The organism is Vibrio sp. 10N.222.54.E6 (assembly GCF_041473955.1).
GTDB lineage: Bacteria > Pseudomonadota > Gammaproteobacteria > Enterobacterales > Vibrionaceae > Vibrio > Vibrio tasmaniensis_A.
Map to the genome: position 1 here is coordinate 57,672 of NZ_JBFRTD010000032.1, position 54,936 is coordinate 112,607.

47 protein-coding genes and 1 tRNA gene (1 of these 48 cut by a window edge) are annotated in these 54,936 nt (G+C 42.8%); 17 read left to right on the forward strand and 31 right to left on the reverse strand.

The features are described 5' to 3' along the window. Positions 1-32 carry the start of an exoribonuclease R gene (locus AB4513_RS18115; protein WP_102258330.1) on the reverse strand. 454 nt of this gene lie to the left of the window's left edge, so the window shows 32 of its 486 coding nt (coding positions 1-32); the start codon lies at positions 30-32; the stop codon falls past the left edge of the window. Positions 33-169: 137 nt separating this feature from the next. Continuing rightward, positions 170-1,099, reverse strand: coding sequence for a DMT family transporter (locus tag AB4513_RS18120; RefSeq protein ID WP_009845473.1), 930 nt, complete (start codon positions 1,097-1,099; stop codon positions 170-172). 149 nt (positions 1,100-1,248) lie between these two features. Here AB4513_RS18120 and AB4513_RS18125 point away from each other — a divergent pair, with 149 nt between their 5' ends. Beyond that, positions 1,249-1,707, forward strand: coding sequence for an Lrp/AsnC family transcriptional regulator (locus tag AB4513_RS18125; protein WP_009845472.1), 459 nt, complete (start codon positions 1,249-1,251; stop codon positions 1,705-1,707). Positions 1,708-1,926: 219 nt separating this feature from the next. Here AB4513_RS18125 and AB4513_RS18130 read toward each other — a convergent pair whose 3' ends face one another. Both AB4513_RS18130 and AB4513_RS18135 read right to left on the reverse strand, forming a co-directional pair. Next, on the reverse strand, positions 1,927-2,169 hold the full coding sequence (locus AB4513_RS18130; RefSeq protein ID WP_009845471.1) for a hypothetical protein: 243 nt from the start codon (positions 2,167-2,169) through the stop codon (positions 1,927-1,929). Positions 2,170-2,429: 260 nt separating this feature from the next. After that, entirely contained in the window at positions 2,430-3,005 is a 576-nt protein-coding gene (locus tag AB4513_RS18135) for a hypothetical protein (RefSeq protein ID WP_017097491.1), read from the reverse strand. Positions 3,006-3,101: 96 nt separating this feature from the next. Between AB4513_RS18135 and AB4513_RS18140 the strand changes: the two genes are divergently transcribed. The 6 genes from AB4513_RS18140 (at position 3,102) to AB4513_RS18165 (ending at position 9,914) form a co-directional block, all read left to right on the forward strand. Beyond that, positions 3,102-3,782: an SH3 domain-containing protein gene (locus tag AB4513_RS18140; RefSeq protein ID WP_102258331.1), complete on the forward strand. Its 681-nt coding sequence runs from the start codon at positions 3,102-3,104 to the stop codon at positions 3,780-3,782. 568 nt (positions 3,783-4,350) lie between these two features. After that, the gene (locus AB4513_RS18145; RefSeq protein ID WP_012600512.1) at positions 4,351-5,091 is read left to right on the forward strand and encodes an SDR family oxidoreductase; all 741 of its coding nucleotides are present in this window, start codon (positions 4,351-4,353) and stop codon (positions 5,089-5,091) included. Between the two features lie 26 nt (positions 5,092-5,117). Continuing rightward, a complete protein-coding gene (locus tag AB4513_RS18150; protein ID WP_102258332.1) occupies positions 5,118-6,329 on the forward strand; it encodes an acetyl-CoA C-acetyltransferase in 1,212 nt (403 codons plus the stop codon). Between the two features lie 130 nt (positions 6,330-6,459). Beyond that, positions 6,460-6,807, forward strand: coding sequence for a phasin family protein (locus tag AB4513_RS18155; RefSeq protein WP_009845466.1), 348 nt, complete (start codon positions 6,460-6,462; stop codon positions 6,805-6,807). A 73-nt stretch (positions 6,808-6,880) separates the two neighbouring features. Further along, positions 6,881-8,692 (forward strand): class I poly(R)-hydroxyalkanoic acid synthase, encoded by a 1,812-nt coding sequence (gene phaC / locus AB4513_RS18160; protein WP_102258333.1) that lies wholly within the window; start codon positions 6,881-6,883, stop codon positions 8,690-8,692. Positions 8,693-8,951: 259 nt separating this feature from the next. Next, the gene (locus AB4513_RS18165) at positions 8,952-9,914 is read left to right on the forward strand and encodes a DUF2860 domain-containing protein (RefSeq protein ID WP_102258334.1); all 963 of its coding nucleotides are present in this window, start codon (positions 8,952-8,954) and stop codon (positions 9,912-9,914) included. 180 nt (positions 9,915-10,094) lie between these two features. On the opposite strand, the gene AB4513_RS18170 is transcribed toward AB4513_RS18165, so the two are convergent. From AB4513_RS18170 to napF, 12 genes are all read right to left on the reverse strand, one after another. Further along, complete coding sequence (locus AB4513_RS18170) at positions 10,095-11,402, reverse strand: HAMP domain-containing sensor histidine kinase (RefSeq protein WP_102258335.1); 1,308 nt, start codon at positions 11,400-11,402, stop codon at positions 10,095-10,097. 2 nt (positions 11,403-11,404) lie between these two features. Continuing rightward, complete coding sequence (locus tag AB4513_RS18175; protein WP_102258336.1) at positions 11,405-12,085, reverse strand: response regulator transcription factor; 681 nt, start codon at positions 12,083-12,085, stop codon at positions 11,405-11,407. Beyond that, a complete protein-coding gene (locus tag AB4513_RS18180) occupies positions 12,075-15,230 on the reverse strand; it encodes an efflux RND transporter permease subunit (protein ID WP_102258337.1) in 3,156 nt (1,051 codons plus the stop codon). The genes AB4513_RS18175 and AB4513_RS18180 overlap by 11 nt, the downstream gene beginning before the upstream one ends. Continuing rightward, positions 15,220-16,446, reverse strand: coding sequence for an efflux RND transporter periplasmic adaptor subunit (locus tag AB4513_RS18185; RefSeq protein ID WP_102258338.1), 1,227 nt, complete (start codon positions 16,444-16,446; stop codon positions 15,220-15,222). The genes AB4513_RS18180 and AB4513_RS18185 overlap by 11 nt, the downstream gene beginning before the upstream one ends. Before the next feature lies 1 nt (position 16,447). After that, entirely contained in the window at positions 16,448-17,656 is a 1,209-nt protein-coding gene (locus AB4513_RS18190; RefSeq protein ID WP_102258339.1) for a TolC family protein, read from the reverse strand. 412 nt (positions 17,657-18,068) lie between these two features. Further along, entirely contained in the window at positions 18,069-19,268 is a 1,200-nt protein-coding gene (locus AB4513_RS18195; RefSeq protein WP_009845458.1) for an HD-GYP domain-containing protein, read from the reverse strand. Positions 19,269-19,677: 409 nt separating this feature from the next. After that, positions 19,678-19,815 carry a TIGR02808 family protein gene (locus AB4513_RS18200; RefSeq protein WP_009845457.1) on the reverse strand — a complete coding sequence of 46 codons (138 nt, stop codon included), beginning with the start codon at positions 19,813-19,815 and terminating at the stop codon, positions 19,678-19,680. Positions 19,816-19,826: 11 nt separating this feature from the next. Then, entirely contained in the window at positions 19,827-20,408 is a 582-nt protein-coding gene (locus tag AB4513_RS18205; protein ID WP_009845456.1) for a NapC/NirT family cytochrome c, read from the reverse strand. A 29-nt stretch (positions 20,409-20,437) separates the two neighbouring features. After that, positions 20,438-20,899, reverse strand: a complete 462-nt coding sequence (locus AB4513_RS18210) for a nitrate reductase cytochrome c-type subunit (RefSeq protein ID WP_009845455.1) — start codon at positions 20,897-20,899, stop codon at positions 20,438-20,440. Between the two features lie 125 nt (positions 20,900-21,024). Further along, complete coding sequence (napA, locus tag AB4513_RS18215; RefSeq protein ID WP_009845454.1) at positions 21,025-23,514, reverse strand: periplasmic nitrate reductase subunit alpha; 2,490 nt, start codon at positions 23,512-23,514, stop codon at positions 21,025-21,027. Further along, the gene (locus tag AB4513_RS18220; RefSeq protein ID WP_009845453.1) at positions 23,511-23,816 is read right to left on the reverse strand and encodes a chaperone NapD; all 306 of its coding nucleotides are present in this window, start codon (positions 23,814-23,816) and stop codon (positions 23,511-23,513) included. The genes napA and AB4513_RS18220 overlap by 4 nt, the downstream gene beginning before the upstream one ends. 23 nt (positions 23,817-23,839) lie before the next feature. After that, the gene (gene napF / locus AB4513_RS18225) at positions 23,840-24,319 is read right to left on the reverse strand and encodes a ferredoxin-type protein NapF (RefSeq protein ID WP_017097479.1); all 480 of its coding nucleotides are present in this window, start codon (positions 24,317-24,319) and stop codon (positions 23,840-23,842) included. Between the two features lie 253 nt (positions 24,320-24,572). On the opposite strand from napF, the gene narQ reads away from it, so the two are divergent. Next, the gene (gene narQ, locus AB4513_RS18230; RefSeq protein ID WP_102258340.1) at positions 24,573-26,303 is read left to right on the forward strand and encodes a nitrate/nitrite two-component system sensor histidine kinase NarQ; all 1,731 of its coding nucleotides are present in this window, start codon (positions 24,573-24,575) and stop codon (positions 26,301-26,303) included. After that, a complete protein-coding gene (locus tag AB4513_RS18235) occupies positions 26,290-26,922 on the forward strand; it encodes a response regulator (RefSeq protein WP_009845450.1) in 633 nt (210 codons plus the stop codon). The genes narQ and AB4513_RS18235 overlap by 14 nt, the downstream gene beginning before the upstream one ends. 219 nt (positions 26,923-27,141) lie before the next feature. Here AB4513_RS18235 and dcuC read toward each other — a convergent pair whose 3' ends face one another. Continuing rightward, positions 27,142-28,509 carry an anaerobic C4-dicarboxylate transporter DcuC gene (gene dcuC, locus AB4513_RS18240; protein ID WP_009845449.1) on the reverse strand — a complete coding sequence of 456 codons (1,368 nt, stop codon included), beginning with the start codon at positions 28,507-28,509 and terminating at the stop codon, positions 27,142-27,144. A gap of 566 nt (positions 28,510-29,075) precedes the next feature. Then, entirely contained in the window at positions 29,076-29,792 is a 717-nt protein-coding gene (locus AB4513_RS18245) for a GntR family transcriptional regulator (protein WP_009845448.1), read from the reverse strand. Positions 29,793-30,109: 317 nt separating this feature from the next. Here AB4513_RS18245 and mngA point away from each other — a divergent pair, with 317 nt between their 5' ends. The 4 genes from mngA (at position 30,110) to manA (ending at position 37,323) form a co-directional block, all read left to right on the forward strand. Then, complete coding sequence (gene mngA / locus AB4513_RS18250) at positions 30,110-32,044, forward strand: PTS 2-O-a-mannosyl-D-glycerate transporter subunit IIABC (RefSeq protein ID WP_009845447.1); 1,935 nt, start codon at positions 30,110-30,112, stop codon at positions 32,042-32,044. 237 nt (positions 32,045-32,281) lie between these two features. Continuing rightward, positions 32,282-34,921 carry a mannosylglycerate hydrolase gene (mngB, locus tag AB4513_RS18255; protein ID WP_009845446.1) on the forward strand — a complete coding sequence of 880 codons (2,640 nt, stop codon included), beginning with the start codon at positions 32,282-32,284 and terminating at the stop codon, positions 34,919-34,921. Positions 34,922-34,966: 45 nt separating this feature from the next. After that, on the forward strand, positions 34,967-36,133 hold the full coding sequence (locus tag AB4513_RS18260; protein ID WP_102258341.1) for a glycerate kinase: 1,167 nt from the start codon (positions 34,967-34,969) through the stop codon (positions 36,131-36,133). Positions 36,134-36,135: 2 nt separating this feature from the next. Then, complete coding sequence (manA, locus tag AB4513_RS18265) at positions 36,136-37,323, forward strand: mannose-6-phosphate isomerase, class I (RefSeq protein ID WP_009845444.1); 1,188 nt, start codon at positions 36,136-36,138, stop codon at positions 37,321-37,323. Between the two features lie 393 nt (positions 37,324-37,716). On the opposite strand, the gene AB4513_RS18270 is transcribed toward manA, so the two are convergent. Together AB4513_RS18270 and AB4513_RS18275 are read right to left on the reverse strand one after the other, a co-directional pair. After that, entirely contained in the window at positions 37,717-38,007 is a 291-nt protein-coding gene (locus AB4513_RS18270; protein ID WP_009845443.1) for a putative quinol monooxygenase, read from the reverse strand. Between the two features lie 262 nt (positions 38,008-38,269). Further along, on the reverse strand, positions 38,270-39,412 hold the full coding sequence (locus AB4513_RS18275) for a fatty acid desaturase (protein ID WP_009845442.1): 1,143 nt from the start codon (positions 39,410-39,412) through the stop codon (positions 38,270-38,272). A 166-nt stretch (positions 39,413-39,578) separates the two neighbouring features. Between AB4513_RS18275 and AB4513_RS18280 the strand changes: the two genes are divergently transcribed. Beyond that, the gene (locus tag AB4513_RS18280; RefSeq protein ID WP_009845441.1) at positions 39,579-40,124 is read left to right on the forward strand and encodes a GNAT family N-acetyltransferase; all 546 of its coding nucleotides are present in this window, start codon (positions 39,579-39,581) and stop codon (positions 40,122-40,124) included. 185 nt (positions 40,125-40,309) lie between these two features. Here AB4513_RS18280 and ylqF read toward each other — a convergent pair whose 3' ends face one another. From ylqF to AB4513_RS18335, 11 genes are all read right to left on the reverse strand, one after another. Next, the gene (gene ylqF / locus AB4513_RS18285) at positions 40,310-41,245 is read right to left on the reverse strand and encodes a ribosome biogenesis GTPase YlqF (protein ID WP_009845440.1); all 936 of its coding nucleotides are present in this window, start codon (positions 41,243-41,245) and stop codon (positions 40,310-40,312) included. Between the two features lie 166 nt (positions 41,246-41,411). Beyond that, entirely contained in the window at positions 41,412-41,726 is a 315-nt protein-coding gene (locus AB4513_RS18290) for a cytochrome c (protein ID WP_009845439.1), read from the reverse strand. Between the two features lie 378 nt (positions 41,727-42,104). After that, positions 42,105-42,788, reverse strand: a complete 684-nt coding sequence (locus AB4513_RS18295; protein WP_009845438.1) for a helix-turn-helix transcriptional regulator — start codon at positions 42,786-42,788, stop codon at positions 42,105-42,107. A gap of 95 nt (positions 42,789-42,883) precedes the next feature. Continuing rightward, a complete protein-coding gene (locus AB4513_RS18300) occupies positions 42,884-43,765 on the reverse strand; it encodes a hypothetical protein (RefSeq protein WP_009845437.1) in 882 nt (293 codons plus the stop codon). Continuing rightward, on the reverse strand, positions 43,755-46,247 hold the full coding sequence (locus tag AB4513_RS18305) for a fimbria/pilus outer membrane usher protein (protein ID WP_170962718.1): 2,493 nt from the start codon (positions 46,245-46,247) through the stop codon (positions 43,755-43,757). Before AB4513_RS18305 ends, AB4513_RS18300 begins: the two co-directional genes overlap by 11 nt. Next, entirely contained in the window at positions 46,231-46,917 is a 687-nt protein-coding gene (locus tag AB4513_RS18310; protein ID WP_012600554.1) for a molecular chaperone, read from the reverse strand. The genes AB4513_RS18305 and AB4513_RS18310 overlap by 17 nt, the downstream gene beginning before the upstream one ends. A gap of 2 nt (positions 46,918-46,919) precedes the next feature. Next, the gene (locus AB4513_RS18315) at positions 46,920-47,645 is read right to left on the reverse strand and encodes a molecular chaperone (protein WP_102258342.1); all 726 of its coding nucleotides are present in this window, start codon (positions 47,643-47,645) and stop codon (positions 46,920-46,922) included. A 114-nt stretch (positions 47,646-47,759) separates the two neighbouring features. Then, positions 47,760-48,257 (reverse strand): hypothetical protein, encoded by a 498-nt coding sequence (locus AB4513_RS18320; protein ID WP_009845433.1) that lies wholly within the window; start codon positions 48,255-48,257, stop codon positions 47,760-47,762. A gap of 77 nt (positions 48,258-48,334) precedes the next feature. Then, positions 48,335-48,859: a hypothetical protein gene (locus tag AB4513_RS18325; RefSeq protein WP_170962721.1), complete on the reverse strand. Its 525-nt coding sequence runs from the start codon at positions 48,857-48,859 to the stop codon at positions 48,335-48,337. A 789-nt stretch (positions 48,860-49,648) separates the two neighbouring features. Continuing rightward, positions 49,649-50,653, reverse strand: a complete 1,005-nt coding sequence (ltaE, locus tag AB4513_RS18330; protein ID WP_009845431.1) for a low-specificity L-threonine aldolase — start codon at positions 50,651-50,653, stop codon at positions 49,649-49,651. A 39-nt stretch (positions 50,654-50,692) separates the two neighbouring features. Continuing rightward, positions 50,693-51,208: an NUDIX hydrolase gene (locus AB4513_RS18335; protein WP_009845430.1), complete on the reverse strand. Its 516-nt coding sequence runs from the start codon at positions 51,206-51,208 to the stop codon at positions 50,693-50,695. Between the two features lie 287 nt (positions 51,209-51,495). Between AB4513_RS18335 and AB4513_RS18340 the strand changes: the two genes are divergently transcribed. The 3 genes from AB4513_RS18340 (at position 51,496) to AB4513_RS18350 (ending at position 54,880) form a co-directional block, all read left to right on the forward strand. Then, a complete protein-coding gene (locus tag AB4513_RS18340; protein WP_012600558.1) occupies positions 51,496-53,151 on the forward strand; it encodes an ATPase RavA domain-containing protein in 1,656 nt (551 codons plus the stop codon). Between the two features lie 12 nt (positions 53,152-53,163). Further along, positions 53,164-54,609 (forward strand): ATPase RavA stimulator ViaA, encoded by a 1,446-nt coding sequence (viaA, locus tag AB4513_RS18345; protein WP_102258343.1) that lies wholly within the window; start codon positions 53,164-53,166, stop codon positions 54,607-54,609. Between the two features lie 197 nt (positions 54,610-54,806). After that, a tRNA-Cys gene (locus tag AB4513_RS18350) sits at positions 54,807-54,880 on the forward strand. Positions 54,881-54,936: the final 56 nt, after the last annotated feature.

Below are 54,936 nucleotides of genomic sequence, written 5' to 3' on the forward strand. Positions count from 1 at the left end.
TCGCGTTGCATGGTGTTCTCTTGGATCTGCAAAAAGGTCAGACAGTTTAATGGAGAAGCGAGTTCAGAAAAAGCAGATTTTAGATAAGCCTACGTTTGTAGGCTTATCTATGTACTACAAGCCCTAAAATTGATGTTTAGGGAAACTGTATTTAGGTTTGAACGCAGTATCAGGCTTTGCTATGGCTTGGCGGTTGATATTGCATAGACTGGTCGTTTCTCATGAAAATGTTGCTCGCGACCAAGCTGCCGATACAAATTGAACCAAGCGCTAACCAAGTCATCGTATCCGGAATTTCGTTGAACAGTGGGATCGCCAACAAGGTTGCAACAGCAGGTGTTGCACTACCAAAAGCGGCTGAGCGTTCTGCTCCTAGTGTATTAACAGCATATAGATAAGTGAATGCCGCTATTAAGCCTGCACCGACGCCTTGCACCGCTGAATGTACGGCAAGCTCTGTGACTGGCCATTGAGCAATTGGTGTGCTCATTAAATGGCTAGGGAGGGTTCCTGTAAGGATAAGGACCAGCAACAGCAAGGTGGAACAGAATGAGATAAAACCTGCACTCACGAGCGCATTAAGGTTGGCAACACGTGCTGAGATGGTAAAAGTCGCCCACATCAAACTGCCAAACAAAAACAACACGTGACCTTTGGTATATTCAAAGTTGAAGCTGCTTAAGCTACTTCCCAGAAACAACAATATCCCAAGCGAAACCAGACCTAAACCAACGACACGGTGTCGGCTAAGCGGCTGCTTAAAAAAGAGTACCGCGATCCCTGTTACGAATAGAGGAAGCGTTCCCGGAACTAAAGCACTCCCGTGTGATACCGGAACGAACTGCATGGCTGTTCCTGCAACGAGTAAATAAGGTAACCCGCACCCCACAAACATACCGGCCAAGTATCGATTCGGGACAGCAGCGATCGTGCTACGTGCTTTCCACACCAAAGGTAATAACGCCAATGCTGGCATGAGGAATCGAGTCAGTGCGATGTCTGCAGGTGTTAAATCTGAATTTGCGCCGCCTTTAAGAGAAAGGAAAAAGCTCGCCCAGATGAGCAGAGTGACAGTAATTGATAAATAGCCAAGCTTCATAATAAACAAGGAAAGTGAATGATGATTAATTATGGGGTACTTGGTGTGCCATAGGTTGGCAAGTTTTGTTCTAACTTGAGTTGTAGTTGATGATTTCTGCTAATATCTTGCCAATTGTTAACGAATTTAACCAATAATTGGTATTTGCTATGGATAGGATTGATAGACATCTTCTTGAGTTGCTTCAGAAAGACGGCAGGCTAACCACCGCTGAGTTAGCTGATGAAGTTGGCTTATCGGCTTCACCGTGCGCGAGGCGCATCAAAAGACTGGAAGAAAAAGGGATTATTGATGGTTACCGTGTGAGCCTGTCACGGGAACAGGTCGGCATCGCAATGAGCGTGTTTGTTGAGGTGAGCTTGAACAACCACCAAGAAGTGTCGATTGATAAATTTGAAAGTGCTGTTGTCGAGATGGAAGAGGTCATCAGCTGCCACGTTGTATCTGGGGCTTATGATTACTTGTTAGAAGTTGTCAGCCCTAACTTGATGGCTTACGAAGCATTTACCAGAAAGCTACAGCGACTCTCCAACGTAAAAGACATACATACCCATCTTGCGATTAGGCAAGTGAAAGGCAATGCGCCACTTCCGGTTTATACGGACTGACTGTTTATACGAACAAACGGGCTATACGAACTAACAGTTTATACCGACTAAGCCGTAGGTAGGTGACACGCTGCCCGATGACATGAGCTGAAAACGAAATGATTTTATGACTAATAGGAAGTACGGTCGCTATTAACGGCTATCTGACGAATGCGGATACGCAACAATAAAAAACGGAGCACCTCGTGAAAGGTACTCCGTATATGATAGGTGCAAAACTTAGTGATACTTAAAGTTAGAGATTGAACAATCCCCGGTTTGAGCGTTGATTCTGAATGAAAAAGCATGTGAATGATAATCCACACCGTCATTCCAAATCGTCTCTCCAAATATCTTACATAGCTCTAGCTCACTTACTGAACCGAACTCTTCCATGTGTTTAGCGACAGATAAAAGTTTACCTCTTATCTCTGCAGTCCCTTCCGTGTTACTCAAGCAGTTGAAAGCCATAGTTTTTTGCATATTACCTAGCCAAAATATTTCTTGTTATTAAGTTATATGAATAATCATGATAACAATTTTCTGGCGTTTGTAAATCTATTTTGTGATGAATATCTCACATAGTCGCTTGCATTGGTCGGAAATTGAACGTCATTGTTGATAGTTACCACATTAGTTTTACAACTTATTGATAAAGCTTTGATTGATTGTATTTCTGAATGTGTTGGTTTGTTCGAACTATGATTATTGGGATAATCAAGTTAAGCAAGTGAGTAATCATTTTAGTTTTGTACATCGTTTATCGGTTGGTTTGTGTGGCGAGCTTCGTCAATCATCGTCGCTTCTTTACGGTATTTTGAAGAGAGCTGACGAAATTTTTTACTGAGTGTATGAAGATCTTGCGAGAGTGATTGTGAGCTTTGTACATGTACCTGTGCACTTTCTGTTTGACGCGGTAGTCTTGCTTTAGCGCAGTGTTTAGCTATGGTTTGCCACGAATGCGTTAGAGACTCCGCTCCATCTAGTTCTGTAGACACAATATACGCTTGTTTTAATAGAACCTCAGAGACATCATAAGCGGTATGCATATGACTATTGAGCTGCACATTAAATCTTTGTTCGTACTTTGCCCAAAGCCCAATGATCTGCTTTTCGTTGAAATGTTTAGATAGCAACGTTTGTGATTCATAGGTCGAGAGAACTTGGTTAAATTCTTTGGTGTATTGATTATAGCGTTCTTCAAATGATAACTGGCGATCTAACAGTGTTTGCCAGTTTTCACGGTCACAATGGTCTGCTAACGCGATATCGGCACTCAGAGGTACACTTATAATGACAACCTTCACCAAAAAATTCATGATTTACCTCTACTTAACTCGCTCTCTATTAAGAGTATAGATGAGCAGCAACATGAGTTGATGTACACTTGAAACATACCTAAAACGGAAGAGCTGGTGGATTTGATGAAAAAAGCGCTGATCGCTTTACTTGTGTTATTAATATTGGGCGGAGGAGGGGCTGCATACTATTTCTTCGTCATGAAAAAAGACCCCACTCCGCCAGAGAAAGAGGAAGCGCCGGCTGTTGAAGTCGCGGCGCAATCTGAATCTGACCTTGCATCCCTCACTACTACTCAGCCTGAGCCAGAACAGACTGAGTTCTACGTTTTAGATAGAAAACTAAAAGTAGTCGAGCAGCCCGAAATTGATGGTTTGATAACCGACTATCTTTATAAGGGTGAAAAGGTCGAACTACTAGAGAAGCAAGGCGAATGGGCTCGTATCTCTGACTATATTGTTTTAAAGGAAGGCGGACCACAGACGGCGGAATGGATTTCAATGTCTGGGCTATCTAGTGATGAAGTGATTATCTCTGAGCAAGAAAACAGAGAGATACTAGATTCATACTTATCTAAATCCGATGATCTGAAGCTCCATCAAGAGAAGTTCCGCAACACGGTAGCTAAACTTATCTCTGAAGGGGAGTGCGACCCAAGTGATTTTGAAGAGTTAGGCGGTTGGGTTAAATCAGTTAAATACAGCAACCGAGACGTTTATTTTATTTATTGTGGTGGGTTGTCTCTTGAAAACAAAATTTATCTAGATGTAAATACTAATGAAACATTCACGAAGTAGGAGCCGATTCCTATTTAATATGGCTATTCGTCACTGAATTTTAATTACTCTATTTTTCCAAGAGAATAACTAAAGCCTACTCATAGATTGAGTAGGCTTTTTTATGCTACCTATAATGCTGGCTTTTTCTATTTACCCTATAATTCATATTGAATCTTATATATAACCATCATTAAATATTTATTAATGAGTAATAAGGTCTTTCCTATTATTCTCATGATCAATCATTTCAAATTCCCACATTGCATTCTTCTTGAAACAAGCTAGGAAGTGTTGGTTTATCTCTAATTAACAAAGGCTTACCTGCTTGTTGATAAAGTTGAAATTAAGTAAAGCTTATTTATTTCAGCGCCTTACGATAATTTACATGCGTGTAACATTTCACTGGAACTGTAAGGCAAGTCACGTTTTTAATCATACTCCCAAATTATTTTCGATTTGTAATAATACTTTTTGATTTTGAGTTGTAGGGTTTAATTAAAGCAAAACGTAAAGTTTAATTATCAACTAAGACATTATCTTATTAACATCATTGTTATTTAATTTCTTGTAAGGGATGGAATCATTAATGAAAAAGCTTGCTTTAATTACAGGGTCAAAAGGCGGTATCGGCTCAGCAATTTCCTCTAAGTTAGTTGCAGACGGCTATCGTGTTATCGCGACTTATTTTACTGGGAATTACCAATGTGCCTTGGATTGGTTTAACGAAAAACAATTCACCGAAGATCAAGTGAGATTGTTTGAATTAGATGTTACCAATACTGCGGAATGTGCGCTGAGCTTAAGCAAGTTGTTAGAAGAAGAAGGCACGGTGGATGTGTTGGTCAACAATGCGGGTATAACGCGTGACAGTGTTTTTAAGAAGATGGATGCCGAAGCATGGAAAGACGTGATTGAAACGAACTTAAACAGCCTTTTCAATGTTACTCAACCACTGTTTGCGCCTATGTGTGAAAAGGGCAATTGCCGCGTCATTAATATCTCTTCAGTGAATGGTCTTAAAGGTCAATTCGGACAAACTAACTACTCAGCAGCGAAAGCCGGGATGATTGGTTTTTCAAAAGCGCTTGCCGCTGAAGGTGCTAGGAGTGGTGTGACGGTAAATGTTGTTGCCCCTGGCTACACAGGCACGCCTATGGTTGAACAAATGAAACCTGAAGTCCTTGATTCTATAAAGAATCAAATCCCAATGAAACGGTTAGCGACGCCTGTTGAAATTGCCGATGCAGTGGGCTTTTTAGCGAGTGAGTCTGGGGCGTACATTACAGGCGAAACATTGTCAGTGAATGGCGGCTTGTACATGCACTAATTGGCGAAACTGAAGGGATTGGAATGATGGAAAAAGTATTTATTGTTGCGGCCAAGCGCACTCCTATTGGTGCATTTACTGGGTCGCTAAAAAACGTATCTGCGGGTGAGTTAGCTGGCGTTGCGATCAAAGGCGCACTTGAGTCTGTCGATCTTTCGTTAGATGCGATTGATGAAGTGATCGTCGGCAATGTGATTTCGGCAGGTCAAGGCATGGGGGTTGCTCGTCAGGCTTCCATTTATGCGGGGCTTCCTGAGGAAACGCCAGCATACGGCGTGAACATGATTTGCGGCAGCGGTATGAAATCAGTGATGGACGCAGCGGCGCACATCAAAGCACAAGATGCTGAAGTGGTTATTGCTGCTGGCGTTGAAGTGATGTCCCAAATTCCGTTTGTGGTGCCCGCGAGTGTTCGTAATGGTCACAAAATGGGTGATATCTCAATGAAAGACTTATTGGTTGGTGATGGCTTAACCGATGCGTTTAATCACTACCACATGGGCATGACGGCTGAAAATATCGCCAACACGTTAAATGTTTCGCGCCTAGCTCAAGATAACTATGCCCTAGAAAGCCAACAGAAAGCCGTCGCAGCGATTGAAGCGGGTAAGTTTAACGAGCAAATCGTGCCTGTAGAAGTTAAGCAGCGCAGACAAACCGTCATTTTTGATACCGATGAGTATCCGAAGTCAGACGCGACATTCGAAGCTCTGCAAAAGCTTCGCCCAGCCTTTGACCGTGAAGGGTCTGTTACGGCAGGTAACGCTTCGGGCATCAATGATGGCGCAAGTGCAATCATCTTAGCGTCTGAATCGGCGGTCGTGAAATACGGCCTGACACCACTGGTAGAGCTGAGCAGCTACGCGCAATCTGGTTTAGATCCCAAAATTATGGGGTTAGGCCCAGTAGAAGCGGTATCTAAAGCGCTTGATAAAGCGAATCTCACCCTCGAAGAAATAGATTTGTTTGAATTGAATGAAGCGTTTGCAGCACAAGCTCTTGGCGTAATGTACCAATTGTCAGAGCAGCATGATTTACCGCTTGATGCGTTCAAGCCAAAGGTCAATGTGAATGGTGGGGCAATCGCGCTTGGTCACCCTCTAGGTGCGTCTGGCAATCGAATTATTGTTTCACTCATCCATGAAATGCTTGAACAGAAAACGACTTATGGCGTTGCTTCACTCTGCGTGGGTGGAGGAATGGGAACCGCTGTTTTGCTAAAAGGTATTGAAGGTTAGAGCCTAAGGTATCGATAGCAAGCTTAAACATCGGATCAGCTTTTCAAAGCATCGCGAGCTCATAGATGAATGTTGGCTGAAACGATGATTATACAAATTTATTAAACTATGTATTCATCAGGAGTTACTTATGTACACGGATATTTTCAAAACAATTACTGACCAAACAGAAAAGCAATTTGAACCGTACTTAAAGTTCAACAAGTTGGTTGCTAAGAACATTCAAACGATGACAGAACTGCAAATGAATGCGATGCAGACTTATACGGATATGGGCCTTTCTCAAATGAAGGCAGTCAGCGAAATCAAAGATGTAAACAGCCTGACCGCTTTCAATAGTCAACAACTCACGGCATTAACTCAACTGTCTCAGCAAATGATGAGTGACAGTTCGAAACTGCAAGCGGCTGCCAAAGAATTCAAAGACGATGTTGAAACACTAACAACTGAAAACTTGAAAACAGTCACACCTGCATAAACTTAATCGCCATCGAGTGAGGCAGTTTTACTGTCACATTCGGTGGCGATTTTCCGATTATTGGAGTCATGTTATGTTTCAACACTTCTTTTCGGACTACCTTGTTAAACTTCAACAAACAAACCAGCAATGGTGGGATAACTTTGAACAAAACAAGGAAGCCGCGCAATCTCCCCTAAATCAAGCGATGCAAGAATTGAATTTTGATGATGCATCAAAAATCTTCGAGCAAGCCGCCAACCAACCCGCCGTCCTGCTTCAGCTGCAATCTCAATGGTGGGAACAGCAACTGCAAATCTGGCAAAACGCAGCACTGATGGGCAACACTGAAAGTGTCATCTCAGAAGATCGCAGTGATAAGCGCTTTATCGATGATGCATGGAAGAACGACCCTTTCTATAGCTTCATCAAGCAATCCTATTTGTTATTCAGTAAAAGCTACATCGACACCATCAATTCTATCGAAGGCATCGACGAGAAAACCAAAGAGCGTGTGGCGTTCTTTTCACGTCAGGCAATCAATGCTCTCTCTCCTAGCAATTTCATTGCGACTAACCCAGAGTTGATGAAACTGACGCTTGAGCGAAATGGTGAAAACCTGCTTGATGGGTTAGAGCAGTTACAAGCAGACGTTGAAGCAAGCGCCGATATACTCAAGATCCGCATGACCAACAACAACGCTTTCCGATTGGGTGTAGATGTTGCGAACACGGAAGGTGATGTTGTTTTTCAAAACGAGCTGTTTGAGCTGATTCAGTATCATCCAAAGACACTGCAGGTTAACGCGACGCCTTTGTTGATCGTTCCGCCGTTCATCAATAAGTACTACATTCTTGACCTTCGTGAGAAGAACTCGATGGTGCGCTGGTTACTTGAGCAAGGACACAGCGTATTCATGATGTCTTGGCGCAACCCAGGTGAAGCGCAGAAGGACACTGAGTTTGGTGACTATGTCACGGAAGGCGTGGTTAAAGCCGTTGCTGCGATTGAAAACATCACAGGCAAAGAACAAATCAATGCGGCAGGTTATTGTATTGGCGGCACGGTACTCGCGTCTACGGTGGCTTACTACGCTGCGAAGCGCATGAAAAAGCGCATCAAAACAGCGACCTTTTTTACCACCTTGTTGGATTTCTCGCAGCCGGGTGAGGTGGGTGCGTACATCAATGAGACAATCATCAATGCTATTGAGAAGCAGAACGATGGCAAGGGCTATATGGATGGTCGTTCGTTGAGCGTGACGTTCAGTTTGCTTCGAGAGAACAGCTTATACTGGAACTACTATATTGATAACTACCTCAAAGGCAGTAGCCCGATGGAGTTTGATCTTCTGTACTGGAACAGTGACAGCACTAACGTGGCGGCTAAATGCCATAACTTTTTGCTGCGAGAGCTTTATCTTGAAAACAAACTGGTTCAAGACAAAGGCGTGAAAGTGGGCGGCGTATGGATTGATTTGAATAAAATTAAGATACCAAGCTACTTCATCTCGACCAAAGAAGACCATATCGCGTTGTGGCAGGGGACTTACCGTGGTGCATTGAACACTGGTGGCAACAAGACGTTTGTTCTGGGCGAGTCTGGTCATATCGCAGGCATTGTTAACCATCCAGAGAAAAAGAAATACGGCTACTGGTTGAACGACAACTTAGACGACTCTGCTGACGAATGGCTAAACAACGCAAGTCACAACGAAGGCTCATGGTGGACACACTGGGATCAATGGTTACAAGGCTTTGAAGCTGACGAGAAAGTCGAACCTTTCAATCAAGGTTCCGAGCTTCACCCTGTGATTGGCAAGGCACCGGGTAACTATGTAAAACAGGTACTTCCTATCGTCGATAAAGAAGTCGTTGATGTAGAGGCTCCGAAAAGCGACGCTTAGATTGTTTAACGTGAGTGGTTGATACCTATTTCTGCTAGGGTATCAGCCACTTATATCAGAGGTGCACTTATCAAACGCATCAATACCCAAACGCCCACTACCAATTTAGGTGTAACAATACAAATAGTCGTAAAAAAAACGGCCGTCTCGAGTTGTTGCATATGCCGTCAGTATGCTCCCACAATGAAGTATCTCTATTCACCCCAAATTTACCTTCGAGTTGGCAAACTATTCGCTACTTTCATAAGGAGAAGTAGCGATGAATTACCGCATGTTAATGACTCTAGGGGTTTTGTTTAGTACAAATGTATTGGCTGAACTTGATGAACCAGGCTGGGGAGGCGAAGTTGGAGTATTGGTCGGCTTTGGTAGTGAAACCGATGACTCAGAGGCTGTAAAAAAAGGCAGCTTGAACAGCAAGGGAGAATCGGATTCGAGTGCGCTTGTTGTACCGCTGGGACAGTTGCGCTACACATTTGGTTCAGATAGCGACCAGCAGGTCTTTATGGGGACCTCGCGTGGCGATATCATTGAAGGTGTTTTTGCTTTTGAATTTGGCTACGCACTGGAATATGGCAACGAATCGGTTGTATCTTTCTCTTACCTTCCAACAATCGCAAATGGTGAAGTATGGGAAGACCCGTTCATAGCCAATACTGCGAGGACTAAAACCGACATCTCTGGTGATACCTTTCGTGTACAACTCGACAACTTATTAGATATTGGTTTATCGGGTGATTTCGCTGTCTACAAGCAAGACATTAAAAATGACAAATCGGGCGTTCATCTAGGAGTGCCAACCGGTGTACTCCAACGTGACGCTAAAGGCTATTATGCAAGCCTATCTATGGAGATGCCTGTTAGTGAGAGCTCTTTTATCGAACCATCGTTGTCTTATCAAAAACATCTTGCAGACGGTAAAGCAGTTTCTTTCTCTGATTACTCTGGCTCGTTGACCTACATAATGATGGTGGATGATCATGCATTCTCGGTCAATGCAGATTACAGTCATCGCTCATATGATGCATCCAATCCAGTATTCAAGAAAACACGTGAAGACAATGGATATAGCGCAACGCTTGGCTATGAATATATGGACGTTATGGGTTGGCAAGACTGGGGATTCAACGCATTAGCGGGTTATTCTAGTAACAATTCCAATATTGCATTCTACGATACCAGCGGATATTTGATGAGTGTTGGTGTTAGCTATCACTTTTAAGTAATTGACTGCTTAATCACGATGAGTTGGGGCTAGCATATTTGTTAGCCCTTTTTATTGTTTATTTTTTCGGCTAGAGGCTGCAACTGAATATGAGTGATGAAGCTTAAATTCAGTCAATGGCGACCAAAAATGTCCGGTCGGATCGCCATGAAGCTTGGTCATTCAACTTAAACGAAGTTAAGTATTGGTATTTGATTTTTCTTCGACCGGCAAATGAAGCCGAGCCAACAAGCCTCCCTCTATTTCCTCTGCTTCAAGATGCCATCCTAGCTTCTTACATATTTTCTCGGTTAAATCCTGCCCAAGGCCAAAGCTATCTTGAAATGGCAGATCAAGTTCCTGTGTATTGATGTTCTTGATCACTATGCTGTTTTTTTCGAAATAGATATGGATCGTACCGCTGTGCGTGTATTGGAAAGCGTTACGAATGAGGTTACCAACGACAATTTTGATTGGAGTCTCTGGAAGTTCCACTGTTGGGGCATGAAGGTAATTGCGGATGATGTCGATCTCTTCACCTTGAATTAAATATTCTAACTCTTCTATCAAATTATCTAATAAAGCGACGACCGAAACTAAGCTCTGATTCGGTGGAGTTTCACTCTTTCGGACTAGCCAGAGCATGGTTTCGGTAATTTGCTGCATGTTGCTGCTCGCGCGGTCGATACGATTGATCGGGCGCTGTAAATCTGAGGGCAGGGAGATGCGCTCTAAGATCTCCATATTTGCTCGTATGATTGCAATAGGCGTTCGCAATTCGTGACTAGCATGAGATAGAAAACGTTGTTCTCTTTCTACCAAGTGCGCATTCTTACTTAGTGCCTTTTCTAGATAAAGCGCAACTCGATTGTATTCACTGAATTTAAAGTTGGGAGCGGGGTTCGCCAATAGGTCGTTGGACGCGCTTTCTGACCATTCGACGAGTTGTTCGGTTTTTTTTCCTACTCGGTAACTGTAGAGCCAAAGCGCTAATACAATAAAAAATATATAGCCAAGAGCAATATAGATAATAAGGTTGAAGCGATGATCGAACCACACATCTATTGTGTCGCCAATTAGGCGGTAGTCGTACCGAGCGACTCCGAATACCAATCGTCCGTCTTCGAGAGCAAAACGGTAGACACCAAAGACAGCCTCTTTCTTGATGTCGTTGGTAACCGTTTCATCAACGAAGACGACAGTGAACTCATCATTAACAAATGTCACATCCCGAAGTACGTCTTTACCATCGACCTTTATGTTAGGCAATTGGTCATAATAAAATGACACTACGTAAGATTTAGGTAGTTTGGCTTCTGGATTTATAAGGCGTACTTCGTTAAAGCTCAACCATTCACTGGCGAGTCGCATTTTTACTGAATCTTCTATTCCATATTCAAAGTGACGGATTAAAAGTTCTCCGAATAGTAAGGCTGTCAGAAGTGACAAGCCCAAGAAAAAGGTAGTAAGGTGACCCCGTATTGGGAAGCTCTTTTTCATGCTCATGGTTACCCTTTGATCCTCAGACCTTGGCCAACGACGGTTTCAATCAACTTAGATTCAAAAGGCTTATCGATTTTTTGTCTCAGTTGATAAACCTGCACTTTTATGTTGTTACTTTCTGGTGCGTCATTTGGCCATAAACACTCCTCTATTTCTCTACGAGTAACCACTTGTGGACTTCGGCGCATGAGGAGTTCTAAAAGCATTAGGTTGAGTCGATTTAAGTCCAAGACTTGCTCTGATCTTGATACTTGCTGGCTTTCTAGGTCATAGACTAAGTCACCTTGTACTAACCTTTTTTGTTGGCTACTTCTTCGCTTAGAGAGCGCCTTGATACGTAAGGCGAGCTCTTTCATTGCAAATGGCTTGATTAAGTAGTCATCGGTGCCTGCATTGAAGCCAGCTTCTTTGTCTTGCAGCGTATCTTTTGCCGTCAGCATCAAAATAGGCGTATCGTCACCGTCGTCGCGAAGTCTTTCACAGACAGTAAAACCATCTATTTTAGGTAACATTAGGTCAAGAAGAATAACGTCATAGTAGTTTTGTTTTGCGAGTGTAAAACCGCTTAACCCGTTGTAAGCATGATCGCATTTGATGTTTTCAAATTCGAGAAACTCTGCAACAGAAGCGGCGAGCTCCTTGTCATCTTCAACTAATAACACGTTGATAGATAAGTTAGATTTCATTTTTCTTAACCCCAGTTAAAGAAGCGGATCTTTGGGTAATTATGTTGTGAAACAGCTGCTTGATATCTTGCTGAACCATTAGCAATACGGGTACCAAAAGAAGTGTTATTACCGTTGCGAATAAGATTCCATACCCCATTGACGTAGCTGCTGGTATTAAAAACTGAGCTTGAGGAGAGGTCTCTGACAGTAAGGGCACTAAGCCAAAATACGTGGTTGCAGAAGTCAGCACAATAGCCCTTAAGCGTCCTGTTCCTGATTCAATTAACGCCTCGTACACGGTATCACCACTCATTATCTTGGTATTAAAGCGTGAGATCAGTAAGAGGCTATCATTCACGACGACCCCGGTTAATGCAAGCATTCCAAACAGAGAAAGTATACTGATGGGTATCCCTTGGATTAAGTGTCCCATCAAGGCGCCCACAATACCAAATGGAATTGTGCACATGATCAGCAGTGGCTGGAAATATGAATTGAGTGGTATTGCAAGCAATGCGTAGATGCCGATAAGAGCGATAGCAAACACGCTATACAGTGAATTTGATATTTGTTCCTGCTCTTGTTGCTGTCCAGAAAGGACAATGTTTAGGTCACGATACTTATTCTGTAACCTTTTAAACAGGTCGCTATCTAGCTTATCAATGATCTCTTCTGGAGAGGCGATAGTTTTATCAACATCAGCTGATATCACATTGACTCTGTTACGATTCATTCGTTCAATGTTTTTGGACACATATCGAGTCGATATATTGGCTACCGCATTGAGTGGTACTAACTTACCATTGCCCAAGCGAATTTGTGCGTATTTGAGATTATCCAGTGTTTGTCTTTTTGCCCGCGGATACTGAATTTTGACCTTTATTTCATGCGAACCTTCTTGAAATTGCTGCACTTCATAACCTTGATAGGCCATGTTGAGTTGTTGTAAGAGGTTCGATGTAGTAAGCCCCATGGTTAGCCCCATTTCGTTAACTTTAATATCAACTTGGGCTTGTGTATTCGCGAGGCTACTTTTTATGCCATGCACACCTTGTACATTACTGAGATGCTCAGTGAGTTCGCGAGTTGCGTTGCTGATCGTTGCTTCATTTTGACTTCTTAATTCTATGCTTATTGCTTTATCGCTGATCATATCGGCTAAGAAATTGGCGCTGTCTATGCCTTCAAGTGTTGGGACCATGGATTGCCATTCTTTAGCGATAGCACCCGCGCTGATTGGGCGTTGAGTGTTGCTCGAAAGGCCAACAATGATTTGCGAACTGTTATTGGTGGTTTCTACCAATACACTTTGGATTGGTGGTACAGACAGCGCATATTGCTTCACCAACGAATCATTCAATGATGCCGCCATTTGTTCAACTTTAAGTGTTTCACGTTGTACTAATCCGTAGCCAGTATCATCTTCGAATGCGAGCTCGATCGTGATGAAGTTAGTAGAAATCTCCGGGAAAAATACCGACTTAAGTTTGCCGGTTATTAGCGAACCACCAACTAGAATACACAGGGAAAAAAAGCCACAAATTACAGCATAACGGTAGCGTATAGCCAGTTGTAAACAGGGTTTGTAGAGATGCCAAGTGATGTATTTGAAACCACGTAGAACACGCTGTTGAATATAGTGCCATACGGCAGGAATACCCCATGCTGAAGTCGGTTCCATTTTGACTCGGGCAAGGTGAGCTGGGAGAATTAATTTGGACTCAATGAGTGAGAAAATCAGACAGAAAGTTGCAGCCATGGCAAATTGCGCAAAGATTTTACCGAGTTCCCCTTCGATTAAGCTGAGAGACATAAAAGCGACGATGGTCGTCAACACACCAAATGTGGTTGGTGTTGCAACTTTTTGCGCGCCAGCGATGGTCGACTCAACGGAAGCTCCGTGTTTCTCTCTTTGTTCGTAAATACTTTCACCAATGACGACTGCATCATCAACAACAATTCCGAGGGCCATGATGAAGCCAAAGGTGGTTAATTCATTAAGGGTGAGTCCAAAGAAAGAATCTCCCATAAGGACCATTGCGCCGGCAAACGTAACAGGTAGGCCAACGGCAACCCAGAAAGCCACACGTATGTTTAAGAGCAGAGCCAGTAAAATAACAACGAGAGCGATACCTTGAGCACTGTTCTTAAGTAGCAAAGATAAACGGTTTTTAATCGGCTCACTTTGATCATTCCATTGGGTCAGGTGGATACCGTTCGGCAGAGTCAATTGGTAAGCATCAACGATGGATTTGGTCTCTTTGGCTAGCTGGTTGATGTTTGATTGACCATACATTTTCACCTTTAATCCCACTGATGGATGGCCGTTATAACGAGTAATGATGCCGTCGTCGTCAAATCCTAATTCAATATGTGCCACGTCGGACAAGAGTATGGTTTGCCCTGTTGCTGTGCGTTTAATTGGCAGCGAAGCGAACTCTTTCGCGCTTCGGTGTTGCTGGTCCGCTTTAAGAACTAACGTCCCTTGAGAACCTTTGAGCTGGCCGGCCGTTTGGGTTAATGATTCTGCTCTAATTTGGCTGACAATTTGCTCCATCGTGAGACTGAAAGCTTGCAATTTTGCCTCGTCAATTTCAATCGAGACCTGCTGAGATTTTCGGCCAATGTAATCAACCTTTTGTATCAAAGGAGAGTTTAGGAGCTTGTGTCGTAACTCGTCTAAATAACGCTGTAATGCACCGATAGGCACGTCACCAAACAGGTTAATTGAAACTACCTCTTCAAGGTCGGCTTGACGCGTGATCACAGGTTTTTTTGCTTCGCTAGGTAAATCGCCAATAGCATCAACCACACTTTTTACATCTTGTTGCAGTTTGTCGAGTGAATAGCCACTCGACTTAGTGATGGTTACCGTTGCACCGTCACTATTTGCACTGCTGTGTATCTGTTTGATGCCTTCTACACCTAACAATGAATCTTCTATTTTTATCGCAATGCTTTCTTCAGCCGAGCGGGCTGAGCCACTTTGATATTCGACACTTACCGTAATATTGGTTGGGGGGAGTGAGGGGAAGCTTTCTACCCGTGATTGGATAACCGAAAAACCACCCGCGACTATGATCAAAACCATTAAAAGATTTGCAGCAACAGGATTGTGAACAAACCATGCGATAACGCCATGAGTTTTTAGGTTATTGTCCATCATTCACCTCTTTAAGTGATTTATCCCCAGAGGCAGGAGTCGGGAGGCTCCGATTTAATGCGAGTTTTTCCGTGTCGTCTGCGTGAGAGCTATCCGAAAGTGCTAATACTTGCATTCCCTCCACGTAGCTGGACAACGGCTTTACAACCAAAGTGATGTGTTGATTTAGGTTGCCCTGTTCAAAACCAATCGCATCGATATCTTGAAACAGTGATTGAGTCTTGTGACGATGAAGTTGACCTTCTTTGACGTACCAAATATTGCCGTCTGCAGTAATGGAAGAGGATGAAACTACAAAACTATCTGAATGGCTCTTACCTTGAATGACAACTCTAACAAAGCTCCCGATCAGCAAAGGATCTGGCTGTTGAAGAGGGGAGTCTATTTTTAATATGAGGTTACGCATACGTGTTGATTGTTCCACGAGCAGTGAAAGGTGACTCGCCCGTGCTGCCCATTGTTGCCCTGAATCTAAATCAGATGCTGACTGAATTGTCACCGACAGTGCACTCAAATCGGAGGGGAGCTGTTGCCAGTCGCGTTCTGTGAGCTGAAGATGTACTTCAGCAGTTTCTATGGATTTGATCTGTCCCAACGAGGTTCCGGATGCAACAACACTGCCTGTGGTGACGTTGCTTTGGCTGACAATGGCATCATAAGGAGCATGGATATTCGTGTTATTTAGTTGTTGCTTAGCATCTTCAACTGCTTGTTGTGCGGCGTTTAATCGTGCCTTTGCTGCTTTAAACTGAGGCTCTCGCAAAGCGAGGGGGCTCGGTGCCTCTTCTATACCTGAAGTTTTCCATTCTTTTTGAGCACGTTGATGTTTGCGTTGTTCTTGGAAAAATGAAAGTTGTGCGTTAGCTAGCTCTTTTTCTGCGTTAGCCAGTAGTACTTGGTAACTGGAATCGTCAATGTGAAATAGCAGATCACCTTTACAGATTTGTTCACCTAGTTGAAATTTTTTTGCTTTTGAAAGAATCACTCCTGAAACCTGGCTCGTGAGCGTTAAAGTTTCTTCTGGAATTACCTGCCCGTAACCTTCAATGGTAGAGCGGTGTTGCCCGGCAGCAATGTCGACTGTGGTGACTTTGATATATTGTCGAGGCTGAGCTTCCAGCGCTAACGTTGTTTCTTCGGGGATTGACTTAATGATGTACATCGCGGTGGCAATGATACTGAGCAAGCCCAAAGCCGTAACAAGTATCTGTTTCATTTTAAACCCCCATTCCTAATGCTAACCCTAAGGTAATTCTGTTTGAGAGCCGAGTACGCTGAGTATTAAGCAACTGGATTTTAGATTGGTAAATAGATTGTTGGGCGATAAGCAGTGCCAAAACGTCACTGGCTCCTTCCTGATAAAGGTTTTGATAGTTTTTCATACTAGCCTTGGAGAATGTAAAAGCATCTCGATAATGCTGTTCTTGTTGTTTGAGGTAGAACTCTTTGTCTAGTGCATTTCCTACCTCATTGATGGCAACCAATAGTTTCTTTTGGTAATCAACAAAGCTCTCTTCTGCTTGAAGCTGAGCTATTTTGGCTTTGGTTTGTAGTGATGATTGGTCAAGAAGAGGTGCGCTGATCCCCCCAACGAGATTCCACAGGGAAGGATTGTCGATAAGCTGGTTTGGTGTTGAGCCGCTACGATAAACAGAGGCAGACAGTGTGAATTTAGGCAGTAGATCTTTGTAAGCAACTGCCGCGCTTTTGTCGGCGGCGAGCACTTGCTGATAAGCGGCAAGGAGGTCAGGACGTGATCCAATCATTTCTCCGGGAAGACGTAATGGCGGAGCTTCAACTTCTGGGATCGTGAAAATCATTCGGTTAAGCTGGGTGTCGCTCTTACCTCGTAAGGTATTAAGGCCTCTGATTGCGATAAGCTGATCTTGTTCTTTAGCCGCTAAACTCGCTCTTACTCTGGATGTTGCAGCACGAGCGGTGTCGAGGTCTGCTTGTTCTTTAAACCCATCGAGCACTTGCTCTAGTACAATATTCTCAGTGTTTGAAAGGCTTTGTAGCCAGCGTTGTTCAACCCCGATCACTCTTGCTCTGTAAGCAACATCAAGCCACGCCTCTATTACGCGAGCCGCGAGAGAGTTTTGTGCGTAAGCATAGTCGAGTTGTGTTGCCTGTTGTTTCGCGTTAGCTGCGCTTGCTGAGTCAGCTAAGCGTCCCCAAACATCAAACTCCCAACTTAAATTCAAAGACAGTTTGTGACTGTTCTGAATTTGACTTGTTTTTTGTCTAGAGGCTTGAAAGTCTGTATTTAAAGAAGGTTGAAGGTATTGATCACTTTGAGCCGCTAATAGTTCAGCTTGCTTCAAGCGAAGTGCAGTTTTATGTAGGTCGTGGTTATTGGTGAGGGCTTCTTGAACCAGATCGGCGAGAGCTTGATTGTTGAACAGCGAGAGCAATTGTGTCGACATCGTAGTGTTTACGTATCGTTGAGAGCTTTCCCATTGCTCGGGAATCTGGGTTGTATTGTTCAAACTGGCTTGCGGCGTTGGTGATAGAGAAGCGCAACCCGTGAGATAGGTCAGACTACCCAGTAGTAATAACGCGGATAGGGGGTGGTGTGTGTTCATGCTGTCTTACTCTAAGGTATTTATCTATAGATATACCTAACAGCGAGTAAATTGGAGGTGAAATGAGTGTTTGGTTATTGATTAAAATTGGATATGGATATGGATATGGATATGGGCTAGTAAAGGGTTTATGAAAGAACTTCTGAAAAAATAAAAGCCACTGAAATCAGTGGCTTTCTAGACTTGTCCGTTTTATCTAATCAGGCCATACATGGAATGTGCTGACCTCATACCCCTCGAATAGCAGGCTCTATTAAAAGAAAGGGGTGACATCAATTTCAGCCTTCGTAGGAGAAATTGCTTTTACAATCGTATGCCAGCTGTGTTTTAAATCCACATACTTGACGTCAATGAAACGTTTATTCTTTCGTGAATAGAAGCACTTAACGACAGGCTCAACAGGAGCATCATCATTCGATGACCATACGATTCCAAGATGGCCATTGCTCAGCTCAACGATGGCCCCAATAGGGAAAATACCAATGCAATTAATAAATTTGTACACCAATTGCCGGTCTAAGTGATTAGGTGTCATACCTAACATTATTTTAAACGCTTCCGCTGGGCTCATTCCACGTTTGTAGCAACGGTCAGCCGTCAATGCGTCATAGATATCGACGATACAAGCCATTCGGCCGTGCTGCGGAATTTGCTCGCCACTCAATCCATTAGGGTAACCTGTACCATCTAACTTTTCATGGTGCATTAAACATACATCACGGCTAATTTGACTTAAGCCTTCGATTTTTTTGATGATAGGTTTAGCAAATACTTGGTGTTGCTTGATGTGAGCGAATTCCTCCTCGGTTAAACGAGAAGGCTTGTGCAAAACATTATCATCGATATGCACTTTACCGACATCATGAATAATCCCACCAATAGCCAATGGCTTTAATCGGTCTTTGCCAAAACCCAAATGCTTGCCAAATGTGACCAAAAGTGTGGCGACATTAACGGAATGTTCAAGCAAATAGGCATCTTTCTTACGTAATGCAGAAACACATTGCAAGGCATCTGAATTGATCAGTGCTGATTCAATCAGCTCATCCGCCCAACCATCCAGTTCATCCGCAACAAACGTATGCGAATCAAATGTTGCCGTAATAATTTTCTGAGCAAGACCGCGCGCTTCTTGGATGATTCGCTCTGCATTTTTTTGTCTTACTTCTCGAGAGACCAATTTACTTGGAGAATTTTTACTGCTCTTTTGTTGTTCCTCACTCGTTTCGTCATCAGGAACGGGGTGAAATTTACAACCTTTAGCAGAGAGCTTCTTGTCAACCCAGACATACTTAATGCCTTTATTAACTAATGTATCAATTCCTTTTTTTGAAGACACGCGTCCAGCGTTAGATAAATAAACACGCTCACTTTTCTGAATTGATGTAACAAACATTCCCACAACCAATGTGTTTATGGAAATTTTTACTGAGTCTTTAAGGTCGAACTGCATTAAATTCAATTAAGTGTTGTCAAAAACAGTGTGATTCTAATCCAATTTCGCGACGAATCTAGTCAAATTGTTGATTTATTTACTCAAAACACCTGAAATTAAAAACAAAAGGCCGAAATGTCACAGAGTTATGCTTCGATCTTAGCGATATTGTTTACAACGGTTAAGTGGCAGTGGTGTAGTAATAAGCGTTCTTTTCTAATCGAAGTGTCTATCTAAAGGGCTCTGTAGAAAAGTACTTTGTATTGTGGATGTGACTTAAGAGGTGAGGTAGGGAGGTTGCCACCTATTAATAAAAAGATAAAACGTTAGATATTAAAAAAGCCACTGAAATCAGTGGCTTTTTAGAGTCAACCCATATCAGAATGGATTAAAATTAGCTGATAAAAGTTGACGTACTCTTCGATTTCTAATCGATTTCTTTGTCTTTAGTCATAGATAAAAGCCAAAGAGATACGGCTGCAACACCTGCAAAGCCACCAAGAATGATAACTGGCATAGCGCTGTAACCTAGGATGTGCCAAATTACGTTCTCTAAAGTACTCATTCAATCGCTCCTTATTGCCAGCCTTCAACGCCGTGCATGTCTGGTAGTTTGTGTGCGATACCTTTGTGACAGTCTACACACGTTTTTTCACCAGAAGCTAGCGCTGTCGAGTGTTGTTTCGCACTACGAGGGCTCTGCTCTGAGAAGTCCATGTAATCGAACTGGTGACAGTTACGACACTCAAGTGAATCATTCTTTTTCAATCGAGCCCATTCGCGTTCTGCTAAGTGAGCACGACGTGCTTTGAACTTTTCTTCAGTATTGATGGTTTTCGCAATAAAGTGTGCGTATAGCTCTTTAGAAGCCTGAACCTTACGAACAATTTTATCTGTCCACTCATGAGGTACGTGACAGTCTGAACAGATAGCACGAACACCAGAACGGTTAGAGTAGTGAATTGTTTCTTGGATTTCAGCAACGATAGGTGCGTGACAACCAGAACAGAACTCTTCCGTATTGGTTGCTTCCATACCTGTGTTGAATGCACCCCAGAACAAAAGACCACCCGAGAAACCCAAGAATAAAACAACGCCTACCGCTGCTTTACTTGGTGTCGCGAGTCTTTTCCAAAACGCTTTAAGTAATTTTATCATATATAGCCTCTCTTACAGTCCGGCTACGATTAACGCAGTGAATCTACAGGTTTGAACTCGTTCTCAACTAGCGGTTTAGCATTAGCTTGAGGTACGTGACACTGTAGACAGAAGTAACGACGAGGTGAAACATCAGCAAGTACCGCATCTTCGCGGTTCATGTAGTGAGTTACACTCACTTTAGTTGCACCCATTTCTTTTGCGTTTTTCCAGCTATGACAAGCAAGACACTTGTTAGCGTTAAGAGACACTTCATAGCTACGAATAGTATGAGGCACTAAAGGTGGTTGGTATACGTAGTCACTCTCAAGTACTTGGTCACGAGGAAACTTTTTGAAGTCATCTGCTGCGCGAGTTGCTTCAAGTTCACTTGCACCACGTAGAGATTCTACGCCACCAATGCCGCCTGGGTTATCCAGCTCAGCTTGAGCTTGAACTGCACCAGCTAGCAAAAGACCAGCTGATAGTAGGGCAGTAATCAGTTTTTTCATGGTTAATTTCTCCGCCTAAAGGCTAATTCTTTGAGTGGACTACTTCCTTCAAAAAGTGATGAAAAAAGTAGTCGCAATATTAAATACGTTAGATCTTGTATCTAGGTTCGAAAAGCGCTTGGCTCTTAAGAAACCTTAGTGATCTTAACTGGACACTTCTTGTAATCCGTCTGCTTAGACAGAGGATCCGTTGCATCCAAGATCAACTTGTTGATCAGAATTCTTGCATCAAAGAATGGTACGAATACCAAGCCTTGTGGTGGACGGTTACGACCACGAGTTTCAACACGAACGCGTACTTCACCACGTTTGTTTTCGATAAGAACTTCATCACCACGGCGAAGGCCACGAGCTTTAGCGTCAGCAGGGTGGATGTAACAAAGTGCATCCGGTACTGCTTTGTAAAGTTCTGGTACACGACGAGTCATAGTACCTGTGTGCCAGTGCTCAAGAACACGACCTGTACATAACCACATGTCGTATTCGTCGCTTGGCACTTCTGGTGGTGCTTCGTAAGGAGCATTGATGATAAGAGCTTTACCATCTGGTTTACCGTAGAAATCCCAACCAGAACCTTTCTTAGCGTATGGATCTGAACCTTCTTTAAAGCGCCACAGTGTTTCTTTACCGTCAACAACAGGCCAACGTAGGCCACGGACTTTGTGGTAAGTGTCGTAAGGTGCTAAATCGTGACCGTGATCGCGACCAAAGGCTGCGTATTCTTCGAATAGACCTTTTTGAACGTAGAAACCTTGAGCTTGAGCATCGTCGTTAAGCTCTTGTGCTTCAGACAGTGGGAATGCATCAACGTTGCCGTTTTTGTACAGCACGTCGTACATGGTTTTACCACGATACTCAGGTGCTTTAGCTAGAAGCTCTTCGCCCCAAACTTCTTCAACAGTGAAGCGTTTAGAGAACTCCATGATTTGCCATAGGTCAGACTTTGCTTCACCTACGGTTTTAACTTGTTGGTACCATGCTTGTGTACGACGCTCAGCGTTACCGTAAGCACCTTCTTTTTCAATCCACATTGCTGTTGGAAGGATAAGGTCAGAAGCTTGAGCTGTTGCTGTTGGGTACGGGTCAGAACATACAATGAAGTTGTCTGGGTTACGGTAACCTGGTAGACGTTCAGTGTTGATATTTGGACCAGCTTGCATGTTGTTGTTACACATTACCCAGTACGCGTTGATCGTACCATCTTTTAACGCACGGTCTTGCGCAACAGCGTGTTTACCCGGTTTAGGTGGGATAGTGCCTTCTGGAAGCTTCCAGATGTCTTCTGCAATCTTACGGTGTTTAGGGTTAGCAACCACCATATCTGCCGGTAGACGGTGAGAGAACGTACCTACTTCACGAGCTGTACCACATGCAGATGGTTGGCCAGTAAGTGAGAATGGGCTGTTACCTGGAGTAGAAATCTTACCTGTAAGAAGGTGGATGTTGTACACAAGGCTGTTCATCCATACACCACGAGTATGTTGGTTCATACCCATAGTCCAAAGTGACATTACTTTGATGTTTGGATCTGCGTATTGCTTAGCCAGCTTGATAAGGTCATCTTGAGATACACCTGACATTTCAGATGCTTTTTCAACGGTGTATTCAGCAACAGAAGCTTTGTAGTCTTCGAAGCTGATATCAGTCATTTTACCTGAGTTAGGGTTCGCAGCGGCTTTCTGTAGTGGGTCATTGTCACGAAGGCCGTAACCGATGTCTGTTGTTGCTTGCTTGAAGTTCGTGTGTTTGTTCACGAATTCCCAGTTCACCGCATCGTTTTGAATGATGTAGTTAGCGATGAAGTTAGCAATCGCTAGATCTGATTGAGGTTCGAAGATGTAACCTGTGTCTGCAAGCTCGAAAGAACGGTGGTAGTAAGTAGACAGTACGTTTACTTTAACGTGTGGGTGGCTTAGACGACGGTCTGTAATACGAGTCCATAGTACTGGGTGCATTTCTGCCATGTTTGAACCCCACAGTACGAATGCATCTGCGTGTTCAAAGTCATCGTAACAACCCATTGGCTCATCGATACCGAAAGTACGCATGAATGCACCTACCGCAGATGCCATACAGTGACGAGCATTTGGATCGATGTTGTTTGAACGGAAGCCCGCTTTCATCAGCTTAACCGCTGCGTAGCCTTCCATTACTGTCCACTGGCCGGAACCGAACATACCAACGCCTGTTGGACCGTTCTTCTTCAGAGCGGCTTTCCATTTCTCAGCCATTACGTCGAAAGCTTTGTCCCAAGATACTGGTGCAAAATCACCATCTTTGTGGAACTCACCATCTTTCATACGAAGAAGAGGCTGTTCAAGACGGTCTTTACCGTACATGATTTTTGAAAGGAAGTAGCCTTTAATACAGTTAAGGCCTTTGTTTACAGGTGCTTCTGGGTCGCCTTGAGTCGCGACCACTTTACCGTTTTGAGTACCAACTAGTACCGAACAGCCCGTACCACAAAAACGACAAGGCGCTTTATCCCACGTGATTTTTGTTTGATCAGAGCTAGCAATCAGGTTGGTTGCTGTTGCTGGTAGAGTTACACCTGCAACGGCTGCCGCTGATGCAGCTGCGTTTGCTTTCACAAACGCGCGTCTTGTCATTTTCATACTTCACCCTCAAGTTGAGAATTGTTGCTTCCAGTTTCTAAATCCGTTTCGTCTAGTCCAGTCTCGATTTGGTGATAAACCAAAGCTGTCCCTAAAACGTTCGTAATATTATTAATTTCTTCGATGGTGTCCGTAACAAAACCTTGGTTCTCGGTTTCTAGGACCACGATGATTTTGCCTTCAGGGCTACTGCCGTAGATTTCCGCATTATCGTATTGCTCGATTTGTGCTTTGATCTCGTCTAGATGCTCTGGGCTCACATGCACGACTAAACTTGATATATGCACTTCATTTAGTGCCATAAATTGCTCTCGTTATTTTTGTTTTATGCATTACTCACAAGAATAGCCGAAGTAGGGCAAACTGCTACGCAGGCTCCACAACCGCTACACTCATCTAACTCGATTTTTGGTAGAGCAACACTGCCTGCTCTAAGTTGAAATTGAATCGCCATAGGTTCACACATGTCACCACAGCTTCGGCATTCAACATTTTGTTGGGCCAAGCATTTATCAGAGATAGTTGCTTTTGCCAGCCAAGGCGTTTCTTCCTCGGGTTTAAAAATTGGCTCTGGACAAACGTCTGCACATTGATAACAGAATGTACATTCGTCTTTTGAGAAGTCGACAGTAGGAAAACCACCGTCGCCGACAATGATGATGTGTGTCTCGCAACTTTCGATGCATTTACCACAACGTGTACAATCATCTGCGAAGCTTTCTAGACTTTTAATCCAAGGCAATCGAATTTGGCTTGAATCTACTTTTCGCCTAGAAAATAGGCGTCGTCTCGATAGGTCTACCACTAAATGCCTACTAATGTTGCTAAGATGTTGTAATTGTAGATCATTGTTTCGTTAATATCTTGTCATTTATCCTCACAAGTAGTGTAGTTTTAGAAATATTTGTATAAATACCCCTTAAGGGCTAAATAGGATCCTATATTGTCTTAGATCAATAAATTATGAAGCGTTTGGTCACATATTGAATGGAGCTCTGTTTTTTGATGTGTGACAATAGGTTCCCGATAGCCATTTTTATACCTTCAGGATATTAACTTTGCTTATTAAACCTGTTTCATCTGTGACGAGTACAATAGCTAAATCATTGCTATTTATATTGCTCCTTTCAGTTGCCACCACCGGTTTTGCTATTTTTACATTGGCGTCCAGCCTTAATGATGCCGAGGCGGTTAATGTGGCTGGCTCGATGCGCATGCAAAGCTACCGTTTAGCGCATGATATTCAAATAGAATCAGTGGATTACGATTCTCATATTCGTGAATTTGAAAGTTCCCTTTATTCCACATCGATGACTAATTTGGTGAGTTGGGAAGTGCCAACTGATATTACAAATGATTATTATTTAATAATTGGCCGTTGGCATGAATTGAAGCAGGTCTTAAATAGCGAAGATAGAAAACACTACCTGGTACTTGTTGAAAATTTTGTTATTGAAATCGACCGCTTTGTTTTTAAGTTACAAGAATTTTCAGAAAATAAATTAATTAAATTGGCATGGGCTGGTGGTATAGGTCTAGGTGGAATACTCGTCATATCTCTTTTTGTTGTTCATTTTGTACGTAAACAAGTTGTTAAGCCTCTACACGCTCTCGTTAGAGCTAGCCAGAGAATAAAAAATAGTGATTTCGAGGTTAAGTTGGAGGTTACCAACAATAATGAACTGGGCATTTTGACCAAAACATTTAACTCGATGGCGAAAGATTTAGGCGTGCTGTATCGAAACCTTGAAGATGTTGTCGATGCCAAGACGGTTGAGTTACAAAATGCCAACCAATCATTGCAAGCACTCTATTATTCTTCTCAAGAACTCACGGTAACGCGTGTTGCACCGGAAAATTTCCGAGCTATTTTGCAGTACTTGGTCAGCCTAGAAGGGATTGAATCGCTAAGGTTAGAAATAGTCGATAATTCGGGACGTTCTTTGATTATGGATGAAGGTTACGACCCGACTTGCGATTATGAAAAGTTTGAAATGAAACTGGATGATAACGAGCTTGTTTTGGGCTATCTGTATTGCTCATATCATCATGGTCATTCAACTAAGACGCTAATTGAGAGTTTTATTCAACTGTTATCGAGAGCTATCTACTATAATCGCGCTCAAAAGAAAGCTGAGCAGCTTATTATTATGGAAGAGCGAGCGACGATTGCGCGTGAACTGCATGATTCATTGGCCCAATCGCTGTCGTATTTAAAAATCCAAGTGACATTGTTAAAGCGTGTTATTGGTAAACTTCCGGAACACAAACATCGAGAGCAGTCTGAGCAGATTGCATCTGAGATAGGGAATGGGTTAGCCGGTGCCTATACTCAATTGAGAGAGCTACTCACCACATTTAGGTTATCCATCAAAGAGGGTAGCTTTGGAGATGCTTTGAGCACCATGCTAGAGCAACTTAGTGAAAGAACCGATGCGAAGATTAAATTAACTAATAACCTTTCATCGCTAGAGCTTGATGCGCACAGTCAGGTTCACTTGCTTCAATTGATTCGTGAAGCAACAATAAACGCAATAAAACACGCCAATGCCGACTTGATAGATGTATGCTGTATCGATGAGGACGGACAAGTATTAGTCGTGATTAAAGATAATGGAGAAGGCTTTGACCCAAGTAGTTCGAAGATGAACCACTACGGAATGAGTATTATGCAGGAGCGTGCGGCAAGACTGAATGGTGACTTAACGATTGAAGCGGCTCAAGGTGAGGGCTGTACAGTCATATTGAAATATAAAAGTTTAAAGGAAGTTAAAGTTGACGATTTGTAAAGTAATGTTGGTTGATGATCATCCATTGATGCGCAGAGGTATAAGCCAATTACTGAGCTTTGAAGATGAATTTGAAGTGATTGCAGAAGCAAGTAACGGTACTGAAGCGGTCGCTCTTGCCCATGAAGAAGAACCTGATTTGATCCTGTTGGATCTGAATATGAAAGGCATGTCTGGGCTAGATACTCTGAAAGCACTTCGTACTGATGGTTCAAGCGCTAACATCGTTATTTTAACGGTTTCTGATAGCCCTGCGGATATAGAAGCGATTGTTAAAGCGGGCGCTGATGGTTACTTACTGAAAGATACTGAACCCGATGAGTTGATTGAACTGCTTAAGCAAGCACATAGCGGCGATAAGGCATACAGCAGTGTGGTAGCTCGTTATTTGAATGATGCTGACAGTCGAAATGATATCTTCGACCAACTGACTGAACGTGAAATGCAAATTCTTCAAGAAGTCGCGAAAGGTTACCGTAACAAGCAGATCGCCGATCACCTGTTTATTTCTGAATCGACAGTTAAGGTACATATGAAGAGTTTGTTGAAAAAGCTGCAAGTGCCTTCTCGTACCGCAGCAACCGTTCTTTATTTAGAACGTTATGGTGACATGAAGTAGGGCTTGTTCTTTTTAAGTAATACTATTTAAAGCTGTGCTGTTTCAATCCCTTGTGACATTTTTAGTGTCATGCTCCAATAGATAGAGTTTTGAATTCTCTAATTAATATGACGCAAAAAAGGCGCTGAACTTATTAAGTTCAGCGCCTTTTTGTTAGGGCATTTTATATCGGCATCTCTATCTTAGCTTGTATCAGTCTAGATAGAGTGTTTCTTTAAGTTAAGCTGCCATTGGAACCAATACCAGCGTACCAAAGATAACCGTGATAAGACCACAGATTACTGGAACAGAAGTACGTTTTACAACTTCAAACGGGCTGATTTTACCCATACCCGATGTCGCAACAATTACGCCAGATACTGGAGAAATGGTACGGCCTAGGTTAGATGCTTGAAGCATAGGGATGATTAGGAACGCTGGGTTCAAGCCCATTTTCGCCGCTAGTGATGGAGCCAGTTCTACGAATGCATAGAAAGGCGCGTTACCAGAACCTGTCGCGATAGCTGCAGCAACCGTTAAACCTGTTAGGATAAGCATTAATGCGATACCGCCTGCGCCTGCCGATTCAGCAAGACCGATTAGGTTATCAATTGCACCGATAGACATTAGACCTTGAGCAAATACGCCCGCCGCAACCAACAACATTACCACGCCTTTGAACGCGTCAGCCATGCCTTGGTAGCAAGAATCTAAGTCTTCTAATGTTTTCTCGCCGTCAAACTTCTTAACAACGTAATCGATAACTGCGCCCACGAAGATAGAACCTACAACAATGGTGTAGATATCAAGTGAAAGCCCTGGAATCGTGCGGCCGTTGAATAGGAAAACGCCGATGATAGGTAGGAATGGCAGTGCAGCGTAGAAAGCCGGTGCTGTTGTTTCGATTTCAGAAACGTCTACTTTTTCCATTGGCGTGTTTTCTTTTTTATCTAGGTATTTGTTCCAGAAGAAAGCCGCGCCAGCCATCACGATGATTGCACAGATAGAAACAGGCAATACTGTTTGAACAGCAAACACATCAAGAGACATGCCTGATTTTTCAGCTGCGATAACCACATCACCAGAGGTTGGTGAAAGAATGATTGCTGCAGGTGATGCACAAACGGCAACCGCTGCTGGGCGTGAAATACCCATCGCCGTCATCATTGGGAATAGGGTCGCCATCAGTAACACACCAAGGCCTGTTGCAGAACTTACTGCTAGAGACATTAGACACGCTACGATGTAAGCCGCAACAAGAAGTACATAGGGAGATTTAATAGCAGCAAGCGGTTTAGAGAACTGTTTCACTACTACGTTGTTAGCACCAATGTGCGTCATGTAAGAAGCAAAACCACAAAGAAGCATGATTTGCATGCCTAGGCCGCCTCCACGGTACTGAAGCATGTACTTAACAAATTCGAGTGAGTCGGTAACCATGTTACCTGTTGAGGCGACTTTAGCTGGTAAGACTGTGTGACCAATAAGGCCAGTAATAAGAAGTAGGGCAAGGCCAGCAGTTAGTAATACGCCTGCCGCTTTATAGCCTTTCACAATAAAGTAACCAACAGCGATGGTAATTACTAATCCGATCAAGAGCTCTAACATAGAAATCTCCACAAAGTTTAAAAAATATAAGAAAGTGTTTCAGAATATGACAATGAATGTACAGAAAACTGCACTGTGGCACGAGGCATAGTTGAGGTTGGTATGATCTAAGACAAACATTTTTTTCTATGTTAATTGTGGTTGTAAATATTGATTAACTACTGTTGTTTGGGTGTTAATAAACAAAATTTGTGACTCCCTAGAATATAACTTGGATCACCTTTGCTTGTTTTAGTTTCATATGACAGGAAGGGTTGGATAACTTTAGCCGTTGATGTGCAAATGGTGATAATAGCGAGAAAAAGAGAGTTATGTGGGGCAAGAGACGAACGGGCGATTTGATGTGGGGAGCACAATCAAAGTGTTACAGCCTTATGATGTTTTAGAGTGGTTTTAATGCTATCGAGCACTACGCGTTGAAGCCTGGAGGGAGATTTAATTCTCGGTGATCAAATCACACAACGCGTATCTGGTGTGTGATTTGGTATTAAAGGCGAAAGAAGCTCTAAGTGTGGAAGAGCTTCTTTGGTGCATTCGTTTAGGTAAACCAAAGCCTATAGTATTGCTTACCTTTGGCGTCTTGCGACCAAAGTAAATCGGTAATCGTTAGACGTGAAGTAGTTACGGCTGTATTCAAACACCGTGTTATTGGCAAGGTAACCGCGAGTACGTTTTTCAATGATAGGCTGAGCTGGGTCAATACCTAGCTGTTTCGCAACATCTTCAGGCGGAAGAATCGGTACCAATTCCTGCTCACTTCTATCAATCACCATGCCTTTGGTGTTCTCAATAAAGTCGTACTTTGATGTCTGCATCACTTGATAGGTGAGATCTGGGAATAGGGCAACAGGTAACCAAGTTTCTTCAACCGTGATTGGATTGTTGTCTATGAAACGAACACGTTTTACGTAGAAAACCAATTCGCCTTCTTTGATATCTAAATGTTCAGACATCGCCAAAGAACACGGCTTCATTTCGAAGGCCAGAACTTCACTGTGTGTAACCACATCCAAATGCGCCCACTTTTCTTGAAAGCTCGACTGTTTGTAGATGTCGTAATTGATCTTGTTCTCTTTGACGTAAGTGCCGCTGCCTTGAACGCTTTCAAGCTCATCGTTTTCGATCAGTAGTTTCAACGCTTGCCTAACCGTCACACGGCTTACCGAGAATACTTCACGCAATTGCGCTTCTGTTGGGAGTGCTTCTCCAACTTTATATTCACCAGAACTGATCTTTTCTCTTATTGCATCGGCGATTTGGCGATACATAGGGAGTCTTGCCATTTTTGCCTCATTTGTGCGCTAGAACAACTAGACTTTGATTAACAACCTGTACCTTAAATACGTAAATTTGCTCTATATAAGCCTTGCTTTAAAGGTTAGTGTGAGCGTCGTATCGGCGTTTTGTAGTACATATAATACAAATTAAACGATACATAACAAGCTTTCTTAAAGGATTTTCCAATACGATTTAAATACAAATTAAATACAAATATGTATTGGTGAGATCGTGATCACGGATTAAATGTCTTGAAGTTGTATTATTCTTCTCGTCGACAGGGACGACTGTCGTACTAATCCGTGACTATGGGACAAAGGTTATGAAACTTACTACTCTAACGAATAAGTCGCTCGTAAATCTGCAAACTACGTTTAGCAGTCGAGAAGAAGCGATTTACGCACTTGCTGACCAACTGGATCAGCAAGGCAAACTGCATAACAAGCAAGAGTATCTTGATGCAGTATTTGCTCGTGAAGAGCAAGGCCCGACAGCGCTTGGCGAAGGCCTAGCAGTACCGCATGGTAAGACTGACGCGGTTAAAGAAGCTGGCTTCGCTGTAGCAACGCTTAAAGAAGACATGAAATGGAAAGGCTTGGATGAAGACGAAGATGTGAATCTTATCTTCCTAATTGCGATTCCAAATGCAGAAGCGGGCTCTACCCACATGCATCTGCTTACCGCACTGACAACTACATTGGTTGACGACGATGTTCGCGAAGCGGTATTAAAAGCGACAACCGCTGAAGAAATCTTTGCGCTTCTTGATGGCGACAATCAACAAGAAGAAAAACAAGACAACTTAGATACAAATGCACCGACAGTTGTATGTGTTACTGCTTGCCCTGCTGGCATTGCTCATACTTATATGGCGGCAGAATATCTTGAAAAGGCGGGCAAAAAGCTTGGCTATAACGTACATGTTGAAAAACAGGGCGCAAACGGTATTGAAGATCGCTTAACGGCTGAGCAATTAAACAATGCTGTGGCGTGTGTTTTTGCTGCTGAAGTGGCGATTAAAGAATCTGAGCGCTTTAACGGCATTCCTCGTATTGAAACACCAGTCGCAGAACCGATTAAACACGGTGAGCGCATTTTAAACGAAGCGATCGAAGAGTCGAAAAAAGGCAACGGTGCAGAGCGTAAAGTAGCTACTGATGATAAACCGAAGAAACTGCCACTGAAAACTGAGCTCAAACAAGCACTGCTTTCTGGTATTTCTTACGCGGTTCCTCTTATCGTTGCTGGTGGTACTGTTCTTGCGGTTGCTGTTCTTATCGCGCAAATTTTTGACCTGCAAGAGCTCTATGCAACAAAAGATTCTTGGCTATGGATGTATCGCAAACTAGGTGGCGGCCTACTGGGTACATTGATGGTGCCAGTACTGGCAGCTTACACAGCTTACTCATTAGCAGATAAACCGGCACTTGGTCCTGGTTTTGCCGCAGGTATTGCAGCAAACATCATTGGCTCTGGTTTCCTAGGCGGTGTTGTTGGTGGTTTGATTGCTGGTTACGTGATGCGTTGGGTAAAAGAGCATGTTCGCTTAGGCCCTGCGTTTAACGGCTTCCTTACTTTCTACCTTTATCCGGTGATCGGTACTTTGGTGGCAGGTAGCTTGATGCTATTTGTTATCGGTAAACCTGTAGCGTTCCTAAACCAAGGTCTAACGGACTGGTTGAACGGTATGTCTGGCACCAATGCGCTGCTATTGGGTGCGATTCTTGGTTTGTTTGTATCATTCGACTTAGGTGGTCCGGTAAACAAAGCCGCTTACGCATTCTGTTTAGGTGCAATGGCGAACGGTGTTTATGGCCCATACGCAATCTTTGGTTCAGTAAAAATGGTATCGGCGTTCACCGTAACGGCTTCAACCATGATTGCTCCACGCCTATTCAAAGACTTTGAGATTGAAACCGGTAAATCTACATGGCTACTTGGCCTAGCGGGTATTACCGAAGGTGCAATCCCAATGGCGATTGAAGATCCAATCCGTGTAATCGGTTCATTCCTACTAGGCTCTGTGGTTACAGGCGCGATGGTTGGTGCGGCAGGTATCGGTCTATCGACTCCGGGTGCAGGTATTTTTTCTATCTTCTTGTTACACGATTCAGGTTTGGGCGCATTCTCTGCTGCTGCAATCTGGTTCGGTGCTGCGCTTGTCGGCACAGTGATTTCAACTGTTACTCTTCTGATGTGGCGTGGTCATGCTGTAAAAAAGGGTAAGTTTGAAGCAAGTACTGCAACACAGAACTAACTAAATTTTGAGCTAACTTCTAACTCGCAATTAAAACACCATATAAAAAATAACGAACAACTTGGCTGTCCTAAATACCTGTGCTCCTAACGGTTTTATTCACACAGATTCTGGGCGTGGTTTTCTGCACCCTAAATTTAGTGGCAGCCAATTTTAACCCCTTGAAAAACTTTAATTTAGTCGTATTTGAGTTCGAATTTTAGATTTACTCGAAGCGACACATTTAGGTAAATGATTATGACTACATCACGCGTACATATTACTCCACACATGCACTGGGATCGTGAATGGTATTTCACAACAGAAGAGTCTCGCATTCTTCTTGTGAACAACATGGAAGAAATCATGAACCGTCTGGAGAGTGATCCAGAATACAAATACTACGTTCTAGATGGTCAAACCGCTGTTCTAGAAGACTACTTTGCGATCAAACCAGAGAACACAGAACGCGTAAAAGCATTGGTTGAAGCGGGCAAGCTTATTATTGGCCCTTGGTATTCTCAAACCGACACAATGCAAGTTTCTGGTGAGTCGATTGTGCGTAACATGATGTATGGCATTCGTGACTGTATGAAATTTGGCGATGCAATGAAGATCGGTTACCTACCAGATTCATTCAGCATGAGCTCACAGCTGCCGATGATCTATAACGGTTTCGACATCACGCGTGCAATGTTTTGGCGTGGTTGTTCAGAGCGTCATGGCACCAACAAAACAGAATTCTTATGGCAGTCTAATGACGGCAGTGAAGTTACGGCACAAGTGCTTCCGCTAGGTTACGCAATTGGCAAATACCTTCCACAAGACGAAGAAGGCTTGCGTGCTCGTTTAGATAAGTACTTCCCAGTGCTAGAAAAGCCATCGGTAACGAAAGACATTTTGCTGCCGAATGGCCATGACCAAATGCCGATTCAAAAAGACATCTTTGAAGTAATGGACAAACTTCGCGAAATCTACCCAGATCGTGAATTCTCAATGAGTCGTTACGAAGAAGTGTTCGAGAAAGTAGAAGCGGCGCGCGACCAACTCGACACAATTAAAGGCGAGTTCAACGACGGTAAATACATGCGTGTTCACCGTACGATCTCTTCTACGCGTATGGATATCAAACTGATCCACGCAGAAATCGAAAACAAGATTGTAAACATCTTAGAACCACTAGCGTCTATCGCTTGGACATTAGGCTTTGAATACCACCATGGTTTGATTGAGAAAATGTGGAAAGAGAGCATGAAGAACCACGCTCATGACTCGATTGGCTGCTGTTGTTCTGACAAGGTTCACGCTGAGATCCTAAACCGTTACATCCTTGCGGACGATATGGCGACCAACCTGATTCATTTCTACAAGCGTAAGATTGTTGACCACATGCCAGATCGCGAAGGTTGCGACAAGTTGGCGATGTTTAACCTTTCTCCATATGAGCGTGAAGAAGTGGTTAACACGACTATCACTATCCGTGCTCAAGAGTTCTCTATTTTTGATGAAAACGAAAACCCTGTTGAATACTTCATCCAAGATAAACGCCAAATTGACCCAGGTAAAGTAGACCGTCAAATCGTTCACTACGGTAACTACGACCCGTTCATGGAGTTTGATATTCAGATCAAACGTACTGTGCCAGCGATGGGCTTCACCACGTTACACATCCAAGGTAACGAGAAGGGCGCAGTAAAAGTTGCAGAACAAAAAGACTACTTGCTAGAGAACGAGTACTACCGAATCAATGTAAACGACAACGGTACTCTGACTATTTTCGATAAAGAGACAGAGCAAGTATTCGACCAAGTACTTCGTTTAGAAGACGGTTCTGATGACGGCGATGAGTACGATTACTCTCCATCTCGTCAAGAATGGTTGCTGTACTCAGATGAGTTCCCGGTAGAAACATCGATTGATCACCAAGGCTTTCAATCGGTAGCGAACATCGCTTTCCGCATGAACGTGCCTGCAAACCTTGCAGAGCGTGAAGAACGTACGGGTCAAAACGGATTCGTTGAAGCGCAATGCCAAGTGGTATTGAAGCAAGGTTCTCGCCGCATTGAAGTTCGTATGGAACTAGACAACCAAGCCGACGACCACCGTGTACGTGTGCTAGTACCAACGCCATTCGTTTCTGAAACTGTGGTTGCAGATAACCAGTTCGGTTGTATTACTCGACCAACCAATGACCCTGCTATGGCGGTTTGGGAAGAAGAGAAGTGGAAAGAAGCGCCAGTTCCTGTGTATCAGTCAATGAACTTCGCAGCGCTAGAAAACGGCAAAGCGGGTATGGCGATTATGTCGAATGGCCTGCGTGAATTTGAAGTGATTGCTTCGCAAGGCGACGATAATAGAGATACGTTCGCACTAACGTTATTCCGCGGTATCGGTGTATTGGGTAAAGAAGAGTTATTGCTTCGTCCGGGTCGCCCTTCCGGTATCAAGATCCCGACACCGGACTCACAAGTACGCGGCAAGTTAGTGTGTGAATTCACTCTATGCGGTTTCTCTGGTAACCATATTGACGCGAACGTCATGGCGCAAGCACGTGACAATGTCACTCAAATCGAATGCTACAACAAGATCCCTTACAACGCGATGAAGCTGAATGTGGGCGAGCAAAACCTACCGATGAGCTTCAGCTTGTTATCGAAGCAACAAGCAGGTGCGGTACTGAGTGTACTGAAGAAAGCGGAAGATGAAGATGCGTTGATCATGCGTGTCTACAACCCGGCAGAAACAGGTTCTGTGTCAGATTCAATTTCGTTCACTCAAGCAGTTTCAAGCTGGAAAGAGACAAGCATGGATGAGCGCGTACGCGAAGGTGATGTAGCAACTGAAGACTTCGGCCAGCTGGCATCTTGCCAAGCAAAAACATTCCAAGTCAAATTCTAATTTCAATCACCCGCTCATCTTGGTGGGCGGGAATGGTGAACGACAATGAAAATTGTAATTGCCCCCGATTCATTTAAAGAATCACTCGACGCGCATCAAGTTGCGTCTTGTATTGAGCGTGGATTTGCCGACGTTTTCCCTCATGCAGAGTTTGTGAAAATGCCACTCGCTGATGGTGGTGAAGGCACGGTAGACGTGTTGCTAGAGGCGCTCAATGGTAAGAAACAAGGGTTGCAAACGATGGACCCAATCGGACGTGAATGCACAGCTTACTGGGCGTCGTTAGAGCAGACTTTTGATGGAATTAAGGTGAAAACTGCCTTGTTGGAATTTGCTCAAGCATCGGGCTTAGACCGATTAACGGTAGAAGAAAGATCACCTTTAACTGCATCTTCGTTTGGCACAGGGCTATTGATTAAAGATGCTTTAGATCAAGGCGTTGAACAAATCATTATCGGCTTGGGCGGTAGCGCAACCAACGATGCAGGTGCAGGAATTTTACAAGCATTGGGAGGCAAGTTATTAGACAAGCAAGGCAACGAGCTATCTGGTGGCGGCGCCGAGTTAAGCCAGTTAGCAAGCATCGATCTTGATGGACTGCACCCTAGATGCAAAGAAATCACGTTCGTGGTCGCGTGTGATGTGAATAATCCACTGTGTGGCGAAAGCGGAGCCAGTGCCGTGTTTGGTCCACAGAAGGGAGCATCAAAAGCTCAAGTTGAACAACTTGATATTGCGATCGGTCACTTTGCCGATATCGCTCAAGTACATACGGGTACTAATCATCGCGACACAGCTGGTTTTGGTGCGGCTGGTGGTACACCTCTGGGGTTAAGTCTTGCCTTCAATATCCAAATTAAAGCGGGTATTGAGATGGTATTAGATGCTTTGGATGCAGATAAGGTTCTTGAAGGTGCTTCACTGGTCGTGACCGGAGAGGGGCAGATGGACAACCAAACCCTGCAAGGTAAAACACCTTTCGGTATCGCTCAGAGAGCTCAAAAGCTGAGTATTCCAACCATTGGAATAGCGGGCTCTTTGGGGCAAGACGTTGAAAAGCTTTACGGTTCAATGTCTAGCTTATTTGGAACCGTACGTTCACCTCAGTCTTTAGACCAAGTTTTATTAGAAGCGAATCAAAACCTGACTCGTACTGCCCGTAATATCGCCGCCACGCTCAAGCTTGGCAGCCAGATTTTTAATGAGAAGTAATTATGTCTCTATTTAAACTCGACAACGTTATTCAAAACTACGCATGGGGAAGCAAAGACTCCATTAACCAACTGTTTGGTATTGTGAACCCAAACCAAGAACCTCAAGCAGAAATTTGGATGGGTGCTCATCCTAATGGTTGCTCCAAAGTAGGCGATACCGGTGAGCCGCTTTCTCACATGATTGATGAAAATAGGATCGATGTCTTAGGTGGGTACACGGCGGCACGTTTCGGTGAGCTACCTTTCTTATTTAAGGTGTTAGCAGCTGAAACACCGTTGTCGATTCAGGTTCACCCCAACAAGCGCAAATCAGAATTAGGTTTTGAGCGAGAGAATGCACTTGGCATCCCTTTGAATGCGTCTAATCGTAACTACAAAGATCCAAACCATAAGCCTGAGTTGGTTTATGCGTTGACCTTTTACAAAGCGATGAATGGCTTTCGTCCAATCGACGATATTATTGCCTTGTTCGAAGAAGCCGATATTCCTTCGTTAGCGATTGAACTTAATGTGCTTAAAGCCAATGCCGACAGTGATTCTCTGAAGTCTTTCTTTAGCGCCATTATGTCTCTTGAAGGTGACCGTAAAGCGTCTGCGCTTAATGAGCTTTATGCTGCACATGCGCGACCAGCTAAAACGGTCATGGGGCGTGAAGCTCTGCAATACAGCATTGAATTCAAACAGCACTATCCGGGTGATATTGGTTTGTTTGCCCCATTGATGCTCAACACGGTTGAACTGGCGCCCGGTGAAGCGATGTTCCTGTTCGCAGAAACACCTCACGCTTATGTTCAAGGCACAGGTTTGGAGATTATGGCAAACTCAGACAATGTGCTGCGCGCCGGTCTTACACCCAAATACATAGACGTTCCTGAGCTTATCGATAACACGATCTTTGAGCCGATTAAGCCAGAAGATATTCGTCTTAAGCCTGTATTGAAAGAGGGCAAGATGAGCTATCCGATTCCAGTGGATGACTTTGGCTTTGATATCTTGTCTGCGACTGATGAGAGCAAGTCACAGTATTTACGTAGCGCGGAGATCTTGTTCTGTGTGGAAGGAGAGGCGACCGTCACTTCAGAAGGACGGTCAGTTTCTCTTAAACCCGGAGAATCGGTCTTTGTAAGTAGTAATTCAAGTGTTTACCAATATCAAGGGAATGGCATTTTGGCTCGTGCTTTTAACTAGTGCCCCCGTGCTAGCGATCAGCAAAAGAAATGTCAGAGTGCCACTGTAAAGAGGCACTCAATATTGGATTGATGGTTGTTATACCAATCACAGTAAGTAAGTGATCAGAAATAGCGCAGGAAAAAGACTGGAGAACAAGGCAGAATTTTTCGATAAGTAGTTATTCTACAATCAAAAATTCTAACGCAGTTATCAAGTTTTTGAACCAGCTAGGCTGACAGTTATTTACTACGATTGGTATTATCTATCTGTCTTTGACAGTCATGATTATTGACCATACCCGCTACTCTGGCGGGTTTTTTCATTATTAGAATGAGCGGATATAAGCTTGTAGAAACGAAAAACCCTGCGATCAGAGCAGGGTTTTCTATTGAATCAGTACTGAGTGACTGGTTAGGCAATGTGCGTCATTTTATTAAGCACAAAGGTTTCAATACAACCTTCAGTCGCAGCCATGTACTCAGCGATGTGTTGGCTCGCTAAGTGTTTCTCTAGGTGAGCTTCAGACTCCCAGTTCTCATGAAAAACGAAGTGAGCAGGGTTACTGTTATCTTGGTGTAAGTCGTAGTTTATACAACCGTCTTCAACACGGGTTCTATCGATCAATTTAATCATCTCTGATTTAACTAGCTCAGTTTTGTCTTCTTTAGAGACGATCGTTGCAATAATAGTCAGTTTGCTCATTTTCAATTCCTTAGATTTAAACTCAGTAAGTTAAAGTAATATAAGTATAAATTCAGGTTGAAGAAAGAGTTCTGGAATCCAATAACTATGGTTCTTGAAGTCCACAATTTAGACTTGACAGTATTTGGCTAATGGCTAATGGCAAATAGGTTACGCTCATAAAAAAGCCCTCATAGTAATATGAGGGCTTCAAATAAGAGTCAAGCAGTGTCGTTACTGGTACATTAAGCGGACTACTCAGCCTTAAGTATATTGTTCTACCTTAAGCATACTGTTCCACTGTCATTGCCCAATTTTTTTTCTGTTGCTCAAAATTCATTTTGATTTGTTGGTAACGAACTTTAAGTAGAGAGTGTTCGTACTTCTTCACAACATCTTCGCGTTTGCTTTCAAGTAGCTGCTTTTTGACTTCGTAATACTCGTTCATGTTTGATACTAGAGCATCGAATTCTTGTTGAAGTTTGTCCGCGATTTGCTGCTTGTCGGCACGATGCATGATCTTTTGCTGCGTGCGTTTAAGTAACATTGATGCTTCTGCTTTTTCGATACGAGCTTGAGGGGTTTTCTTAAGCTTGCTTGCCAATCCCATCAAAGAAGCACTCTTGATCAACCATTTTGTAGGATCGTATTGCCACCAGTAGATGCCGTTGCGGTAATCGTTCTCAAAGATGTGGTGGAAGTTGTGGTAGCCTTCGCCAAAAGTTAGAACCGCTAACACACCGTTATCACGGGCCGTGTTTTTGTCGGTAAAAGGTTGGCTACCCCAGATGTGAGCAAGAGAGTTAATGAAGAATGTCGTGTGATGGTTAAGCACCAAACGAACAGCACCTACGATTAACAACATGCCAAGTACGTCACCGTAAATAACACCCAATGCGATAGGAACACCGAAGTTCATTAGCAATGCCAACAGAACATAGTGCTTGTGCTGCCACATAACAATTTTGTCTTTCTTTAAATCTCGACAATTTTCATAATTTTCATACATCGAGGTGCTGTAGTTACGAATCATCCACCCGATGTGAGAATACCAAAAACCACGTTTTGCTGAGTATGGGTCTTTGTCGTTGTTATCTACATGTTTGTGGTGCACACGGTGATCAGAAGACCAGTGTAACGCGCTGTTCTGCAGGGCAAATGCGCCACCTAGTGCAAACAGGAATCTTAGGCTTGAATGCGCTTCAAACGCTTTGTGTGACCATAAGCGATGATAACCCGTCGTGATTGAAAGGTTACAGAACGTAAAGCAGATCGCTAGCCATATCCAGTGCTCCATACCATAGCCAAAAAAGTAGCCATAAACGGGAGCTGCAACAACAGCAAGCAGCATACTAAAAGAGAATACAAAAATATTGAGCCAGATTAATGGCGGCTTTTTTGTAGATTGTTTGTCGGCACTATTCATTAGCAAATTTCCATTGAGCTTACATCTGTGCGCTAGAATATCAGCGTACACGTGTAAGTCAATATTGAAAGTGTAAACGTGTATTAGTATGTTTTGCTTAAATATTGTATAAAGGTAGTGTGAAATGTAGTAGCAAGTCATAAATGGAAGTACTAAGGGCTAATAAATGGAAATTAAGGTAGCTGAATATAAAGATTATGAGCGGATTGCCCAATTACACGCGGATAGCTGGAAGCTATATTATCGTGGCATTCTTGCTGATGATTACTTAGAAAATGATGTTTTGGAGGACAGATCTGTTATTTGGCAGACTCGTTTGATTAACCCTCCTTTTAACCAACATGTTTTATTGCTTGAAGAGGGCGGTTTACTGGTTGGTTTCGTCTGCGCGTTTGGTAATCACAACTTTGAGCGTGGCACGTTCATCGATGCGTTACATGTAGATAATGCCTATCGCGGTCGTGGTGTTGGTAAGCGTTTATTGTCTGAATTATCGAAGTGGTTGCAGCAATACTATTCGGATTCAGGTCTGTACCTAGAGGTGATGTCTGAAAATCACCAAGCGATTGCTTTTTATCAAGCGATTGGTGGTAAAGAAGAGCTAGAGCAAGTTTGGAATGCACCATGTGGAAGTCAAGTGAATGAGAAGGTGATTTCTTGGAGCTCTCCCGTTGAACTTGAACAGAAAACAGCAAGCATTGTGTATTCTTAGTCACTTCAAGTTGAATAATGGTTCCTTGCTCAACAGCTGCCTCTTACTGAAGTTGCTTTAAAGCTGAAGAACAAACCAAAAAGCCCCGAGCATTAAATTGTTCGGGGCTTTTTTGATTAGATTAGACACTTCAATTATTTGGCACTTAGTCGCACCATGTGATTTTTTCTTAAAACGAAGAGAGATTAACGCTTGTTCTTCAAGTAACGCTTACGACGCTCTTCTTTTTTCTTAATCTGTTGTTCGGCTTTCAGCGCAGCCGCTTCTTCAACTTCGATCAGTTCTTGTGTGATCATTTCTGGTAGCTCTAACGTTACTTTACCTAAAGTACCATTACGCAGTTCGTGAAGTAGGATTTCCGAACATTTGTGAATGTCGATATGACCACCAGCACGAAGTGCGCCACGCTTACGACCAATCGCTTCCATTAATTCGATGTCAGACTCTGGAAGCTCTTCAATTTGGTAGCGTTCTTGCAAAAGGTTAGGGTATTGCTTTGCAAGGTACTCGACTGTGTAGAATGCCACTTCATCGTATTCCATTGCCGTATCTTTTACAGCGCCTGTTGCAGCCAAGCGGAAGCCACTGTGTGGGTTTTCTACTTTAGGCCATAGGATTCCAGGAGTATCTGAAAGGATCACGCCATTTTGTAGATTGATACGTTGTTGACGACGAGTTACCGCAGGTTGGTTACCAGTAACCGCGATCGTACGTCCCGCTAAACAGTTGATGATGGTCGATTTACCCACGTTCGGGATGCCCATGATCATTGTACGAATGTTCTTACCCATCTGTTCACGGTGCGGTGCTAACTTACGCACGAGCTCCATAACGTGGTTCACTTCTTCTTTAGCGCTAGTAGTAATCGCAATCGCTTTAACGCCTTGCTCTTTCTCGAAGTGCTCAATCCAACGCTCAGTAAGCTCAGGATCCGCAAGATCGCGCTTGTTCAACACTTTTACACAAGGCTTATCGCCGCGCAGTGAAGAGATCATTGGGTTTTCACTACTGAACGGGATACGAGCGTCCAGTACTTCGATGATCACATCAACCTGTGGGATAACTTCTTCGATTTCTTTACGGGCTTTATGCATGTGACCCGGAAACCATTGAATAGACATAGAGATAAACCTTGATAAATATATTTGCTGCACATTGTAAGGGTTGGATGATACGTGTAAAGGTATATCTCTCCCGACCTTCAATGAGCTCAGTGAGTTTGCTTGAAGTATAGGCGACTTAGTGATGTTTATTTAACTTAGACTGATCTAATGAAGGTGAAATCCATTACTGTTGTGAAGCATAAAAAGCCGCAATATCTTTCAAGTCTTGATCATTGAGTTTACTCAGTTGTGTTTGCATCATCTCAGCGTAAGCGCCTTGTCTATCACCGTTCTGGTAAGCTTTCATTGTGTTATAGAGGTAAGTTGAATCTTGGCCAGAAAGTTTTGGGTAAGCAGTGTTACTTGTTTCACCCGTGGGGTTATGACAGAAAATGCAACTTGGTGACTTCATTTTACCCAGTTCAGGATCGCCAAAATTAGAGGCATGAAGGCTAGGGGAAAGAGTGAGTAATAGTAAAGTGAAGGAACGGTAAGTCATGCTTTTGCTCCGGTAAAAACATAACAATAAAGCTTACCCTAAGGGGAAGCTCAAGTCCGAATTGCTTTAGATGCTTAATGCTTTAGATATTTTAGAAGCTAATAGTGTTGACAGTTACAACTGACTTCGTTCTGTTAGGCGAGTAGAGGGCTTAAGAAGTGATGTTTTGTGAGTTCAAAAATTCTATTCGTACCTTAGAGGGCAGAATGTAATTAAGTCACTGGTGATATGATTTAAACTTCGTTGTTCAGTCTAACTGTGATTTTATGACGGAGGGGGATAATAGAAGATCACCTTTTCAAGGGCCTAAATTATAATACGATCTGTTGTAAAAATAACTGCAATCCAGTGTCTCTATATTTGTGACTCAAATATTAACTACATGCCTGGTTGTATAATAGTCTCTAAACTATTGATAAAATTTGCTTTTCTTATTGCTTCTTTTCGGTTGGTTACGTTTATTTTTTTATATATATTATATACATGCGTTTTTACTGTACTTTCTGAAATAAATAGTTCACTTGATATCTCTAAATTTGTATCTCCTCTGATAACTCGTTTAAATATTTGAGCTTCTCTTTTTGTAAGGGTAGATAATATTACCTGTGACTTGAATGTTTGGGAGCGCGCATTGGATAAAATATGCGACATTAACTTCCTCGGTAACCATAGGTCGTCATCACAAACCGTTTTCAAGCAACGTGTAAGGTGTTCTACAGGAGCATCTTGATAGATTATGCCCTTTATATTAAACATGTTGAATAGTTGCATTACGGTAATACTCTGTCCGGTAATATCAGAGGGAACGTCATAGATTACCCATTTGTTGGACTCTACTTTTGATAAGGTGATGTAAACATCTTTGATGTCAGCTAAGAGTAAGTAACTAATGAGAATGACATCAAACGTCTTGCGATGATTCGAACGTTCAATGCCTGAAATACATTCGCGACTAAAACAAAAGTCACTGTATTTCTCTATTTCTCGTTGAATAAACTGGTTATTTATACCGTTATCGCCAATTAGGAGCATGTGCTTTAAATTATTTTTACTGTTATGCATACTTTACTCCGAAACTGACAAATCGTGTTGTGATTATATGATACTGGGTTTTATATAATTGCGTTGCATATCTCAGGATTTATATAATTACATATTTAAGGCTGCTGTGAAAGGAGGGGTTCTATAGAAATTTGTAATGTATCGTCATATATTCCTCCCGGTTTGTTCTCTGTTTCCCCAATTACAAAACTCAAAGGAATAGGTTGACCGATCGTAGCCGAAATACGCTGAATTTTTGCATCAAGTTGACCGAGGTTTACTCTATCGTTATCTAGGGAAAGTTCGTATGGAATATCCCATTTTGTCTCATCAGATTCATGACGTAGCATCCCTTGATGGGATGATTCCAATACGATGGTATACGCTGTATTACTTTGCACCCATAGGTTCGGTGCAGAACGAATAATCTTGTTTGAATATAATGTTCCTAGATCAAGGTCATAATGCTGTTGAGTTAACCCATAAAAGTGAACTTTTGCAGCTGGTGGCACGGTAACAGATACTGGGAGTGAGCTAGGGCTAATCTCTATTTGTTGGTTGTCTGAGGTATAAGAGGGCGACACTTCTAAAAGCCCCCGGTAGGTTCCTGACGCTAGCCACTGTTTGCTTGGGAAACGCATTTGTATGGTTGTCGAAGGTTGACTGTCGGTTAATGATACATGCCACTGATTGGCGATTGGCACACCCACTTGTCCACTCCACTCGAAGTTGAGTTTGTCTTGGTTTACCCCTTTTAACGTCCGACTAGTATCATTAAGTTGTAGAACCAAACTCAATTTACAGTCTTCGCCAATTATATTCGCATCGATCCTGTAAGTATTAATTGTTGCGTAATTACCAGTGTTGAAAACGTCGTATTGAGACTGGGATGAGACGGGTTGAATCGTCAATGCACTAGCTTCACATGCTAATACAGAGGATACAGAATTTATGGCGATGAGGAACCATCCTCCCCACCGAAGTTGTTTAATCCACATACACATCTCCTAGTCTGATCAAGTTGTCACTGCGCTCGCTGAGAGTAATGACGGCTGACTCTTGTCCTTTAGTGTCAAGAATCAGTTGATATTTCCCTGGCTTTAACCCAGATATCGCAAATATGCCACTCCGATTGGTAAAGAAGTCAATCGGTAACTGTTTAGCTTCACCAAGGTAATGTGCTACACCAGCGACAAGTGAAATTGGATTGTTATTTTGACGGTCGTATAGCTTACCAATCACGGTTAAGACAGCATCGGAACCAATTTGTAGTTGGAAGCCCCGCTTGTAATCAGGCTTAACCCAAAAAGCACCATCCCCCAAATCATATCCCGGTGGTAAGTTATCGACCTCATAACCGATGACTTGGCTATTATAAGCAACAAGATCAGGGACCATGGCACTGGCATCTCCGTTAAGGTAAACGCGTGCGTACTCTCCATCTTTTGTTGGGTCTAATGCCACGTCATTCTCTGCGAGGCTTTCGTGCTTGCTGACAATAGCGAATGCTTCTCGGACTGGTCTGCCGATCGTTACCGATGAACCTGCAAACGCAAGTGCACTGCTGATGGTCACGTCGGTACTGTGGTTTCTTGTGTCACCACTAATGTCGTCAAGTCGCGAGGCATGGGTGGCACTCAATTCGTAACGGTTTGCTGTATAGTTAATACCAGCGTCCATATCGGCGTCCGTTTCTTCATTCGTAATGACACTCGCAAAGCCTGATATCCCTCCGGTGTTACCTATATTATTCTGATAGCTGTAATCTAAGGCGGCTTCTCTTAGCTCTGTACTGTAACGACCGACGACACGAGTTTGTCGGCTAAGAGGCCAACTTATGGTGAGCGTAGTGCTGATGTCATCGTCTTTACTGGCGTGATCTTGATAGCTAACACGGGCACTCCAAGTCGCGTGAGTATCAAACAGTCCGTCCGATAAACTCGGGCTAATTAGCCAATAGTCGTTCTCTTTGTCTATTCCTAAACGGTAATTGACTGTCATGGCGGCACGTAATGATCGACTTAGATAAATCGAACCGAATGCAGAAGCATAATGAGTGGTTAAGTTGATGTCTTTATCGGAGGCGCCAAACCCAGCAACACCAGTAAAATTGTTGCTCAGATACTCATAACTAACACTCAGTTGTGGAGCCAGTGTATTCTTACTGGAAAATTCCGCATCGAATGCAAATTTGTAAGCATCGCCATTTCCTAATACAGGATGTTCGCTACGTGAAGCATTGAGTTCAGTGACTCCCCATCTAGAAGCGATGAGTGCGGTAGTACCATATTGGTATAAATCTTCACGGGTTTGAAAGTTGGTACCTAACGTTAACCAAGGGTTAATCCCCACATCAATATAACCATGGAAAATACGCTCATCGGTTAGGTATTCTAGTTGTCCATTTTGGAGTTCAGAGGGTGCTCCGTACATAATGCTATATTCAAACTCACCGCTATTGAGCAAGTCGTTACCCGTCGCAATAGAAAACTCGATACGCTCTTCGTTTCCAGAACGATCGGTAATGACGAGTACAATATCGTTACTACCTTGCGCAAGAGGTATATCACTCAGGTTGTAGCTACCAGCGCCTAAAGTTAGTCGTTGGACTGCAATCCCATCTATATAGACATCGACATTCGAGGCTCTTTGAAGTGTGAATGATTGATTGGCTCGTGGTCGTGCATTTCTGGTTGGAATCAGTGTGAAATCTCGAGTTAAGCCAATACCAAGTATATCGGTACTGTCCTGAAAAGATTGGCCACTGTTGTACATATCGCCGAGCACAAGTCGTGTACCTTGCTGTGCAAAGTCAATATTAAGACGAGTTCCTTCTCTCACATATTGTGACTTTTTCGATGAACCATTTTCTAAATAGGATTCATATTCAAAATTGAAAAAACCAATGTTAAGTGCAGAGTCGAATTGACTGCGATAAAGATCTTGCCTTGACGATTTTTGATCGACATATTGGCTCTCATTGGCGGAAAGGGCGACGTTAACGTATCCGCTTAACAGACTTGGCTCAGCATAGTTATAAAAATCATCTGCGCCGTTCATCGAGAGTTGTTGGGTTAAGCTAAATTCTGGCGGAACCGTCACGATACATTCCAACGAAGAAAAGTCGAAATTTAGTCCCAGCCCTACGCTCATAAAGTGGTGCTGCGACAGCATCTCATCGTCTGTCGTCTCATGGAGCTTACCAATACCTTCTTGAGTGACGACAGACGAAAGGAGAGACAGCGTACTTTCCTTTGGCAAAAGAATTTGGTTGTTTGCGGTAATGATAATATCCGCTTCACCAAGAATGGTGTCACTTATCCTTAGTAAAGAGGTAAGTTGAATGTCGCGTCCTGTCGGGTTCAATACCATATCCTGGCCCCAAGTTACAGGGCTTAAGGCGGCACAATAAAACAGTACTAATCCCAAGACATAGAAAACTTGCCACATCTTGTGAGAGGTTTCAGTTTTCATATCCATGATAAGTGCCTACTGGTAAGTAATTTAAAGAAGAAGGCAAAGTAATAGTCGAGCGTGGTGGAATAAACTGTTCACCTAAAGCCTCATGTACCTTTTGGTTCTGAGATTCGAGCCCCTTAAAATGAAGTAACGATGTATAGGTAAATCGCGACCCTGAATTAGTGAGTGTTAGTTTTCCTTGTTCATCTATATGTAAGTTCACGTCAGGCTCTAGCGAGGATGAGTGAATGTGCAACAACGCATTGTAGTGAACTTGCAAATTGATACCGGTTGTTAAACTGGTAGGACTGTCCATTTTTTCGTTGTTTTGACCAATATTTAAGGTACTGAAACGAACAAAGTAACTTTGGGAAGTTTCGAGTTGGCGGTTTCCCAACCATTGTATACGGAATACTTGACGTTCACCGGGTGCCAACATAGCGGCAGGTGGAAACACAAACATCACCTCACTCGATAGATCTATTGTTTGGAACGTACCATCAGGTAAGAATTTCAAACGACGAACGTTAGCTTCAAGTGGGAGATCCCGCGTTGAGTTGTTAGTCACAACCAGTTGCGATGTTGCCCTGTGATCGGTATTGAGTTCAATGACGGTTGGAAACAGTGTTATGCCAAGCGCTTGTCCACACAGAAAACAAGAAATGAACCCACCAAAAATATAACGTCTCATTGCTACTGATCCTGCTCGATTTCAATCGATAGCGTCTCTACATTGTAATTTTCAAGTGGCTGCATTTCGAAAAAACGAGTGGAATAGGGAAGAACTAAAGTTCCTGGAATACGTTTGGCGATTTCTACGCCTTTTAAATAGGTTGATTTTTTGCCGTCAGAAATTTTCCATGTCGTATTGGTTAACCGACCATAACTATTACCGCTGTTCAGTACTTCAAGGACCCATTTGTTATTCTTGTTATTTGGTTCGATACTTTTAATTTCTAGTTGAGAGGCAGTGTTCTGAGGTCGCACGTTGATAAGCGTATTAAACTGAAGTAACAGACTCACTTGCCCTTGGTTGCTACTTGCTCTTTGAACTTTCACTTGCTTAACAGCAATACGAAAAGCTTTTGACTCTGTAATGGACGGATCGCCTAAATATCGGACCATAATAGATTGCGAACGTCCAGGCTCTATAATTGCAGTTACTGGAATCACTAATAGCTCGTCATCTGCAGGCGTCGTGGTCTCTTTTCCGTATTCATCCATAGTCATAAATACTGGAGACAGTTCGACTGTGAGTGGTTCGGTAGACGAATTCTCAACCCTCATTGTCATTTGAGCTCTTTTACCAAGTGGCGTCATCTCCATAGACATCGGCTCTACTTTGAACGCATGAGCTGACAAACAAGTGAGTGACAATAATAAGAGAACAGTCCATTTATGCATGATCCATTTATACATCGCGATGAGCTCCAAATTAAACTAGAGTCGTAATACAACTGAGGTTAAGTTTTAATACAACAAAGGCTTAGATGAAGTCGGAGGCCAAATAATAGCCCCCGACTTATTCAACCTCTAATTTGAGGTGATATTTACGGTTAACGTATCTGAATAACCACCTGCCCATGGGGAGGTTTCTGTTGTCACAATATCAATGGACGCGGCAACACCAGTCGCCAATACTCCTGAACCACCATAAGAGTTACTGATTGAAACGTCATTTAGGCCTGGGCCTCCTGGCGCATTAAGCGTGAAAGGAGCTAAGCCTGAAGGGTTAAATGTTGCTTCGTATGTAAGAGCGTAGTCTTCGCTATCATCGGACTCTAGACCACCCTCAGCACTCGTCAGTGTTACAGTTGCACCATCGACGTCATTACACTTCATGTTAAGGCCACTAACAGAAAGGTTTTGAATTTGAGATACATTACCAAAGTCCATCAGTTGTGTTGAAAGACCAGTAACTTCACATACAGGTGAAACAAAACCAACTAGCTGGACATCACCAGGAGCGGCTTGAACTTGAGCACCAAAAATAGCTGTGACTGTTGCTGCGTAGAGTGTTAGCTTTTTCATTAGAAATTCCTTTATCTTAAATGATTGGCTCGAATACTGCTGAGCGTATGTTGTTCTGCAGATACATTGCAGAGCTTTTACTTGGTCACGCTATGAATCGAAGGGTAAACTTCGATCTCAATAACGTCTTGATAATAACCCGCGAAACGCAAGCTATTTTCGAGTGCTACCCTAAGGCTCCCCTGTTGAGAGAAAGGAATAACACCAGAACTGTTTATCATTACTGGTGAAGTAAGTTGGCTGCTGTGCCTACTTTCATAAAGCCGAAGCTCGTCTATTTGTAATGACAGATTATAAGTTTCAATAATATCAACCCCTTGGTGCTGATATTTTAAGCCTCCATATTTTGAATTAATCGTTATACCCAACGGACGGTTACAATACATATTAAAAGGCAATAGTTGCACATCATGGTGTTCCGTAAACTTCATGACATTGCCAGAAAAGAAATTTATTTCGCATCGATCTTTGATCTGGCCATTAATTCCTAACGTTAAGGTGTTAGCACTGGTGTAGAATGAAAGTGACAGACTAAAAATTAACGTTGAGACGATGAATTTGTGAATAAATACGAATGCTCTAATCATCATTTCACCTCTCATTGATTGATTGAATGTAACCTGTTGCTTAACTTTCAAAACTATAAGTGCTTTAAAAAATGGTGAAGTAGTAAAAAAAGTTTATTATTTAGACGAAGTATGAGTTTTAGTATGAGTTTAAGGTAAGGTATAAATAGTACATTTTTAGATAATAATTTTGTTTTCAATTAGATAGGCAGTTTTTGACCCACAGTTAAATTCACGAGTGGATTTTTATTAATTGATAAAATTAGAACTATGGTCTACGGCGTTATTTTTGGTTAATTTTTCGATGGATTATTCTTCCAGGAATATTTTATTTTTAGTTTTATTCACTGGTTTATAATTTGAATGTGACGATTTTTAATTGTAATAGTGAAAAGTGGCTATCTATATTAGTTGGTAATTTCTATTTAAATTAGCCTCTTACGATGTTTTTTTAGAATTGGTGTGTTTTATTCTTAAATACCGTACGCATGGCAAATAAAAATTAAATTATTACGATTAAATTATTTGATTTTATCGTGCATGAAAAATTTAATCTCACAAATGAAAATCGAAATTTAACGATAATTTAATACTTAAACGCAGGTTTAATACATAGAAGGTATTCACATAGGCCAAAACAAGATTGCGTTCTGTTGCAGTTAATTTAGTTGAGTCTATTAGGCAGATTAGTCGGTATAGGTATAGGTATAGGTATAGGTGAGGTGGCTATTTTTCGGTGGAAGAGGTGAATGATTTTTTTAAAAGACTAAAGCTTCGTAAGGGAAGCTCTAGTCTTAATTGCTTTAATGCGAATCTTGTTCAGCGTTAAAGCGCACTTTCCAACTTAGTTAGGAAAGTCGCGATGTCTTTTGAACTGATATCTCTATGAGTAACAAAACGTACAGGGTTACCTGGTGACATTGTAATGCCTTGCTCTCCTAACTCCCGTGCGATACGGTTAATATCAATCGACTGATCTAACTTCGCAAACACAATATTAGTCTGAATGAAATCAGGGTTAACTGAGAAACCTTCTAACTTGCTTAGACCAATCGCTAGTTTTTTTGCGTTTTCATGGTCTACTTTAAGTTGAGCCACGTTCTCCGTGAGCGCCATTTTACCTGCTGCAGCAAGAATACCAGCCTGACGCATACCACCACCGACCATTTTACGCAATCGACGAGCTTTAGCGATGTACGCTTTGCTACCAAGAAGTAGAGAGCCAATCGGAGCACCCAAACCTTTTGATAAACAAATTGTCATCGAATCGAAGTGTTGTGCGATCTCTTTAATGTGAACATCTAGTGCAGCCGCCGCGTTATAGACACGCGCGCCATCTAAGTGCATTTGCAGGCCGTGTTGGTTTACGAACTCACGCGCTTCCGCTAGGTAAGAGACTGGCAGCACTTTACCATTGATTGTGTTTTCTAAACTAAGAAGCTTAGTACGAGCAAAGTGGCTGTCGTCTGGCTTAATCGCTGCAGCAAGCTTTTTAAAATCTAACGTGCCGTCAGGGTTGTTCTCGATTGGCTGAGGTTGAATCGAGCCTAATACTGCAGCGCCGCCAGCTTCGTATTTGTAGTTGTGCGCTTGTTGGCCACAAAGGTATTCGTCACCACGCTCACAGTGCGCCATTAAACCCAGTAGGTTGGCCTGTGTGCCGGAAGAAGTGAACATAGCCGCTTCAAAACCGGTTTCATTTGCAGCCCATTGTTCCAGTTCGTTGACGGTTGGGTCATCGCCATATACATCATCGCCTACTTCTGCATTTGCCATTACATCACGCATAGCTTGCGAAGGTTTAGTTACGGTGTCAGAACGAAAGTCCATGTTTCTCTCCTAGAGTACTTTAGGTAGTCATATAATTGGCTATAGATGGCCACATAGTTGGGCTTTGCTTAAACAAGCGATGGTTTTGGTATCGGTAATTTGATCGTTGCGAATTTTATGTTGCAGTTCTTCCAAGCTAAGTTCGATAACCTCTATTACTTCATCTTCATCACATTCAAAGCGGGTAGTAAGGCTTAAGTCTTTTGCGATGAACAAGTGTTGGATCTCATCACAGAAGCCAGCTAAAGGGGTAACTTGTCCCAAGCTCTGGAAATAAGTTGCACTGTAACCCGTTTCTTCTTCGAGTTCGCGTTGTGCACATTGAAGAGGTGTCTCATCAATTTCCATCGTGCCAGCAGGGAGTTCCAAAAGCCATTTTTTAAGAGAAGGACGAAACTGGTTAATGAGGATGATTTTTCCAGACGAAGTGATAGGAAGAATAACGGCCGCGCCGGGGTGGTTTATTGTTGTATGTTTTACCACGACGTTCGTAGGGAGCGTCACGTTCTCTTCTATAAGAGAAATACTTTTCCATTGATGGATAACTTTACTCATGCAATCTGGCCACTTTCCTTGCCAATTTTTCTTATAACTGAAGACGTGTACCACCATAACGTCTATGGTGTCGAAAATAAAAGAAAAATTAGGGTTAACAATAGATTTAGTTTCACACCATTCGTGATGCTACTCTCATAATTGGAATCTATGATTGCGCGAAAATTGCAGCTTAACCATCTGATATAAAGGCAACTAAATAATAAAAGATACTTGTAACAAAGTGCTAACAAATGTATAAAAACGTATCTACACTCTCAACTGTTCAAAGATTTTCGGAGTAACGCATGAACCCTTCTATTTCCTCACATGCTGACAAGGCGCTACTCTCTGAAAGAATCAATAAATTAGCGCATGCTCTCTCTGATGGCGTTTATGAAAGAGAAGACACCATTAAGCTTTGTTTACTGGCGGCTCTGGCTGGCGAAAGTGTGTTCCTATTGGGCCCTCCGGGTATCGCAAAAAGCCTTATCGCTAAACGCCTCATCCAGGCTTTTGACAACAGTAGCTACTTCGAATATTTGATGACACGTTTCTCTACTCCTGAGGAAGTGTTCGGCCCACTAAGCATTCAAGAATTAAAAGACAACGGTCGTTACGTAAGGCTGACCGAAGGCTACCTACCAACCGCGCAAGTTGTATTCCTTGATGAGATCTGGAAAGCAGGCCCTGCCATTCTCAATACGTTACTGACTGTGGTTAACGAAAAGACATTTAAAAATGGCGCAGACATTGAGCGCGTGCCGATGCGCTTGTTGGTTTCAGCGTCTAATGAACTTCCAGATGAAGACAGCGGCCTAGAAGCACTTTATGATCGAATGTTAGTTCGTGTGTTCGTCAACCGTATTCAAAACAAACAAAACTTCAAATCGATGCTAACGACAGGTACTTCTCAAGAAGCCGTCATTCCAAAAGGGTTAGCGATTACAGACATTGAATATCATCAATGGCAGAAAGAACTCGATAATCTGGAGCTGACGGATAACTCGTTTAACAAGTTATTTGAGCTAAAAACCATGCTTGAAGACACGGTTAAGAAGCAAGGTTCAGCATCAGAGTCGGATTTGTATGTTTCGGACAGACGCTGGAAGAAAGCGGTTAAACTATTGAAAGCGAGCGCATTCTTCAGTGGCCGTGATAGCGTTAACCCGCTCGATATTATGCTTCTTCAAGATTGTTTGTGGCATAGCCCTGAATCTCGCGATGTGGTTCGTAGCGTTGTAAAAGATTTTGCGTTGAACCGAGCGTTTGATCAGCAAGAGTCTAAATCTCAAATCGAAATGTCTCGTGAAGAGCTAGAAGAGATTCAAGATGATGTTGAATCGACTCTGTCGGTGTCGCTCTCTGTGGAGTCAACCAGTGGCTTACGACGTAAAGACGTTTACCAACATGATATCAAGAACGCGAAAATGTACAGCGTCGGTAGCGCATACAATCTTATTAAATTGGTTATGCTGCAAAGCAATATGTCGGTGTCTGAATCTGAGAAAGGCGATAGTCGTTGGGTGTATGTAGCCAAAGATGATTTTGACCGTGTTCTAAAAGAAGGTCATGGCGACATTTACGGTTACGTAAACGAAAACAAAAATCTATGCCGTTTAAAGCTCGACTTGGATGCATCGAATCAATTAGTGATCAAAGATATTGCTAATCGTTCTGTATTGGTGAGTGTGGTGACTACTGACGGTTTAGATCAAGAACTGTATAACAAGTGGTTGAACGGCGCTGAGAAAGCCCTAGAACAGTTAACTGCAGCTGAATTCAAGTTAAAAAGAGTACGCACTGAATTCCATGACGCATTACCGCATAACTATATTGACCCTGATTTACCGAAAGCGATGGAATCAAGCTTACAGGCGGTAACACAAGAGCTTGAAACGACAAAAGTGAAGAGTAGCAAGATCGCGCAACGCATTAAGTTCATGAGTCAGTACTTTGAGTAAGAGGGGGAGCATATGTTAGGAGCTGACGGCTTAAACCTCGCTTTGATGGTGGCTGACTCTGGTATCATTGATACCGCGATGAATGATCTTATCGCTCGTTCTCAAGTGATGATGGCTGCTGAGAATAAAGGTGTGAAAACATCAGTCAAAAACCACTTAGTTAAATGGCGCGGTAAAGTAAAAAAACGCGTCACTAAAGTGTGTGAAACCGACCGTTTCCAAGAGGAAATCGCACTTTACCAAGAAGTGATTTACTGGGATGAATCTCAGTTTTTTGACGAGATTGATCGCGTTATTAAGAAGCTGGAGTGGCACTCAGCATTTTATCTACAAGCAAGACGTTTGATGGAAAACAATAAAGGTGTTTATAACGCGATGTTTCCACATTACTTTTGTGATCAATGGTACCAATCGCTGTCAGATGCCATCAAACAAGCTCAAGTCACCGAACTCGAAACAAGCAAAGAAAAAGTCTTAGCTGATCTTTATCAGCGCATGGAAACCATGAAAAACATGGACAAAGTGACAGAGTCGGGCGATGAAGGCAGTGTAGGGCGTTTGTGGGACATGGCATCGGCCAAATTAAGCAAAACAGACCTAACCATCATGAAGCGCCACGCTGAGTTTCTGAATAAGCACAAGGGTTTGCAAGAGATCGCAGAAAAACTAGGACGTATGGCTGGTGAGGAAGATGATCCTTCGCTACACAAAGCTCCTGTAGAAGAACTGCAGATGGTTGAAGAGAAAAGCGATGAAGCGGTCGATGATATTGTTGGGATTCACGAAAGTGATGATCTCAACAAGATGCTGCCAAACGAAACCATGTTCCTCGCTTACCCTGAACTTGAGGTTATCTTTTATAAGCACTTGGCCGACAAGCGTTTATTGAGCTATCGTTCGCAAGGTAAATCACGGACATTACGTAAAGTAAAAGCGCAAAAGCCTGATAGCAAAAACGTCGATATTGAAAAAGGGCCGTTCATCGTCTGTGTGGACGCTTCTGGTTCTATGAGTGGGTTCCCAGAGCAGTCAGCCAAAGCAATGGCTTACGCTTTGATGCAAATCGCGCTTGCGGAAGAGAGAGACTGTTACGTGATTCTGTTCTCTTCTGAGCAGATTACCTATGAGTTAACAAGGCAAGATGGCCTGCGTGAAGCGAGCGACTTCTTAAGCTATTCATTCCACGGCGGTACGGATCTAGAACCTGTACTCATGAAGTCGATTGACCTGATGACGGGTGATAAATACAAGAACGCAGATTTGATCGTACTTTCTGACTTTATCGCCCCTAAGCAATCTGATGAAATGATTGCTCAGGTTGAAAAATTGAAAGAGCACAAAAACCGTTTCCATGCGGTTAGTCTTTCTAAGTATGGTAACCCTCAACTTATGACCATGTTTGATCACTGTTGGTCGTATCATCCAAGTCTCGTTGGCCGCTTCATGAAGAAGTGGTAGCGGTAGAACATCTTATTTAAATCGTTTTTGCTGTGTGTTTTTTGATTGAAGAGATCGAACATGCAGCAATTTGATTTAAATGTCAGCAAACAGAATTTAAATTCACATTTTTGTTTGACTATCTTCACCCAATCCGTAAAGTAGGCACCCGAACACAGCGGGGCTAACGTTTAGTCGGTTCTAACGTGTTGAAAAATGGCGCCTTGGCAGAGTGGCTATGCAGCGGATTGCAAATCCGTGGACCTCGGTTCGACTCCGGGAGGCGCCTCCATTCTTTCTCTTACGTTTTGATAAGGTAAGAAATTAGAAGAATGAAAATGCGATACT

Excerpts from the sequence above, each read along its gene's own strand:
- AB4513_RS18120 (WP_009845473.1), bottom strand. The coding sequence starts at position 1,099 with ATGAAGCTTGGCTATTTATCAATTACTGTCACTCTGCTCATCTGGGCG.
- AB4513_RS18125 (WP_009845472.1), top strand. The coding sequence starts at position 1,249 with ATGGATAGGATTGATAGACATCTTCTTGAGTTGCTTCAGAAAGACGGC.
- AB4513_RS18130 (WP_009845471.1), bottom strand. The coding sequence starts at position 2,169 with ATGCAAAAAACTATGGCTTTCAACTGCTTGAGTAACACGGAAGGGACT.
- AB4513_RS18135 (WP_017097491.1), bottom strand. The coding sequence starts at position 3,005 with ATGAATTTTTTGGTGAAGGTTGTCATTATAAGTGTACCTCTGAGTGCC.
- AB4513_RS18145 (WP_012600512.1), top strand. The coding sequence starts at position 4,351 with ATGAAAAAGCTTGCTTTAATTACAGGGTCAAAAGGCGGTATCGGCTCA.
- AB4513_RS18150 (WP_102258332.1), top strand. The coding sequence starts at position 5,118 with ATGGAAAAAGTATTTATTGTTGCGGCCAAGCGCACTCCTATTGGTGCA.
- AB4513_RS18155 (WP_009845466.1), top strand. The coding sequence starts at position 6,460 with ATGTACACGGATATTTTCAAAACAATTACTGACCAAACAGAAAAGCAA.
- phaC (WP_102258333.1), top strand. The coding sequence starts at position 6,881 with ATGTTTCAACACTTCTTTTCGGACTACCTTGTTAAACTTCAACAAACA.
- AB4513_RS18165 (WP_102258334.1), top strand. The coding sequence starts at position 8,952 with ATGAATTACCGCATGTTAATGACTCTAGGGGTTTTGTTTAGTACAAAT.
- AB4513_RS18170 (WP_102258335.1), bottom strand. The coding sequence starts at position 11,402 with ATGAGCATGAAAAAGAGCTTCCCAATACGGGGTCACCTTACTACCTTT.
- AB4513_RS18175 (WP_102258336.1), bottom strand. The coding sequence starts at position 12,085 with ATGAAATCTAACTTATCTATCAACGTGTTATTAGTTGAAGATGACAAG.
- AB4513_RS18180 (WP_102258337.1), bottom strand. The coding sequence starts at position 15,230 with ATGGACAATAACCTAAAAACTCATGGCGTTATCGCATGGTTTGTTCAC.
- AB4513_RS18185 (WP_102258338.1), bottom strand. The coding sequence starts at position 16,446 with ATGAAACAGATACTTGTTACGGCTTTGGGCTTGCTCAGTATCATTGCC.
- AB4513_RS18190 (WP_102258339.1), bottom strand. The coding sequence starts at position 17,656 with ATGTCGACACAATTGCTCTCGCTGTTCAACAATCAAGCTCTCGCCGAT.
- AB4513_RS18195 (WP_009845458.1), bottom strand. The coding sequence starts at position 19,268 with ATGCAGTTCGACCTTAAAGACTCAGTAAAAATTTCCATAAACACATTG.
- AB4513_RS18200 (WP_009845457.1), bottom strand. The coding sequence starts at position 19,815 with ATGAGTACTTTAGAGAACGTAATTTGGCACATCCTAGGTTACAGCGCT.
- AB4513_RS18205 (WP_009845456.1), bottom strand. The coding sequence starts at position 20,408 with ATGATAAAATTACTTAAAGCGTTTTGGAAAAGACTCGCGACACCAAGT.
- AB4513_RS18210 (WP_009845455.1), bottom strand. The coding sequence starts at position 20,899 with ATGAAAAAACTGATTACTGCCCTACTATCAGCTGGTCTTTTGCTAGCT.
- napA (WP_009845454.1), bottom strand. The coding sequence starts at position 23,514 with ATGAAAATGACAAGACGCGCGTTTGTGAAAGCAAACGCAGCTGCATCA.
- AB4513_RS18220 (WP_009845453.1), bottom strand. The coding sequence starts at position 23,816 with ATGGCACTAAATGAAGTGCATATATCAAGTTTAGTCGTGCATGTGAGC.
- dcuC (WP_009845449.1), bottom strand. The coding sequence starts at position 28,509 with ATGTTAGAGCTCTTGATCGGATTAGTAATTACCATCGCTGTTGGTTAC.
- AB4513_RS18245 (WP_009845448.1), bottom strand. The coding sequence starts at position 29,792 with ATGGCAAGACTCCCTATGTATCGCCAAATCGCCGATGCAATAAGAGAA.
- mngA (WP_009845447.1), top strand. The coding sequence starts at position 30,110 with ATGAAACTTACTACTCTAACGAATAAGTCGCTCGTAAATCTGCAAACT.
- mngB (WP_009845446.1), top strand. The coding sequence starts at position 32,282 with ATGACTACATCACGCGTACATATTACTCCACACATGCACTGGGATCGT.
- AB4513_RS18260 (WP_102258341.1), top strand. The coding sequence starts at position 34,967 with ATGAAAATTGTAATTGCCCCCGATTCATTTAAAGAATCACTCGACGCG.
- manA (WP_009845444.1), top strand. The coding sequence starts at position 36,136 with ATGTCTCTATTTAAACTCGACAACGTTATTCAAAACTACGCATGGGGA.
- AB4513_RS18270 (WP_009845443.1), bottom strand. The coding sequence starts at position 38,007 with ATGAGCAAACTGACTATTATTGCAACGATCGTCTCTAAAGAAGACAAA.
- AB4513_RS18275 (WP_009845442.1), bottom strand. The coding sequence starts at position 39,412 with ATGAATAGTGCCGACAAACAATCTACAAAAAAGCCGCCATTAATCTGG.
- AB4513_RS18280 (WP_009845441.1), top strand. The coding sequence starts at position 39,579 with ATGGAAATTAAGGTAGCTGAATATAAAGATTATGAGCGGATTGCCCAA.
- ylqF (WP_009845440.1), bottom strand. The coding sequence starts at position 41,245 with ATGTCTATTCAATGGTTTCCGGGTCACATGCATAAAGCCCGTAAAGAA.
- AB4513_RS18290 (WP_009845439.1), bottom strand. The coding sequence starts at position 41,726 with ATGACTTACCGTTCCTTCACTTTACTATTACTCACTCTTTCCCCTAGC.
- AB4513_RS18295 (WP_009845438.1), bottom strand. The coding sequence starts at position 42,788 with ATGCATAACAGTAAAAATAATTTAAAGCACATGCTCCTAATTGGCGAT.
- AB4513_RS18300 (WP_009845437.1), bottom strand. The coding sequence starts at position 43,765 with ATGTGGATTAAACAACTTCGGTGGGGAGGATGGTTCCTCATCGCCATA.
- AB4513_RS18305 (WP_170962718.1), bottom strand. The coding sequence starts at position 46,247 with ATGGATATGAAAACTGAAACCTCTCACAAGATGTGGCAAGTTTTCTAT.
- AB4513_RS18310 (WP_012600554.1), bottom strand. The coding sequence starts at position 46,917 with ATGAGACGTTATATTTTTGGTGGGTTCATTTCTTGTTTTCTGTGTGGA.
- AB4513_RS18315 (WP_102258342.1), bottom strand. The coding sequence starts at position 47,645 with ATGTATAAATGGATCATGCATAAATGGACTGTTCTCTTATTATTGTCA.
- AB4513_RS18320 (WP_009845433.1), bottom strand. The coding sequence starts at position 48,257 with ATGAAAAAGCTAACACTCTACGCAGCAACAGTCACAGCTATTTTTGGT.
- AB4513_RS18325 (WP_170962721.1), bottom strand. The coding sequence starts at position 48,859 with ATGAGAGGTGAAATGATGATTAGAGCATTCGTATTTATTCACAAATTC.
- ltaE (WP_009845431.1), bottom strand. The coding sequence starts at position 50,653 with ATGGACTTTCGTTCTGACACCGTAACTAAACCTTCGCAAGCTATGCGT.
- AB4513_RS18335 (WP_009845430.1), bottom strand. The coding sequence starts at position 51,208 with ATGAGTAAAGTTATCCATCAATGGAAAAGTATTTCTCTTATAGAAGAG.
- AB4513_RS18340 (WP_012600558.1), top strand. The coding sequence starts at position 51,496 with ATGAACCCTTCTATTTCCTCACATGCTGACAAGGCGCTACTCTCTGAA.
- viaA (WP_102258343.1), top strand. The coding sequence starts at position 53,164 with ATGTTAGGAGCTGACGGCTTAAACCTCGCTTTGATGGTGGCTGACTCT.